The organism is Streptomyces sp. cmx-4-9 (genome assembly GCF_046548835.1).
Taxonomy (GTDB): domain Bacteria; phylum Actinomycetota; class Actinomycetes; order Streptomycetales; family Streptomycetaceae; genus Streptomyces.
The window spans coordinates 392,981-448,213 of record NZ_JAEBEE010000006.1; the positions used below are offsets into that span (position 1 = coordinate 392,981).

Genomic DNA, 55,233 nt, shown 5'->3' on the forward strand with positions numbered 1-55,233 from the left:
GATCTCGCTCGTCTCCACACCGCGGAAGACGTGGTCGACCCAGCGCCACCATTCCCAGCCGCCCAGGGATTCGAGCAGCAAGGCGTAGTTCGCCGCTGCGAGGATCTCGTCCGGAAGCCCCGGCAGCAGCCTGTCCCGCACAGCGGCCTGGAGGACACTTGCCGTGCTGTCCACGCAGAACACCTCTTCGGCCAGTGGCATGAACGCCCCGCTGCCGTACCTGCCGTACTCGGGCTCGTACGTGTCCAGCACCACCCGCTGCACCAGCCCCGCCTGCCGCCAGGCGCGAACGTGTCGGCCCAGGGAGGGGAGGACATGCGCCGCGATCGCCTCCGGATCGCCGTGCATCCGCAGCCTGATGTGGCTGGCCGGGTCCCGGTACCGGATGTAGAACCACCGGTCGATGTCGCTCCGAACCTCCTGCAGCAGCTGCGGGAGCTTCTGCGCGAGCACGGTGTTGAACCGGCCGGACGGGATGTAGATCTTGGCGAAGAGCCATTCCTCACCCGGCAGGAAGGTGTGGTTCTCGTCCCCCTTGGGGAACGCGACGGGCGGGACGAAGGCGCGGGCCGGCTCGGTGTCGCTCCCCTGCGACATCGCCGTGCTCCTCAGCGGGACGACGATCTCGTTGCTGCGGCCGCCACACCAGCCGAAGTACGCCCCCTGCTCGTGCAGCTGCTCGGTGACGAGGACGTTGCTGCGCGCGGCCTCCTTCCGCAGCATCTCGACGTGGAAGGAATCGTCCAGGTCGAGGCTGTACGACTTGTCCCCGACCGCGACCACGACGTGCCGGGGCAACCCCGTCCCGTCGCGCCACGCGCCGACGGCACGGGCCCAGCCCCGCGGGTCACCGACGGCGGCGCGCACTTCCGGGGTGGGACGCCAGGTGGCGGGTGAGACGACGACCTTGCCATACCGCACGCGCGGGAAGAAGGGGAGTGACTCGAGCCCCGTCCACTGCCAGGGGTGGAGCATCTTGTCCCGGACGAAGCCGATCTCGGTCAGCAGTCGGCCGAGGTTGGGCGCGTTCTGGTCGACGGCGAGCATGTGTGGGGTCCTCGGCACGACTTCCTGCCCCGTTTTCGCCCAGTAGAGCTTGAACTCGTTCTGCTCGACGGCCAGGGTCAGGTCGCGCCAGTCGATGACGCCCGGCGCCTCCGGATCCGCGAAGCTGCCCAGGGGGATCTCGTACTCCCCGATACGGGTGGTGGGCAGGATGTTGACCGCCCGCGGGTTCACCGGCAGGAAGGAGACCTCCGCCTCGATGCGGCCCGCGTCGCTGTTCGCGCGCATCAGCTCGGTCAGCTCCGCGGTGCACTCCAGGAGTTCCGAGAAGCGCGCGATGGTCGACCCCGCGGTCATCGACCCGATGTTGGGTGTAGGGAAGACCGTGAAGCGTCCCGCGTCGAGATCCTCCGGGCTCTTGGACAGAAGCTGGAAGAAGAGTTCGAGGGAACGCGGCGGCTCTTCCTCGTCCCGGTACCCCAGCGCGGCGATGTCGTGCTCGCTCAGGACGACTTCCCGCTCGGGGCTCATCACGGCCCGCTGCATCAGCGTCGCCACGATCTCGCGCCGCCGGTCGAGGTAGTCCGTCTCCTGTTCGTCGGAGTCCGAGGGGAAGTGCGGCGGACGGTCGACCATTGTCGGGTTCTGGTAGCCGGCCGGGAACCCGATTCCGTGGGTGGCATGGACCACGTCCACCAGGGGCACGGCCACATGCGGGCCGTACTTGTCCAGGAACTGGCTCTTGTACTCGCGCAGGTGGTCGTAGCCGGACACCCGGCCCGACATTCGCCAGATGACCGACGCGTACGCCTCGATCTCCTTCGCGACCGACCGCGGGAGCGAGATCTCGGCGTCCAAGCGGAGGTCGACCTGTACACCGGGCCGGGAGCCGTCGTAGCCCTTGGCGAGATCGCGTTGGATCTCCTCCCAGGTCTCGCCGCCCTGCCCCGGGGGGCACGCCTCATAGTCACGCAGGCGCAGGCCGGCACGCCGCACGCGATTGTTCTCGCCCGAACCGCCGGTGGCCGTGGCGATCCGGTCCAGCGCCGCCGCGCTCATCCGGTGTGGTGTCACGGAGGTGACCAGGACCTCGCTCTTGAGGAGCTCGAGCAGGACTCTGTCGACGATTTCCTCGGTGGCCCCGGATAGTTCGCTGATGGCCCGGGCTATCACATCACCATAAGGAGTGGGCCTGCGGCAGTTGTCGAGGAGCCACTGGACGAACCGGTTGTTCGCCACGTTAACCTCACGCAGCGGCATCGCCTGAGGACCGTGCCGGTCCGAGCGGACGCGTACGTACGGGAGGACCAGGCGATCGCCCTGCACGTGGCAGAGGTTGTTGACGACCACGTCGAGGCTCCGCCGGGACTCGGGCCGATCGAGCCACTTGACGATCTCCGCGTACAGCCAGCTGGCATCGATCCGAGCCGACTTCTGGTGCTCAGGACCGAAGCGGACGGCTGCCCGCTCACCCCAGTGGGCCTTGGTGACGCCGGCGGCGAGACCGAAGGGAGTCGGGCGCCCGGACGATCGCATCGCGTACCGGGCGAGGGAGATCGCCACGCTCATCAGCCGCTTCCGGTTGAACTCCTCACCCGCCTCGAACCGGTCGAGAAGTCCCGAGAGGGACTTGCTGGAGACCCTGATCGTCTCCCGGAAGACCGGGTCCGAGGCCATGTGCCGGATGTAGGCGGCGAGAACGGGCCGAATCTCGCCGCTGTCGGCGGGGAGGTGGGGCGTCATCTGAGAGAAGTCGCCAGGTGCCCGCGCGGACAGCCTGACAAGGACGGGCCCCTGGGCCGTGAATTGATCCGGGCGCATCGCCGCTCACCTTCGCATGAGTCTTGACGGACGGGCCCTGCCGGGACGCATTGTCCCGGCAGGGGTGATCAGGGCTCAGCCCTTCAGCAGCACGTCCCGCACATCGCGAGCTCCGACCAGGTCATGGTCGGCGTGACGGTGGCGCCACAGCACATCGAATAGACCTTGCTGTCGCTGCACATCTCAGCGGGGTCGAACTTCGCGGCGTCCGGGACCTCCTGCACGTCGAGCTCGAAGTCGAGCACGTCCAGGACGGGCGCCGCCAGAGTTGCAGTAATCATGTCATTCCTCGATTCAGATCGATGTCGAACATGGATGAAGAACGCCGACCACTACAGAAAGAGCCCAACGTAGATGCGGCACTCGACGCAAACGAATTGAGCGTCGAAATCCATAGCAGTACGGGGAATTACTAGAGCCGGGCGAGATCGCCCAGAAGAATGGGCGAGTTGATCGCCTCGTCGCGACGCTACATCACACGAATGGCAACCTCAAGCACTAGTGTGAAGCCTCAAGAAAAGCTCAAACGCGAGAACGACTTACCGGAACTCTGCATTCCTGTTCGTCAACTCGCACGCATCAGCCAACAGCTCGTAGGAGCGCAGACGCGCGGCACAATCATGGGTATTGCTGGTGACCATCAGCTCGTTTGTCCCGGTTTCGCTCACGAGTATGTCAAGTTCGGCGCGTACTCGATCGGGCGTCCCATGGGCGATGCGCGAGAGCCATCGTTCCTTGTAGGCCTGGTCGTCAGCGGAGAAGGAGTGCGCCCTCGCCTCCTCCGGAGTGGGAATGAGACCGGGTGGCATCACTCCCATCCGAATGGTTGCCACCACGTGCGTCAGCGCCTGGCCGTAGGCCTCTTCCTCGCTCGTCGCCACCACGGCGGACGTGCAGACCATGACGTACGGACGGGACAGGAACGCGGACGGACGGAAGGACCGCCGGTACGCCTCCAGGACCGGAAGCGTCTCAGTGGTGGAGAAGTGGTGTGCGACGACGAAGGGCATCCCGAGCTCCCCGGCACAACGGGCGCCGGCCTGCGACGTGCCCAGGATCCACACCTCGGGGCGTCCCGAAACGTCCCCGCCCCCCAAGGCCCTGCCCTGCACCGGACCGGGCACGGCATGCACGCCGGCATGGGGATGACCAGAGGGAAGGGAGTTGTCGAGAAAGCCGATGAGGTCGGCCAGGCGTCCCGCGAAATCAGGCCCGCCCTCAGCCGCATAGCTCCGGATGGCCCGCGCGGCAGCGGGCATGGCTCCCGTCGCCCGCCCGAGACCTAGGTCGATCCTCCCCGGTGCCAGCGCCTGGAGCATGCCGAACTGTTCGGCGATGACCAACGGTGCGTGATTGGGCAGCATGACCCCGCCGGACCCCAGACGGATCGTGCTCGTGTGTGCCGCTATGTGGGCAAGCAACACCGCAGGGGATGAACTCGAGACCGACGGCAATGAATGGTGCTCACCCACCCAGAAACGACGGAAACCCCGGCGCTCCGCAAACCGGGCAATCTCCACGGTCGTGCGCAGAGCCTGTTCGGCCGTTTCCCCAACCCCGACCATCGCGAGGTCAAGAACCGAAAGAGGAACGGGCATAGTCATTGATGGACCTCCTGGCCAGCTGCTGCGAGCCGGATAAGCGGAATCTGAGAATCGGCCGCCCGGCCGCAACTTCGTACGGGTGGATCACCTTAGTCCGGCAAGCACGGCCGGACCAGAGAAGAGGAGTTCAACCCCCTCGACCGGCGAGACAAAGAAAATCCCTGGCTATGATCCGTGGCTATGACCTACGATGCGGTACGTCTACTCCCCCGATCCGTCCTCTTCGGTGACCCCGAGTACGCCGGCCCGTGTATTTCCCCGGACGGCACGCTGCTGGCCTATCTAGCACCCCATGAGGGGGTACTGAATGTATGGATAGGGCCCCGCGACAACCCCGAGGCGGCGCGCCCGGCGACCCGGGATCGCGGGCGTGGCATCCGCGCGTACGGGTTCTGCCACGACGACGCCACGCTTTTCTACCTCAAGGACAAGGAGGGAAACGAAAACTGGCGCCTGTACCTGCGCGACCTTGGTTCCGGGGAAGAACGGTGCGTCACGCCGTACGAGGCCGTCCAGACGCAGGTCCTCGCGCACAACCCGTGGCACCCCACCCGCATGGTCTTGGGCCTGAACCGTGACCGGCCCCACCTCCACGACCTCTACGAGCTCGACCTCGTCGGCGGCGGCTTGTCCGCAGTGTGCGAGAACCCCGGCTTCTTCGGCTGGCTCATCGATACGGACCTGCAGGTCCGCGGAGGCCTGAGCTACAGCGACGACGGCGGCAAGGTACTCCACCTGGGCCGCCCCGAGGAGGGCTTCCGGCCGTGGAAGCACGTTCCTCAGGTCGACTCGGGAGGCAGTGGCTTCCGGGGCTTCTCACGCGATGGCTCCTCGCTCTACTTCACCTCGTCGGTGGGCGCGAACACCTCCCGGCTCTTCGTCCGGGACATGACGACCGGTGCCGAGACGGAGCTCGCCGGCGATCCTTCGTACGACGTGAGGGGGATCGTGTTCGATTCCCATACCCAGCGGCCTCAGGCCGTGTCGTTCGAGAAGGAACGACTGGAGTGGCGGTACCTCGACACCGGCTTCGAACGCGAGGTCGAGCTTCTGCGCGAAACCCTGGTCGCGGCGGGAGCGCCGGATGGGGAGCTGGACATCCAGCGGAACGAGCGGAGCGGACGGCTGTGGAACGTCACAGTGAGCCCTTCGGACGGCCCGCTCCACCTCTATCTGTACGACCAGGACGAGAGACGACTGCGGCTGCTCTTCCATCACGCCCCGGCCCTCGCCGGCGCCCCCCTGGCGACGATGGAGCCGTTTGACTTCCTGGCCAGGGACAAGCTTCACGTGCACGGATACGTCACCTATCCCCTGGGTGTCCCCCGCACGGCACTGCCCGCCGTGGTCAACGTCCACGGCGGCCCGGAGGCAAGGAACGCCTGGGGGTTCAGTACTGAGGCGCAGTGGCTGGCGAACCGCGGGTACGCATGCGTCCAGGTCAACTACAGGGGATCCAGCGGATACGGGAAGTCGTTCGTCAACGCGGGGGACAAGAGGTGGGGAAGGGAGATGCAGACGGACCTCCTCGACGCGGTGGACCACCTTGCCGCACTCGGGACGATCGACGCGTCCCGGGTCGGCATCCTCGGCGCCTCCTACGGCGGGTACGCCGCTCTGGCGGGTGCGGCGTTCACTCCGAAGGCGTTCCGGTGCGCGGTCGCTCTGTGCGGCCCGTCCAACCTGCTCACGCTCCTGGAGTCCACTCCGGCCTACTGGAAGCCGGCTGTCGCGTACCAGCGCGCACGTGTGGGCGACCCGGAGACCGAGCGCGAGCGCCTGTGGGACCAGTCGCCGCTCTCGCGGGTCGATGACATCGCCATTCCGATCCTCGTCGCACACGGTGCCAACGACCCCCGAGTGAGGGTCTCGGAAGCCGAGCAAATCGTCAAGGCACTTCAGAAGAACGGGCTGCCGCATGAGTATCTCCTCTTCGAGGACGAAGGGCACGGCCTGGTGCGTCCCGTGAATCGCATGCGCTACTACGCGGCCGTGGAGGCCTTCCTTGCCACACATTTGGGTGGACGCGCCGAGAGTTGAGGAAAACCTGAGGTTCCTCAGGCGTATTTCTGCCTCACCGAAATAAGCACCCCCATCGCGTTGACAATCCGGGAGCGGCAATCCTAGGCTCCGATGCGTTGACGAGCGGCTGATCAGCCAGCCGCTCGCCGATTCCCTGACCACGCTCAAAGACTGGAGATATTCATGGATCGCTCGCGCCTTATCGCCGTCGCCAGCGGAATCATCGCCGTCGGTCTCGCCGCAGGTCCTGCGGCTGCCGCCAATGGCTCCGCGGAATCCCCCGCGAAGTCGCCCGCCAGCGTGACCTCGACCTCCGCGGGAACGCTGGCCGACGACGTGCTCGTGACCAACGACTTCCCCTGCTGCGTCTAATCAGCGGCCACGGGTGGCTGCCTGCACAAGGGGCAGCCACCCCCGACACACAAGAAAGAGGCTGAGGTGAAGGCATTCCGAGGGGCTTATCCGTTATTCAGGCGAAGCCATTCCTCCCGGACTGCGACCCTCCTCCTCACCGAGGCCCTCGTAGGCCTCTCCTGCGTGGCCTCGAGCCTCGAAATCCTCTGCTCCGCGAGGGGGAAAGCCCCCGAGTCGGCCATCCTCCAGTGGCCGCTGATGCGACGGAAGCTGCCGGCGGAGGCGACATGGCTAACCCGTATCCTCAGCGCGACCAGCGGCGCCAAGCGGGACGAGTTCATGGAGGCTGCGCGGCTCGCGGCGGCCGTCACCCTCCTGGTGGCGGGCCGGGACAGCAGGGCCAGAACGGTCGCCCTGGCCGGCCTCACCGTCACGTCGGCACTGCGCCACCGCCGCTACGGGTTCCAGTCGGACGGATCCGAGCAACTCCTGTTCCAGGTGCAGCTGGCATCGACCACGGCCCGTCTCGGCGGAAAGAACACGCGGATCGCCGATGCCTGCCTCTGGTACGTATCGCTGCAGGCCGCACTCGCCTACACGGTGGCCGGCTACTCGAAACTCGCCGGTGCACACTGGCGTTCAGGAAAAGCCCTTCCTGGAATTATCCGAACTGAGACATACGGAAGTGGTGCGGCCTTCCGGTGGGCGACCAGGCACCCCAGAACCACCCGGCTCGCAGGCTACGCGACAATCGGTGGAGAATGTCTCTTCCCGCTGATCTTCTTCGTCGACAACGGAAAATCCGCACCACTGTTCCTTCTGCCCGTCGGGGGCTTCCATCTGGCGAATTCCGGCGTAATGGGCCTGGGGCGCTTCTTCTGGGCATTCACGTCTTCGTACCCCGCGCTTCTTTACACCACACATAAGCGCGCTTCGAAGGCGGAGACCCTTGGACACTGAGACCCGACTCCCCGCGATCGCGGCGGGATCCATATTCGGTGCGATACTCCTCGGGGCGGGGCGCCAGATCGCCCGGCACAGAAGGGTACTGACCGGCCGAGGCGACGAAAAGTTCCTGACCGCCAGTTCTGGAAACAAGATCTCCTTCCGCACGAACACGACCGCGGAATCCGATGGGCCCGATCGGCCACTCATCGTCTTCGAATCCGGATTCATGGCAACCATGGAGCACTGGACCTGGGTCTCCCAGGAATTGAGCGGGAGAGAATCAACCGTGTTCTACGACCGCAGCGGATACGGCCGCAGCCGACACGGCCGCGGTCGGCACCGGACATCACGGCCGTTCACCCCGCGCACCGTCGTGTCCGACCTAGTCGATCTCATCCGGCACACGCGAGGAGAGCGCCGCGTCGTGCTCGTCAGCCACACGATGGGCGCGGGGATCGCGCTGCGGGCCGCCGCGGAACTTAAGGACGCGGTCGCCGCAACCGTACTGCTCGAACCACCCGTCATCACCGCTCCTTCCGGCGGTCACCGCGCCCCCGCGATCTCTCCCCTCTTCATCGGATCGATGCGCGTAGGATGCGGCGATCTGCTGCCCCGGCCGTCCTGGGCGGGGGCGCTCCCGGAGCACAGCGCCCGGCTCTCGGACGACCAGCACCGGGACGCGCGCCTGTGGGAGGCGGGCAAACGGGAAGCGGACGTCAGCGCCGACCTCGGCGTCCACGAGACCCTCCTCTCAAGGGTGCAGCCGCCCTTGGCGGTCGTCGCACACCGCGATGCTGACCTGACCGGCTACAGCGGCCTCCGCCAGGCGGCACTCCACGTGCTGGACGGCTTCCGCCCCGGGCGGCTGCTGCACTCGCACCGCGCCGCCGAGCATGCCGCGGCGGTCGTCTGCGCGACCGCCGAGCGTGCCGCGGCAACCGCCTTCGCGACCGGCGAGCGTGAGCTGTGAGCGGGATCGTACGACGCGTCCTGCGCGAGGCTCACGTGGACAGCCGCCGGGGCTCGCTCGCCGCCACCTGCGTCGAGGTGGCTCTGGGTGCCGCCCTGACCGTCACCGTGCTGAGCCAGCACCCGCTGCGCTCGTTCGACCGGCTCCGCAGGTTCGATCCCACCCTGCTGATGCTGCCGGACTGGCGACTGTTCGCGCCTCGGCCCGTCATGCACGACTTTCACCTCCTGTGCCGCGCCGGCGAACCGGGACACGAAGGCGAGTGGCAGGTGGCGTCCACCATCGCGAAACGCTCGGTGTCCCAGTTCGTCTGGTACCCCGAGCGGCGACGGGACAAGGCCTTCCTCGACCTCTGCCAGGAGGTGTCCTTCGCCGCAGGCGAGGGGTCCTCTCCTGCACTGGCCACCGAGGCCTACCGCATCCTCAGGGACTACGTCAGCGGATATCTGGCCGCCACGTGCCATGCCTACGAGACGTTCCAGCTCATGATCATGCGGACGGGCGGTCACGACTCCGAGGAGCCGCTGACCTGCACCTTCCTCTCGCCCCATGAGAAGAGGAAGGCGGCCGGACGGTGAACTACCTCATGGCGGCGATCCAGTTGTCCCTCCTCGGCACACTGCTGGTCTCCGGTATCGGGAAGATCCGTGCCCCGCGGGACTCCCAGATCATGGTGGAGGCGGTGCTGGGGCGTGCGGCGCCAGGGCTACGGCGGTACGCACCGGTCGCCGCGGGCGCTCTGGTCGGTGCGGAGCTGGTCACGGCGATCGCTCTGACACCCGGACTGCCCTTCCAGGGATTCGGGTTCGCCGCCGCGCTGCTCCTCTTCTCCGTCTTCACCGGGGTGGCCGTCCACTCGTCCTGGTCCCGGACGAAGATCGTCTGCGCCTGCTTCGGGCGGGCCGCCTCTCCTCTCGGTGTCCGGCACGTCATCCGAAACGCCCTGCTCACCACGATGGCAGCCGGCGGCCTCGCGCTCGTATTCACTGCGGGTTCCGGCATGGGAGAGCTCGCCGGCCTGGCTCTGGCCGCGGCCTTCGCCCTCGTCTTCACCGTGGTTATCGCCTTCCTCGATGACCTTGCCTCTCTCATAACGGAGTAGCAGAAATGATCTTTGTCGTCGCAGGCATGGTCCTCGTCGGTGCGCTCGGCCTTCTCAACCTGGCCCTGTCCCTCGCCATCGTGCGCCGGCTGCGGCGCCAGGAGGAGCAGCGCCGAGCCGTCGACCCCCACGCGCCCTCCGGTCCCGAGGTGGGCACGAAGCTGCCGATGTTCTCGGCCCCCGCCATGGGTGGGGAGGTGTTCGCCTCCACATCGCTCGCGGGCGGTGCGGCGGCTCTTTCCTTCATCACCACCAGCTGCGGCGCGTGCGACGAGTTCGTCGAGGACATGCCGGAGTTCGCCGCCCAGACCGGCCTGGACGATTCCCGCATCGTGGTCGTCATCGCCGGCGAACAGGGCAAGGCCCGGCAGATGGCGAATCGCCTCGACGGCCTCGCCACGGTGGTCTTCGAGGAGGCTCCCGGCGACATCTCCTCCCTCTACTCGATCACAGCGACCCCGACGACCGTGATCGCGGATGCCGACCAGTACATCACTGCCACGCACACCGGTTCCAAGCCGAACCTCCAAGCACTTCCGGCGTAGTCGACGCCGGAAGCGTGAGCACGATACGTACCGGAAGGAAAAGCACTGGTGAAACTCCTGACCAGGATGGGCGACGCCCTTCTCGGCAGACTCGCGCCGGAGGCCACGGCGACGGCCGTCTGCGGCGACTGCTCTGCGATCGAGATGGGCTGCGGATACAAGCAGAACAAGTGCTCCGGGGCCTACCTGTACAAGCGCTGCTGCTGCACCGGCAGCTGCGCGAACTGCTCCGCAGGCGTCTGCGGGCCGTGGCAGCTCTGCGGCGCCTACTGCTGAATAACCCGCCGAAATACCGACCCAGCGGAAGGTGATCTGCCCGTGAACCGCTTCACCCGACTCGGCGACGCGATCCTCGACAGACTCGCACCGGAGGCCACGGCCGCCGCGTGGAACAACTGCTCCCAGGGGTGCCCGTCCTCGTACCCCTCCAAGGAGACGCACTGCTACGGCCCCAAGATGTACGTCCGTTGCTGCACCACCATCGACCATTGCAGCTCGTGGCAGTACTGCGGCCTTCAGTGCGCCTGATCTGAGACAGCCCGTGCTCGCCCGGGCCCGTGGCTCATGCCTGGCCTGATGCGAGGACGACAGCGCTTGCAGATCCCGACCGACCGGCATCCGCCGTAACTGGCAGCTCTGAGGCCCCTCCTGCTGACACGACTACTGAGTAGGAGACGAAACCCGAATAGATCTGTTCACTCGGCTCGGCAACGTCATGCTTCACCGGCTGGCACCGGAGGCAACGGCGACCGCGGCCTGGTCCGCCTGCACTTCCTGCGGCGAATACCTCGCGTACTTCTCGTCAAAGTGTGCAGGCGCGACCCTGTACGCCCGCTGTTGCGCTTCGAATGCCGACTGCAGCCAATGGTTCAACTGCGGCCCTCAGTACGCCTGAACCTGAAACAGCTTGTGCTTTGACGAAGACCGGCCCCGCACCGCGCGCGACAGACCGGCATCGAAGACGCCGCGAGGCCGCAGATGCTCCGTGCGGCTCGCCCACGCGGCGCGGGTCCGCCCGGGCCTCTGGCCCGAACCGCTGAAGCCCACTCGACGGGAGATTGAAACTCGTATGAATTTGTTCACTCGGCTCGGCAACGCCATGCTTCACCGGTTGGCACCTGAGACATCGGCAGCGGCGTGGTCGCCGTGCACTTCTGGCTGCCCCGACGGTCACTACTGGGATTCGAAGTGCGTCGGTGCCACGCTGTACGTCAGCTGCTGCAAGTTGGGCCCAGGTTGCACTCCCTGGGTCAGCTGCGGTCCCCAGTGCGCCTGACCTGAAACGGCTCTGCTCCCGCCGATCCGTCGGCGGGAGCAGAGTGGAGGGATTCCTATGACCACCGTCGGAGGCTGGCGGGAGTTCCTCTCCCGCACGGTCAGCATCGTCGCTCTCACCTGGCGCGCCAGCCCGGGCGCCTTCCTCGTCTATCTCATCTCCACCCTCGTCCAGGGACTCATACCCGCCGGCATCGCCCTTCAGCTGAAGTGGCTCCTCAACCAGATCGGCCAGGACCCCGCTCAGTCCGATCCGAGCCGCCCCGGTCCCCTCGGCCTCGTCATCGGCATGGCCGTTCTGGGACTGCTCGCCGGTGTGCTGCCCCTGACGACCCAGTACGTACGCTCACGACTCACTCGCAGGATCGCGATGCGCGTACAGAACGACCTGTTCGCGTCGGTCAACAGGTTCGACGGCATCGCGAGGTTCGAGTCCCCCCGCTTTCTCGACAGCCTCCAGATCGCCCAGCAGTCGGCGATCGGGGCACCGGAGGCGATCACCCAGTCCCTGTTCGGGCTGATCCAGAACACGCTGTCCGTGTCCGGCCTGCTCACGGTGCTCTACTTCATCTCCCCCATGATGACGGTCCTGACGGTGGCGGCCGCCCTTCCGGCACTGGCCATCCAGCTCCACCTCAGCAAGCAGCGCGCGAAGATGGTGTGGTCGATCAGCCCACGCAACCGGCGTCAGATCTTCTACCAGAGCCTGATGACCAACGTCTCCGCCATCAAGGAGACCAAGCTCTTCGGGATCGGCCCGTTCCTCCTCGACCGGATGAACCGCGAGACCCGCATCATCAACGCCGCCGAGGAAGGGGTGGACCGCAAGGCGCTCCTCACCCAGGCTCCCCTCGCGGTTCTCGGCGCCGTGATCGCCGGCGGCGGCATGGTCTGGATCGTCGACGCCGCGGTGTCCGGCACTTTCGACGCCGGTGACATCACCGCCTTCATCACCACGATCGGCGGCGTCCAGGCCTCGCTCACCTCCACCGTCTCGCTGGTGACGAGTTACCACCACGCCCTGGTCCTCTACGGGCACTACGTGGAGGTGACCACGACCCCCAACGACCTGCCGACCGCGCGCACCGCCGGCACCACCCCCGCGCTGACCCACCGCATCACGTTCGACGACGTCTGGTTCCGCTACAGCGAGGACGGACCGTGGGTGCTCCGCGGCGTCACCTTCAGCATCGAGCGGGGAACCTCCCTCGCGCTCGTCGGCCTCAACGGAGCCGGGAAGTCGACTCTCGTCAAGCTGCTGCTGCGCCTCTACGACCCGGAGAAGGGCACCATCCGCTGGGACGGCACGGATCTGCGCGACCTTGACCTGCCGACCCTGCGCGACCGGATCAGTGCCGTCTTCCAGGACTTCGTCCGCTACGACCTCTCCGCCACCGAGAACATCGGCATCGGGGACGTACAGCGGCTCGACGACCAGCCCCGTATCGAGGCCTCGGCGCGGGAGGCCGGCATCCACGACCACATCACGAGCCTTCCCCGCGGCTACCACACCCTGCTCTCCCGGACGTTCCCGGAGATGGACGGCGACCCCGGTACCGACTTCGCGGGCGTCGTGCTCTCCGGCGGACAGTGGCAGCGTCTCGCCCTGGCTCGGGCACTCATGCGCGTCGGCCGAGACCTCCTCGTGCTGGACGAACCCAGCTCGGGCATGGATCCGGCGGCGGAGCAACAGCTGCACGACCGGCTGAAGGTCTACCGAGAGGGAGCCACGAGCCTTCTCGTCTCGCACCGTCTCGGTGTCCTCCGCGACGCCGACCGCATCATCGTTCTGGAGGACGGCCGCATCACGGAGTCCGGCACGCACGGAGAACTCATGGGCATCGACGGGGAGTACGCGAGGCTCTTCACCATTCAGGCGTCGAACTACACCGCGACTAGCGAATCCGGAGCAACCTTGTGAACGCACGCATCCGCCCTTGGCACCTCCTCGGGTTCGTCCCCGTGTCTGCGGCCGCCGTCGTGTGGTGGGTCAAGCGCACCTACGTTGCCGTCAACGTCGACGGAAGGAGCATGGAACCCACGCTCCGTCCCGGCGCCCGGGTCATCGTCCGCAGGGGCTCCCGGCATCTCGAGACCGACGACCTGGTCGTCATCGCCCAGCCCGATCCCATCTTCGGCTGGCCACGGGACGGTCACCCCGCGCCTCGGGGGCTGGATGAGTCACCGTGGAACATCAAGCGCGCCGTGGCGCTGCCCGGTGACCCCATGCCCGCCGGATCGTCGCAGCAAGGCCCGGTGCCTCCCGGGCACATCGCCGTCAAGGGCGACGGCCCGTACAGCAGTGACTCCCGACACTTCGGGCCGTGCCCCCAGAACCAGGTCCTGGGGCGTGTGGTGCGTGTCCTGCGGACGGGCGTGCCGACCGCCTAAAGGTTGTCCCGTAAGTGATCTTCTTGTTGCCTCGGGCATGGTGAACCGCCGTGCGGCCCGCTCGCCTATCCGTCGAGGGCGAGGTTGTGCATCCGGGCGATGCCGAGCATGGCGTGGTGGACGCCGTCGCCTTTGAGACGGCAGTCGCGGAGGATCTTCCAGGTCTTCATGCGGGCAAAGACGTGCTCGACGCGTGCTCGGACCTGCTTGTGGGACCGGTTGTGTTCCTTCTTCCACTCCGGGAGTTCTGCCCGGCCCTTCGCCTTTCGATGCGGGATGACCAGTCCGGTGCCCTGGTAGCCGCCGTCGGTGATCGTGGTGGTGTTGCCGATGGCGGCCTTGGCACCGGACTCTCCCATCCGCGGGAGTCGTGCCGGTCGCCCGGCAGAGGCCGGCCGACCACGACGACGAGACGGGTGTCCGCGTCGATGACGACCTGGTGGGCGGTGGAGTACCGGTAGTTCTTCGACTGCTCCGCCACGGAGTGGTCGCGGGTGGGAACCAGCGTGCCGTCCACGATGAGCACGGTGCCGTCGGCGAATCGCTTGCGGGGCCGGAGCGCGAGCATCGGCCCGAGTTGGTCGATGATGCAGTCCGCCGCCGACTTCGAGATCCCGAACAGCGGAACGAGCTGCCGCATCGTCAAGTTCGTGCGCCAGTACGCGGGGCCACCAGCAGTGTACGGTCCTCCAACGCAAGGCTCCACGGCCGACCCCTGCGGACCGCATCCGCGCCGCAACACCGTCACCAGCTTGCCGAAGTTGCGCGGGCTCAGCCCGGTGAACGAGGCTATCCGGGACGGCTCAGACGCTCTGATCACACCAGCCACGGCAAGGGGCATACCAGTGCGTCCTGCCCATCCTTCTGGAACGCGATGCGGCAGCGTTCGACCTGGTCGGCCACCTGCTCCATGAACCAGCGCATGATCTCGTAGGGGATGACGTGCTCATCATGACTGTGGATGTGGACGGTCGGTTCGCATCCGGATCCTCGTCGGGGACAAACGCCACCAAGAAGGCAGCTCCAGGCCGGTACCTCTCGCTGGGGTCCTCGGCCCACGCGGCTGCAGTTGGCACAGCCTCGCCCAACTCCACAGCCCAGGCATCGTCGGGCAGGGCGTAGTGAAACTGGATGGCGTAGTGACGCCCTGCATGTTCTCGCAGATCGGCTGGCATGACGGCAGGCTGCCACAGGCGCAAGGTCCGAGTCGCGGCGACCCCGGTCAGCTTTACGGGACAGCCCTTAGTCGGCCCGGGCCCGGCCCGGCCCGGCACAGCCGTTGTCGCAGGTGGCGGCTATGTTGCAGCTCGTCGGTACGGAGGCGAGCGGGGAGCGGCAATGGTGGTTGAGGCGGGGTACGCCCGGGCGTGGGACCTGGAGGCTCGTGTCCCCTGGAGACCGATATCCGTGGAGGAGGCCCGTGAGCGGGATCTTGCCGGGCTTCCGTATGTGGTGGTGTACCGGACGGCGGGCCGGGAGGCTCCGCTGGAGGTCCGGCTCGTCTCCTGGCGGGATCACCATGTCGGTCTTCTGGTCTACGACGTGCAGGGCCGCCGTACCTGCGAGCTGGACATGCGGCTGCTGGATAGCCAGATGCGCCTGCTGCCCCGGTACACCGTCTGCTGGAAGTACACCGGCCCGGACATGACGGAATTCGACCAAGCGTGCCCGCGTGTCACCGTGGAGCTCTTCCCGGATGGGAGGGGCCGGCGGACGGAGGAGCCCCGGGGCAAGCTCGGAGGCGCCCACATCACCGTGCCCCAGCTCCGTGAGGACGAGCGCTGGGTGGAACGGCCTGTCTTCGGAGAGTGGCCGCTTCTCTCGGCCCGGTTCCACGGCGTAGCGGAGGCACCGGTCTTCGAGTTCGCCCAGGCGGCCCCGACAGCAGACGACTACAGCGGCCACGCTCCCGCTCCCGCTACCTGCTGGCATCCGCCCCGCCCCGCGCAGCCTGGACCGATTGGTGAGCTGTTCCGGCCCGGGGTGCGCGTGACCGACGGGTACCACCCTGAGATGATGGTTGTGGAGCCGCGGTGCATCGGCACCCTGCGCGTGCCTAGCGGGCTACTGGCGGTCTCCGGCCCGGACATCGACCATGCAGACGGACCCCACGTCACAGTTCGTGTCCCGCCCGGGGAGTACGTACTGGACGAGGCGCGGGCCCGCCACACCTACCACTGCGAGTGGGAGCAGAGGGAGGTCACGCGCACTGACACCCTCGCCGTCCGCCTCCTCGTTAGTGAGGCTCCCGCGGTGTCGTGGGAGATGGCGCTCAGGCCCAAAGACGACCTTCGGCTGTTCATCGAGAACCAGATCTCCGGATTCGTCACCGACGGTGCCACCGGTTGCTTCGCCGATGCCGGGGCCTGGGAGCCCCTCCTTGCCCTCCTTGAGAAAGGCATGATCAAGGCAGACCCAGACCCAGACCTGGACCCGGACGCCTACGAGGAGTTCAGCGAGTCCATGTACCTGCTGCGTACCCGGGACCGCGCCTCCGGCGGCGAGCTGGCGGCCTTCGCAACGACAGGGGACGGTACCTATCCCGTCTGGGTCGGCCGCACCGAGGCCGGCCAGGTGGCGGGGGTCGTAGTGCTGGTGGAGGGGATGCCCGAGATACTCCCGGACGCCGGACCCACCATCGACGCCTGAGCTCGGCAGCACGCGCCCCTGTCGTCCCTCTATGGGATTTCAGCAGGTCAGCGGTGTCCGGGGTTTAGGCACTGTCCGGCGGATCGTGTGACTGTCGGACTGCTGGCTCGTTGTTCCCGGCATGGGGAGGGGCGATCTTTTAGCCGCCAGCAGCGCCGTCCCATACAGTGCCGAAGGTATGACGGCACTTGCATCCTTCACCTTCGTGCGCCACACCGATGGGCTCCGCTACCACTTCGAACGCGACGGCGAGCACCACGGCCGCCCCGCCTATCGCCGAACGGACGGAAACGTGTCGTGCGTCTGGTCGCCGACAGACGGCTGGCACTGCGAGATCGCTGACGGCCTCGTCACCGCCCGTCCCCTCAACAGCCCCGGTGATGAACCCGAACCCCCAGCCACCGTCTGGCGCAGCTTCAAAAACGACCGCTCCTACCTCTACGACCCCCGGCCCACCGTCCCCGAAGCATGATCTGCCGGACAGTGCCCAGCCGACATCGATGCCCACGCCCAACTCGGCTCCGCGGTCGGGTCGGAAATCGGTGTAGGCACAGACAGAGTTACTGCATGGCAATGACGTATCGGGCATAGGACGAGTGCTCACCCCCAGGTCTGCCGGCTGTGTTGTCCGCACTGCCTGGGCTGAGCCGTCCGTCCCGGCTGATGTGTCCGCACCGGCGGGTGTATATGGAGTCCTCACCATTGGTCGCGCCCCCAGACCGGTGGAGGGGTCGCACCGGGGCAGTGCAGCGGCTTACGGGACCAGCTGATGCCGTCGGCGCGCAGGAAGTACAGGCGGCCCGGCGCGGTGAGCACCCTCGAGTGACTCAGTCAGATTTTCGCCAAAATGGCAATTTATCGCGGCTCTCCATTTCTGGCCCGGAATTAGGTTTGACTGAGAACTAGGCGTGATGGCTCGATTGGGCCAATAGATTTGAGGTGCCCCTGAGGGTTCCGTGTGACCTGGGCCACATTTAGTTAGGGTTGATTGAAGTCTTCGGGTGCACGGAACAAACTTCCAGTGCACCAGGAGATTCCCGTGGGGAGGGTCAACCCCTCACTCGATCGAAGTCGATTTTCGAGTTCAAGGAGAGCTGTGAAGCGCATGAATTTCCATTCCAAGAAGCGTGGCATCGCCACAGTGGTTACCGGGACGGCATTGGCAGCCGCGTTGACCGCCACTATGACTTCGGGAGTTTCGTACGCAAACTCCGAGACACTGCAGGGATTATCCCCGGGCGCGGTCTCGGCTGACGGCAAGTTTTTCACGCCGGGCCCGAACACGGTCGTCAAGAGGAACGCGGGTGAGGCTGCCCCCGGCATCCTGTCGGGGGAGGCCCTGGCAACAGTCAACCCGGGCCCGGCAGGTACGGCGGCGGCCTACCAGCTCAAAAACGCCCGCTGGATCGGCCAGCAGTGCGGAACCGACCTCCTCTCACAGACGAGCGGAGCCGGTAAGACCACGCTCGTCCTGACAGTCGAGAAGGCCGTCGCCGCGACTTACACGAAGGAGATCGGCATCGAGGTCAAGGCCATCTCGGCTGGCATGGGCTGGAGCGTCACCAACACCTACACCGTCAAGAACGAGAACCGCTACGAGGTACCCGCCGGCAAGTGGGGAGTCGTACAGGCCTTCCCGCTCTACGATCTGTACCAGGGTGACGTCTACAACCTGTGGGGTCCGGACACGGGCAAGGACGCCTACGCCTCCAAGCCGGTGGGTGTCTGCTTCAATTCATGGAACCAGTGACCAGAGTCTGACCATGCGACGTAAGTAAGGGGTGGCCTTGATGGCTAAAACAAAGAGGACTTTAGCCATCGGGGCAGCCCTGATTGCGCTGACATTTGGATGCGATTCCGGTAGAGCGCCTGACAAGAACTCCACTCCGAGCGAAGGACGCAACATTCCACTGACCGAGTTGCGTGGGATTTCGGTGGATAGCGACCCGCTGGAAGACCTGAAGGATCACCCTCGGATCCTTTCTGAGGTGCAATATGGAGACGTCCGCCTCATCGCCTACGTAACCAGCGACTCCTGTGGAATCGTCGCCACGCCGAAAAGCGACCCCCAACGCAGCGATATCCACCTCGTGTCGAAGTGGCCCTCACATGGCCAGGGAACCGCCCCCTACCCGGCCGGCCCCTACAACAGTGTTTCTGGCAACGGCAGTGCGAAGGCTTGGGCCTCCCTGCTCTGCAGCAAGGACGCGATGGTGATCGAGTACACCGTGGATGCGGCCAGCAGCAGCCCTGGAGAGATCCGCGGAGAAGTTACCACCACGCCAGTGCCTAACAATCGGTCAGTCTCGCGGATCATCATCGGAGATCCCGCGACCCGACTGCAGATCCAACACCACCCCGACGAGTCGGGGACCAACACCCCCAGCACCGGGTCGCGCTAGATGATCGATTCCAAGAGGTCAGTGCTCGAAGGCGGTCAGTGAGGATAGGACGGGCTGTGTCGCGTGTGGTCGTTGTGCCAGATCGCGGCGGTCAGTGCGAGGATCCGCTGCATCACCCGGGCGATGACGCCGGGGTGTGTGGCCGCGGTGATGTGCGAGATCGAGCTGGCCCTTCAAGGTCTCGTTAATCGACACGATGACCTGCCTCAACGGCTTGAACACGTGTGCTCCGGGCCGCTCGGGCTCGCTCTCGCGGGCCGGCCGCAGCAGTCGGATGGCGTGCTCGGCCAGTTGATGTTCGAAGTCGCGGCCGAAGTAGTTCTTGTCGCCGATCAGCGTCTGCCCGGGCCGGGCGGCGGCGAGGCCGGGTTCGACCGCGAGCAGGTCGAGCAGGGTCTCGCGCTCGTCGGCCTTCGCTCCGGTCAGTGCGAAGGCGACGGGCAGTCCCTGCAGGGTGCATACCAGGCCCACACGGAAGTGTCGGCTGCAAGGAGCCTGGTGACCCGGCGGGAGCAGCTCGGCGACCTTGCGCAGCCGCTTGTTAGCCGGGCTGCTGGGGCAGGTACAGGAAGAGATGCCGCAGGTGGCAGCTAGCGTGGCAGAGCCACTTGGCCTCGGAGGTGAAGCCGAGCATGGCCTGCATCATCACGAGCGTGACCAGCTCGGCGTCGGTCAGCTGCGGCGCGATCCCTACCGTGTGCCGCCATGGCGCGAGGTGCGGCGACTCCTTTAGCAGGTCGTCGATTTTCGCGTGGAGCGCGGTCGCGGGGGAGTCCAAGTCGGGCGTCACCACCAGATCGTGGGCTCCTTGCCCTGTTCGGCGTGTGCCGGGACAGACCGAGCGTTGTCAGTAGCGACATAGAGCGTGCGCGGACCAACCGGTGCGACGCGATGGGGGATGTACGGATGGAGTTCCGGATCGAGCGCGGCACTCTCGCCGAGGCCGTGGCCTCGGCGGCCAGATCGTTGCCGTCACGGTCGCCTGTGCCTGTGCTGGGCGGCCTGATGCTGGACGCGGCGGAGGGACGGCTGCGTATCTCGGGCTTCGACTACGAGGCGTCCGCGACCACCGAGGTCCCGGCGGAGACGCTGACAGACGGTCGGGTGCTCGTGCCCGGGCGCAGAATGCTGGATATCTGTCGGGTATTGCCCGATGCGATGGTGGCGTGCTCCCGGGGGTACTGGAAATCGCGGACGACGATTGGATGGCGCTGGGAACGGCGGGGTTCCTGCGGGCCTGGGCTGCGCACCCCGCCTTCCGGCTGGTCAACTAGCCCAGGCAGATCCGCGGCGGAGGTGGTGCTTCATCTGGACCTCATACGCGGGCGCATCGGCTGCCGAGCGAGCGCGGACTGCTGTTGGTGGGCCGGCACCGCTGCCGATGCCTGCCCGTTCAGGGGCACATCCCGGATTCCCCCCGCTGGGAGGGAATCCGGTCATACACCGACGAGGGCCCGTCCCTGTGACGCCTGGAACGTCCGAACAGCCCGACAGTGATCTGCGACTGCTCCTGAGGCTCATCGGGGCTGACATAGGTAAGGACGCCGTTGTGATGCCCGGTGACGACCCATCCCTCCACGTCCTTGAGGTTGGTCACCCCGAGGTCTTCTGCCGAAACTTCGGCATGCGCCGGGCCGAACCTCGGGAGGCGGTCCACGTCCTGCGCGAACAGCCCTCCGCGCGGGGCGGGCGCATCCAGTCGGGCGGTGCGGTCATGGCTTCGCCCTAGCGGTGCGTCGGGTCCGGAAGGCGGCGCGCGGCGGGGCTGCCCTACTCGGCCGGCAGCCGGAGCATCGGTTCGAAGGCCGCGTCCTCCTCGCCCTCGACCGAAGGGAGGAAACCGTCCGGGACGGTGCGGGCGGCCGTGGTGAGGAGGCGGGCCAGGACCTCGGGCTCGGTGGCCGGGGGGAGGCGCAGGGCGGCGAGGAGGCGGTCGCGGACCTCGGGGTGGTCCGGGTTGTCCGCAAGGTAGTCGGCGTTGAGCGCGGGGGGACGGAAGCCGGCCAGGGCGTCGTGCCAGGAGGGGAGGACGATGGCCAGGGTCAGGGCCTCGGCGAGGGACTCCGCGATGAGGGAAGCCTGGCCCTCGGAATCGGTGTAGAGGACGGGGCGGACGCGGTCGGAGCCGGCCGGGCCGCAGAGGTAGTGGGTGCCTCCCGCGTTGCAGCCGGCCACGGGCTTCACCGGGAGACCGGTCGGCAGGGCGATCGACTCGATGGGGTCGGTTCGCGTGAGGTCGAACTCGCCGTCGCAGGCGAGGTACGCCTCGACCTCGGGGTCGGCGGCGATCCGGCGGAGCAGGGCCTCGTCGGAGAGGGCGGCCGGGTTGAGGCCGCGGGCGGCTTCGGGGGTCAGAGGGTGGCCCGCAAGGACGTGGCGGACGGTGTCGAGGGGGACGGGCCGCCCGTAGTCCTCCTCGAAGTGCGCCTGGACGGCCTCGGGGGAGCGGTCGGTGAGGAGGCGGAAGAGGTGCCCGGAGCCGTCCGGGTCCGGGCTGCCCGAGGGGAACTCGATGCCCGAGCCGGTGCGCCAGGCGCTGCCGCCGGTCTCCCACCACAGGCATACGGTGACCCGCGGGGCGCCGAGGTCCTCGTCGACGAAGGCCGGGTCGTCCAGGAGCGGGCGCAGCACGGCGGGCACCTCGTCGATGACACCGGGCCAGACCTGTTCGTCGTCCGTGGCATACGGGCTCATCTCCGACTCGTGGTCGAAGCCGCGGACGAGCACACCGGCCGGGGTGAAGAGGACGGAGAAGTCGTCACCCGAGCCGTTGTCCATCGGGGCCGCCTCCGTCCCAGGCCCCCAGGTGGTGGAGAAGGAGTAGCGGGAGAACCGCGGGTCGCGGCAGATCGCCTGGTCCAGCACGGCCAGCGCGCGCAGGTGCGCGCGGAGCTCGGCGGGGTCCGGGAGGAGGGCGGCGGTCGTATGCACGGTGTCCATGGGCTCATGCAAGCAGCCGGGCACTGACGTCCAGGGTGGTGGTTCGGTCACACGTGCTCTCTCACACAGGGAACGAAAAGCCCAGCTCACGCAGGCGGGGCAAGCCCACTGCGAGGCATTGCTCCACAGACGCGGCATCGGTTCGCACGAGGACGTCCTCGCGCAACGGCGCTCCACTGGCGACGAAGGTCCAAGGCTTGCCCCTCTCTGCCATCCGCTCAGCCAGTGCTTCCAGCGGCCGCCGGCCAGCGGCCCGGGACGGACGTACGGGCCGAACTCGCCGCTGTCCGAGCGGGGTGCCGCCGTGCAGCCGTCGCCCTGGGCCTGCCCATACCACCGTCACCATGCGGAAGTCCCACAGCTCGCGCGGAGAGGTAGCCGGGGAACCCTCCCCCTCCCCGTCCGCGCGAGCCAGGCGATCCAGGACGGAAGGTCAGAGGAGCGGCCAGGGTGCGAAGAGCTGCTGCATCAGTCGTTCGTAGGGCGCCAGATTCGGCTCCGACGTGTTGCGATCTCGGCGCATATGCCGGCGACGATGACACCGCCGATGGCGATACTCACGGAGCCGGCGGCCACGAGTCCGGCGGAGAGTTCACCTCCGTCGCCGATGGAGAGCAGCATCTGGCCGAGTAGGTACGTAGCCACTCCGGCGCCCGCTCCCACGACAAGGAGGGGAACGGAGAGGTTCCAGAGGGCCACCCTCAGGTAGAAGTTTCTGTCGCTTCGGAACGAGGCCACAGGGCCGAGGCTTCGCGCTTGGTCGTCGAATACGGAGGCTGCGCCCACGATTCCCGCGAGGACGAGGGCGAGCAGGCCGATCAGTGAGGCATCCAGCACCCACTTGACGTAGTCGCTCCGGGCTTGCGCGCCGAGCATCCCGGACTCCACCGGCACGTCAAGCATGGGGAAGCCCAGCGTCCGGTAGGCGGTATCCCAGATGTGATCGGCTCCGATTCCGCCGGAGGTGTTGAAGACCACGAGGGAGACGTTGGCGGGGTCGGTGATGCCCGGGCGTTGGGTGGTGATGCTCACCTTGTCCTGTGAGAGGCCGAGCACGGCCAGTGCTGTGCGGGGCGTGGTCTCAACGATCGATATCGCGTCAGTCAGATCTGTGACCGCCGTGGGGCAGGTGGTGAGTGCTCCGAAGAATGCCAGTGAGTTGCAGTCGGCAGACAGTATTGTGCGTCCGCCCTCGCGGTAGAGGAGCGCTGTGGGATGGTCGGGGAGCTGCTGGCGGAGCTGGTCGAAGCGGGATGGATCACCTGACGCCTTGATCAGGACGGCGTTGTGGTTGTTTACGCCGGCCAAGCGCTTGGCAACGATTTCCGGGCCTTCGAGCTGGCTGGTGACGACCTGGCCCAGGGTGGTGAGGCCTAGCCCCAGGATCATTGCCGCACTGAGTACGGCGACGACTACGGGTCTGGCGGCGAGCCACCGGCCGGCGATGAGTCCTGCCGCGTCGCCTCTACGCAGGGCGCGCGAGGCGATCGCCGATCCGAGAGAGCCTGCCAGGCGTCCGGCAAGGACGGGGAGGACGGTGAGTACGAGCATGACCCCGAAGAAGAAGACGACCCGTCCCGGACCGTCTGCCCGCCATGTTCCATACAGGCACAGGAAGGATCCGATCGCGGACAGGACCCATACCGTCCGTCCGGGCGTGGCTCTGGTCTGCTGTGGGCGGGTGCTAGTTCGCTTGGGGGGTAGGGCGTAGCGCAGCGCGCTGACCCCAAGTACGAGGGTGGCCGCGACAAGGATCAGCAGGGGGGTCCATATGCGCAGTGAGGCCACATCACCAGCTGAGACGGTGTACCCGGTGAAGGGGAGAGTGGTGTCCCACAGGGTCGTGGCCCACGCTGCGGCTGCTGCAAGAAGCGAGCCCGCCAGTACAGGGGCCGCAGCTTCACCGGTGAGCACCAGCAGGCGCGCTACAGGTGAAGCTCCCAGAGCCTCGAGCATCGAGATCCGACGGTCTCTCAGCTCCGCGCCACCACGCACCACGACCATGAGAGAGGCCGCGGCCGGCATCACGGTGAACAGCAGGAGCAGTATCCAGAGGTCGCCGTAGGAGCGTTCGAACTGGTGGCTCACGGTGAAGTAGTCGATGAACTGAGAGTTCGGATTCCCGAAGCCTGATATGCGTGTTCTATGACCCGTCTCGCCGAAGATTCCCTCGATGGGAGAACGGGTGTACACCAGCAGCTCATTGGGTTCGGTGAGGCCCGTTCGCCCAATGGTCCCACCCATCGTGCCGTAGCGGGAGACGAGGGCCCCGGACGCGTGCTTCGCAGCCTGAGGCGAAAGAAAGGCCTCGCCCTTTTCAGGCCACCTATCAAGGCCTGACGGCGGACTGGCATCTGACTGGAGTGGCTCCAGGAAGATGACCGATATGGCCTGACCATCAGCGTAATCCGGGCGCTCCAGCCACAGGGCCACCGCTTCTTGGCTCTGCTCAACCATGACCGGGGAACGGGCGTCCTGTCGTTCCTGACGAGCGGCCAGACCGGCGTCCACGGCCAGGAGGCTCCAGGCCACCCACAGGACGAGGAAGGATGCTGCGAACAGCCCGAAGCGGTGAACCAGGGCGGATACGCCGCTGGACATTCCTACCCGGTGACCGAGTCGGAGCATGGCCACGTGCCTTCTCACCTGCGCGCCTCCGAGTCCGCAAGCAGGCGTCCTTCGGTGAGTTCAAGCGTCCGGTCGGCTCGGGCTGCAATCTGAGGATTGTGGGTGACCACGATCAGCGCACACTGAAAGCGGGTGGGCAGCTCGAACAGCAGATCAGCGACGACGTCGCCGGTGCGCTGGTCGAGGGAACCAGTGGGTTCGTCCGCCAGAACCACAGAAGGCCTGCCGATGAGAGCGCGAGCAACGGCGACACGCTGGCGCTCTCCGCCCGAGAGCGACGCGGTGTCCTTGGATGAGGACTCCTGTACGCCGAGTCCATCCAGCAGACTCTGCGCGTCCGCGTATGCCTTCTTCGCGTCGCCTCCGGCAAGCAGGACCGGTAGTGCGGCATTCTCCAGGGGCGACAGTTCGGGTATCAGCTCACCGAACTGGTAGATGGTACCGACTGTGCGCAGCCGCAGTGCCGCTCGCTCGCCTGAAGATGCCTGCGAGATGTCGACGCCAGCGATGCGAATGACACCTGACGAGGCGGCGATCAGACCGCTCAAGCAGCAAAGGAGAGTCGTCTTCCCCGAGCCACTGGGGCCTGTCACCGCCACGGACGACCCGGCAGCAACACTGAGGGACAGCCCGTTCAGAAGACGCCGATCACCGATGCTGTAGTGCAGGTCCTTCACTTCTACCGCGGCCGTCTTTCGATCGTGCAGGTCGGTTCTCATGCTTCCTCGTTGTCCGCCGGGCAGCGCGGAGCCGGCTGTACCGAACCTTCCGGCTCCGCGCGATGAGCATGTACTGGATCAGGGACGGTACTTCCAGGGGCCGTACGGATCGGTTGCCCAGTCACGAATCTGCTGTGAGCGGTGCTTGTTGACCCGGTTGGTGCTGCTGAGATCGAATCCGCCGTTGCAGGTGCCGTTGCCCGCCTGCGCCCATCTGGTGTTGGCGGAGCCGTTGTCCCGCGTGAAGTGAGCCTTCACAGAGTTCCCATCCTGGTCCATGTCGCACGCTATGGCGTCCCCCCAGCCGACGCCGGTGTGCCAGTCCTCGACGTCGTCGCTGTAGCTGTTGTAGATGTAGGACCTGTCGGCGTTGGCGGCGGGGGCGCTGAGAGCGATGGCGGCTGTCACGAGGACAGCCACCTTGGCGATGCGGTGCAAGAAAGATTCCTCCCCAATTGAAGGGCCCACAGGGCCCGATACGAGACGGCGGCTGACTAGTCAGCGCGCCATCGACAACAGGGCCTCCGTGACGGCTCGGCTGGTTGCAGAGCCGCATAGTGTCGTGTTCGGTGGAACAGAATGAACACTAACGATCCTGATGGGATGATCAACAGAATTGAGCACTTACTGAGGTTTCCCCCCAGCATCCGGCGGGCGAGGGCAAAGGGTGAGCGATTTCAGGCCGCTATGGCGCAATGAATACCACTGCGCCCGGCATGATTCGGCGTCCCTTGGCCTGTTCTGCTTCAGCGGTCCGGATATCCACCCCCGAATCTGCGTTTCAAGTCATTCTGAGGATCGTTCCAGCCATGATGAGGACGTGATGCGTCGCGGTCGTGCCGCCCGTTGTCCGTGCACGCTGCAGTAGGCACGGTGGGAGGGGCGGTCCGGGCTGCGGGAGGCGACGGCAGGGTGGTGGCGGGTGGGCCCGGCATCTGGCGTAGGGCGCGGATCCGAGAGCGGGCAAGAACAACGAGCGGACGAGCAGCAGGAGGGTTCGGGCGGTCAGGGCGGGCCGGACACCGAGCCACGTGCCTAGTGCGCCGACGAGGCGCGCGGCCACGGGCCGGGCGCCGGACGCCAGCCAGGTGCTCACCCCTTGTGTGCCCGAACTTCAGTTGGGCCAGCGAACCTTCATGGCGGACGTAGGACTGGCTGGAGCCCTGCCGGCCCCCGTGCATCTCCCGCTCGGCATCCGAGATGCTGGTCGGGGCAGTCCGCAGGGGTCTTAGGCGGGTTCGCGGTCTCATCGCTGCCTGGCCCGTCTGGCTCGGGGACCAGGTGGCGACCTGCGGGCAGTAGATCCACCACCCGGGCAAGAACCATCAGACACTGCCTAGGCCGGCACTCCGATCCAGCACCAGGCAGCCCTCAACCCGCGGGTACGGGGGCGCGGGTGAGTTACTGCGACATCAACAGCAGCGATCTGCCACGGTCAGGTCACGTGATTGGACGGAACCTCTTGCGCCGTCTCGGCCCCGCGACCAACCCTGGCGGCTGCCTTTGGTCTGGACCAGCGGGTGAGCTGGTAACAGACTGTTCCGATGAACCCGTTACGGATCACCTCGTGAGCACGCATCGGACCGGCGAGCTGCCGCTGCACCGGCTGGAGGTCCCGTTCCCGCACCTCCTTCCCTTCGCCATCGGATCCTTCGACGCCATCGGACCGCTCTCCCGCGCGAACTTCCCGCACCGGCACGCGTTCTACGAAATCGTCCACGTCACCGGCGGTTGCGGCGCACATGTGCTCGACCTCGCCCACCGGCCTCTGGACCCGCCGCACCTGTGCGTGATCACCCCCGGCCAGGTCCACCACTGGGAGGACACCGAGGGACTCACCGGCCGGGTGATGCTCTTCAACGAGGACTTCCTCCTCTCCCATCCCGACGACGCCGCCGCCCTGGACCTGCTGGCCGACCGGCCGTGGCTGCGCCTGAGGGACCGCCAAGACGGGATCCCGGATCTGCTGGCAGAGATGGAGCACGAGTACCGGACGCTACGCAAGGGGCACGTCGGGGTGTTGCGCGCCTACCTGCACATCCTGATCACCCGGGCCCTGCGCAACCGGGAGCCGGGTCTAGGGCGGGAAGCCACGGCACCGGGACGTGCCGCCGAGCTGGCCGCCGCGTTTACCCGCCTGATCGCTTCCCCTGGCGGTACGGCCTCCTCCGTGGCCTCCTGCGCGAGGGAGCTGGGCGTGTCCGCCGGGCACCTGCACGCGCTGGTGAAGGAGGCCACCGGTCAGACCCCCGGTCGGCTGATCCGCCGCCGGCAGACATTGGAGGCCAAGCGGCTGCTGGCCCGTACCGACCTCACGATCCGGCAGGTGGCACGGGACACGGGCTTCGCCGACCCGGCGTACTTCTGCCGCTTCTTCCGGCGCGAAACCGGCCTCACCCCGGGGGAATACCGGGCGGCGGGCGGCCCGGAGAGCAGCCCGCAGGACGGAGAAATTCACCATGATCCCAGGATTCCGTCCATCGCGGCCGCCGCGGAGCGAACCGTAGGTTGACGCCGAAGGGTCCGGGCGACCGGGTGCGCACCTCCCGCCCCTGGGCCGCGCCCCACCGTGGCCCGGGGGCCCGGATCAGCCCGCCGCCTCCCCGCCCACGAGTGAGAAGGAGCCCGACCCGTGCCCAACTCCGGAGAACACACCACCGACCCGTCACGGTCCGCACCGCCGAGCGCCGCCCCCGCCGGCCGGATCAGCCGCAAGAACTTCCTCAAGGCTGCCGCCCTCGCCGCCGGCACGCCGCTGCTCATCGGCGGTGGAGCGGCCCTGGCCCGTGACCAGCGCGGGGTTGGCGGCGCGCCCGGACTGACCCCGGCCTGCGACGACGGCGACCACCCCACCGTGCCCCAGACGGAGGGCCCCTACTTCAAGCCGAACTCCCCGCTGCGCACCTCCCTGGTGACCTCGTCCACCCCAGGCACCCGGCTCACGGTAAGCGGATACGTCTTCGGTCGGGCTTGCCTGCCTGTCGCGGGGGCCCTGATCGACTTCTGGCAGGCCGATGTGAACGGCGCGTACGACAACACCGGGTTCGCCTTCCGGGGCCACCAGTTCACCGATGCCCAGGGGGCGTTCCGGCTGTCGACCATCGTCCCGGGGCTCTACCCGGGGCGCACCCGACACCTCCACGTCAAGGTGCAGGCCCCGGGCAGGCCTGTGCTGACCACCCAGCTGTACTTCCCGGGGGAACCGCGTAACAGCACGGACTCGATCTTCGACGCCCGGCTGCTGATGAACGTGCGTCAGAACGGCCCGGGGAGGGAGGGCACCTTCGACTTCGTCCTGGACGTACCGCAGACGCCGTCGCCGTCCCCCACAGTCACGCCCCCCGGCCCGAGCACCCCGCCGGGGGGAACGTGGGCGCCGGGGACCGCGTACCGGACCGGCGACCAGGTTGCCTACGGCGGGGCGGCGTACACCTGCGTCCAGGCCCACACCGCCGTTCCCGGCTGGGAGCCTCCGAACGTCCCCGCCCTCTGGCGCCGCGGTTGAGCCGCCCGCCGCCCCCGCTCCCCGGCAGGTCGACGCGGGGGGGACCCCTTGGCTGTCAAAGGACAGGCCGTTTAGGCGGGGTGCTAACGCCGTTAGCACCCCGCCCACATACGACTTGAGCCCGCGCGCATCGCGCGGAACTCGTCGACTACGGCTGGGTCCTCGAAGGTGAGGGCGCCGGGGGTGTGGCCGCAGCGGCGGAAGCGTCGAGTCATCGGGCGGTCTCCTGTCCGGCGTGGGTGGCGGGCGTCTTGAGGACTCGGGGCAGATGGACGTGCAGGTGCACGACGATGACCTCGCGGCCGTGGGCGCGGAGTTCGCGGGCGAGGAGTTCGGTGAGGGCGGGTGCCCTGTGCCTACCTCCTGTTCTCTCGCCGATTCCGAACTGCTGCTCTCAACGCCAATCGCTCACGGCTGTAGGACCGCGTTGAGAACGACATGCCGCTGTTATCCAGGCTCAACGAGACGCCCTGGTAACCGGCTTGCGGTCATCCCCTCGTAGTCACACAGGATTGCCTCCATGGAGAAGATGGAGAAGAAGATGGAGCATCGCAGGGTGCTGAGGCAGCGTGACTTCCGGTTGCTGTGGTTCGGTGAGACAGCGCGTACGCTCGGCAACAGCGTGACCTCGGTGGCACTTCCGCTGATCGCCGTCGTGGTGCTGCACACAAATGCCACCGCGGTGGGTCTGCTATCCGCGGCCATCTGGCTGCCCTGGCTGGTGGTCGGTTTGCCAGCGGGCGCATGGCTAGACCGAATGCGCCGACGCCCCGTGATGCTCGCCTGCAATCTGGTGTCGGCGAGTCTGTACGCGAGCGTGCCGGTTCTTGCCTGGTTCGACGCCCTGACCTTCACCCATCTGCTGATCGTCGCGCTGGCCGGAGGCACAGCCGCGGTCTTCTTCAACACCGCCAACCATGTCTACCTGCCCACCGTCCTGGCCGAGCGGGATCTGCTGGAGGGCAACTCCAAACTTCAGGTGAGTGAAGCCGGGACGAGTGTGGCCGGCCCGGGACTGGCCGGTCTGATCGCCCATGCCTTCGGCGCGGTGGCCGGGCTGCTAGTGGACGCGCTCACATTCCTCGTCTCGGCGTGGTGCCTCCGTTCGATCCATGCGGAGGAGGCACCGCCCGAGAAGGACGAACGGGACGGAAACCTGCGCAGCCAGGTCGCCGAGGGGCTGAGATTCGTACAACGAGACCGCTACCTACGACCGATGGTGATCTACGGGGCCATCGTCAACCTGTCGCTGATGGGCTATCAGGCGGTGCAGGTCGTCTTCCTGGTCCGCACCGTCGGAATCACCCCCGGAACGGTTGGGCTGGTTCTGATAGCAGGCAGCCTCGGGGGCATCCTGGGCGCAACGCTCGCCAAGTCCATCGGGAGCCGGTTCGGCACCGCTCGCGGGATGCTGGTGATGCAGATGCTCACCGGACCGTGTGCGCTGCTCATGCCGCTGGCGTCTGGCGGGGCGGGCTTGCTGTTCTTCGCGTCCGGCGCCTTCGTGATCGGTGTCGGCATCGTCTCGTGCAACGTCATCCTGGGCAGCTTCCGCCAGATGTACTGCCCACCCCATCTCCTGGGGAGGGTGGTGGCAACCAGCATGATGCTCAACCACAGCACCATTCCGCTCGGTTCCCTGCTCGGTGGCTTCCTGGGCGACGCCCTAGGTCCCCGAACCGCCATGTGGATCATGACGGGTCTTCTCGCCCCTTGCTGGCTAATCCTCGCCTTCAGTCCGATACGCACCCAGCGCGACCTTCCCACCCACTACCGCCCCGTCGAAGCCGCAGAGGGCGTCGGCAGGCATAGCGGACATCACCGACAAGAACGGAAGGAGACGGTAAACCTTCGCGAACACTGAAGTACTTCGTTCGATGCACATGCCCCAGAACACGCGTGGATAGATCTCCGTTCCCGCGTACAAACGGGCTTTGGAAGCGCTCACCGCCCCGACCGCCTCGTGTGTCAGGTGATCCTGGTAGGGAGGCTCCGGACAGGGCTGCGCTGAATGGTGTTGTCGCTGCGCCGGTCCAACTCGGTACGCAGCTCGTGGATGACCTGGGCGTAGACGGCGACGTGCTCGCGGAGTCGGCCGTTGTCCTCCCGCAGTGCGCGGGCGGCGGCTTCGGCGTCTACTGCGCGGGCGTGCAGATGCTGGAACGCGGGCGGAATGCCGTTCACCTCGGACTATCGGCGGCTGAATTCTTCTTTCAGGTCAACGTGCTTGTGGGTGAGGACCCAGCGCTTGACGCCTGCCTCGGCGGCGAGTTGCAGCGTGGTCAGCGCCCCAGTGGACCGGGTTGGACGGCCGTCGAGGAGCCGCTGGATCGCTGCGGTGATGGCGTCGCGTTCGGCGTCGCGGTCAGTGGCCATCGTGGGGTTCTCCGGTGTGGTCGTGGGCGGTGACGATGCGTTCCAGGCGGTCGCGCTCGTGCTGTTTGCGGGCGTGTCGGAAGGCGGGAGCCAGCGGGTCGTCGACGATGTCCCGGCCCATGCGGCTGCGGCCGCTGCGCTCGTTGGGTACGAGGTATTCGTCGAAGGCCGCCTACTCCTCCAGCACGGCCGCGACTACCTTTTGGTACTCGGCGAGGTTTCCGCGGTTGCGAGCCGGTGCTGGTCGCCGTCCCGGAGGGACTGGAGGCCGGCCGGACCTGCTTTGGCGAGGTGTCCCTGGCCGACCTCGACGTGGCGCTCCAGCCAGCTCATCCGCAACCGTCGGCTGTCGACCACCAGCGGGACGGGGGCGCCGTCCGGACCGGTGGGCAGGTGGAGGTAGCCGAATGAAATCAGGCGGATCGGGCGCATGAGGTGTCTCCAGGTCGATGGTGAGGAGCAGTACGGCGGAGCGCCGCTCCGGCCGAGAAGGGGGAGCGGCGCTCTGGGTGGTGGCTGGTCAGGGTTTGGGGGTGGTGGCTGCGCGGATGATGTCGGCGTGGTCGAACGCCAGCTGCTCGGGTAGGTCGCTCAGGGGCCACCAGCGGGCGGTGCGGGCGTCGTCGCCGGCGGTGGCCGTCGTGCCGTCGGGGACGACGGCCATGTAGGCGAAGGTGACGTAGTGGCCGCGCGGGTCTCGGCCGACCTGGTCCCAGATGCCGATCTGGTGCAGGGCTCCGACGGGCACGGGACGCCGGTCTCCTCGGCGAGCTCGCGGGCCGCGGCTACGTACGGCGCTTCCCCGGCGTCGATGTGTCCGCCGGGCCCCCGCGCGGGTTCGCGGAATCTTGGAGGGTGTGAGCGAGAAACCCGCGCGTCAGGTTCTGCAGAGTAGTCGAATCTGCGGTGGGTTCCTCTGGGCATATGGCGGCGGACAGCTGGTCACCGTCGATAATCCTGGGCGCTGTGCGGGATGGTTCGACGAGATCATTCTTCACGCTCTGTGACGATTGCAATGTTGTGAGACGTGCACGGACCGTGGTCTTAGGATGCGCGAAGACTGCATCTACTACCCGGGGGAGACAAGTTGAAAGAGCTGGTCTGCGTCGCGCCAGAGGTTCGGGACCGGCTCGTCGTTCGGTTCGGAGCTGACGTGCTGGCCTGGTGTGATGAGTTGCCGGCTCTCGTGGACGAACTCGCTGCCCGTTGGGATCTGACGATTGTCGCGGCAGGCGGAGGAGGCACCTCGCGGGTGTTCCGTTGCTTCACGCGGGACACCGGCGCCTCGGCGTGGCTGAAACTCACGCCGGAGCCAGAGATTGCCCGGGAGGAAGCCGAAGCTCTGCGGGCTTGGGCGAAGACGCCCTCGGTTGTCACGCTGCTGGCGCAGGATCTGGCCGTCGGGGCCCTGCTGCTGGAGGACGTGCAGCCGGGAGTTCAAGTAAGCCAGCGTGCATGGAATTTGGCCGAGGTCGCGGCGCTGCTGCGGGACCTGCGGGCCTCTGCTCCCGCGCCGGGTGAGCACTCGGCACTGGGGCTTCTCTCACACCGCGTCGACTTCGTGTTTGATTTGGCCGACCGCAGGCTGGCAGCGGGCGACGTGAACGATTCGGCTGCCTCTGAACTGCTTCGGCAGGCGCGATCGGCTGCCCTGGAACTCGCGGGCAATGGGCCTGTGGGACTCGTGCATGGTGATCTCCATCCGGCCAACGTGCTGTCTGGTCCGGGCGCCCGCATGGTGGCAATTGATCCGAGGCCGACGTGGGGCGACCCGGACTTCGACGCTGTGGACTGGGTGCTTGAAGGGGTTGCGGATCCAGCCGTGCTGGAGCAGAGGGCCGAGGAGCTGGCGGCGCTGGTTCCTGGCATGTCTCCTCGTCGTGTGCTGGGTTGGTGCCGAGCCCTGGCCGCCCCCATCGCGGTACCCAGAATGTGTGCGGGGCGGGACGACGCAGAGACTCGATTCCTCATGGCTCTGGCCGATGATTGAGTACTTCGTCGGACTCGACCGGTCTCGTGCCACGCGGCCGTCGCGTCCGAACATGCGCAGCATGTTGTAGGCCCGAGGCCGTTGCTGTCAGTGAAGCCGGTCGGGGCGCTTATCCGGATGGGCGGCGTAGATGTAGGTCAGCGCAGTGTCGGCGGTGATGCCGAACACCCGCATGAGGTGGACTGGATCGACGGTGGCGCGGGCTTCGTCGACGATGCGATCGCGTCGCAGCTGGGTGAGGTTGATGCCCAGTGGCTCGAATATGCGCCATAGGTAGAAGGCGTTGACGGGCCCGGTCTCTGCGGCGGTCTGCTGGCTGATGAACAGGTGCGGATTGCGCGTTGCGGACCAGCGGCGGTATCGCTCGTGCAGCCACAGGTTGAGGAGGCTGACGGTGACCTCGTCGAGGTGGATGACGCGAAGTGCGTGGCGGCGCCGGATGAGCAAGCGGCTGCGGCTCACGGACAGGTCGTCGACGAGGATGCGCGTGAGTTCGCGTTGGCCGACCGCGTGGATCGCGACGAGAGCCACGGCCAGGCGATCAGCGGCTCCGGTCGCGCGGTCGATGAGCCCGGAGACCATATCGCTGGGAGCGTGCGCGGCGGCCGTGTGGGGCCGTGAGGCACGACGATGCCGCGGGTGGAGTCGCGAAAGATGGTCTTGTTGCGCTTGAGCGTGCGGAAGATACTGCGGAGCGCGATCCCCATGTGTCGTGCCGCCTCGCCCGCTTGAGCTTCGATTGCGGCGTCGACGTCGGCCGGAGTCACCTCGCGCAGTGTCCGGTAGCGTCGCCCCCACTCGACCAGGGCCGGGTGGGCATAGGTGCGGTAGTTCCTGATCGTGGCGTAGCGGGTGTGGGGCCGGCCGTTGCGGTCTTCCCTTCGCAGCAGCACGACCCACTCTCCGATCTCCGGCCTGCTGCTGGACGGCAGGTTGGCGATGATGCGGTGCGAGACATGTCCACGTGGCTCGCTCTGGCGCGCGGTATCGGGGATGACCAGGCTGTTGTCGGCCAGGAATCGCAGCGTCCTGCGGGTCCGCAGTCCCACTTCGTTGAGGAGCCTGATGTCCTGCTCGGGGATCGGAGCCGCGTTGCCGAGCCATCCGAACAGGATGCGAAGGGTTAGGGCGCTGTGGAAAGGTTCTCGCTTCTCCAACCGTGCTCCTGGCCGTGGCGCTTGAACCGATCCAGGATGCTGGCTGCCGCTGGTGACAAGGAGTAGCTTTCCAGCCTCGTCCGCGCGTTCACCCAGTCCCGCCGGACCTTGAACAGTTCGCCTTGTCCAGGAACGAGCAGGTGGGGCGAGAGGCCGACGGACGTGCGGGCGGCAATCACTTTCCTGTCGGTGGGGGAGGAGGGCTCGGTGCGTCGCCAGCTCAGCTGGATGGGACGTTCGGACAGCCCGACGGCGCTGTCGGCGAGCCATAGCTGGCACCAGCCGGTGCCGTGAGCGTCGATGCCCTGCTCCTGGACGTGCAGGAGGCAGGTGCGGCACCAGCCATCCCGTATGGCCAGCGCAGGATGCTGACAGCGCCCACAGACACCGGCGGAGTCAGGGCGGCTCAGCGCCCAAGCCCGGCAGGCCGCACACATCTCTGCAGTGCCGCCGAAGGCGCCGCAGAGCGCGCAGCTTCGCGCTTCGCGCCCCGCGACGACGGTTGGCCCGCGTGGAGCGGGACGCAGCTCGCAATCCGGGTCGAGCAGTCCTGAGCGACGCAGGGCCTCGGCGGTCGGGGCCATGGCTGCGTGCAGGGTCGGTCCCAGCAGGAGGGAGTCGTGGCGGTTGGTCCCGCCGCTACCAGGCCGAGCGGGATGCCGCGGGCATCAGTGGCGACCAAGCGCTTCAGGCCCTGCTTCCCGCGGTCCACCGGGGACCGGCCCGCACTCTGGCCGCCACACGGGCCTGGTGATGCAACCATCCGCGGATATCTCGGACAGTTCCAGGCCGATCATCCGGTCGTACGCTTGCAGGGCGAGAACGTGCACCACTTCGGATATCCCCTGCTGAGCCACTCTTTGACACGTCAACGGATGGTCCGGCCAGAGCATCCGGGGCTGGAGACCCGTTCGTAGCCCGAGCCGTGGACCAAAGCGAGCACCACGTGCTCGAACACGGTCCGGTCGGGGACACGGCGGCGGTGGCAGCCAAGCGGGTGGCCCGCGGCGAACTCCTCCCGAGCTGGCAGGAGCGCCACGAACTGGTTCCAGAGGGGTTCGAGCAGGCACGATGGCAGTGCGGGCACGGCTGTCCTTCGCGATCACTGAGCGTAGAGAACTCCATGATCACGTGGACCCGTGCCCGTTCTGATGCTCATTGCATCTCCCGGGCGCCTGCTGCCGGACTGGTCTGAGAAAGAAGCTCAGTCACCCTTTGCCCCGTCGGTCCGCTCCCTCAGGAAGTCGGCGTGGCCGTTGTGGCGAGCGTACTCCTGGATCATCAACACGTAGACCCAGCGCAGGCTGAGAGAAACTCCGCGAGAGGACATGAAGGTCTCGTCAAGGTCGTGCCCAGCGGCCGCGGCGTCGCACGCTCTGACCTCGGCCTGGAACAGTCCGAAGTCTCTCTCCGCATCGGCTGCGCGAACTCCGTCGAGGCCCTCATTGCCATCTGACGGGCCGGTGAAGACATCGCCGAGAGCCTCACCTGCGAAGCTTCGCCGGAACCACCATCGCTCTTTCTCCGCCATGTGCCGGACCAAGCCAAGGAGGGAGAGGTTTGACGGCTCTACGGCCGTCCGCGTCAATTGGGCCGGCTCAAGCCCCGCGCACTTGGCCAGCAACGTTTCCCGGTGCCAGCTCAGCCAACCTCCAACATCTGACGCTCAGTTACGGTACCCAGGCCGCCCAGCTGCTTGGTGCGCTCGACCGGTGGTGCTGTCCATGTCATGGAGCCACCCTGCACCGCCATCTGGGCGGGTTCAGGCGAGCAAAATGGCAGCGCGGCCAGGCCACCCTTTGTGATTACTGAGCGTAGAGGACTCCGTGATCACGTGGGCCCGTGGCCGTTCTGATGCCCACCGCCACCTCCAGGGCGCCTATTGCCGGTCGGTCTTAGCTGCCTACGGTTGTACCACTGATGACACGGTGACGGGGGCAACGATGCGCATCGCGGTGACTGGGGCGGCAGGCAGCCTGGGCAGGCGGGTCGTGCAGTTGCTCGCGGACCGGCCCGACGTGGACGTCGTAGCGATGACCAGGAAGAGGCTGCCTGCCGAGGCGTTGCCGCCGCAGGTGGAGGTCGCCGTTGCCGACTACGCCGATCTGCCGGCGCTGCGTGCGGCGCTGAAGGGCGTGGACACGCTGGTCTTCGTCTCCAGTGACGGGCCGGATGCGCGGGTGCTGCTGCACCACCGCAACGTTGTCGCTGCCGTGGCGGGTGAGTGTGTCGGCCATGTAGCGGCGCTGAGCAGTGTCGACGCTGACGTGGCGTCCCCGTTCTGCTACGCCGTGGTCAACCGGCTCACCGAGGATCTGCTTCTGGCCTCCGGCGTCCCGTGCTCGTTCGCCAGGGCTTCGCTCTACATCGAGTTCTTCCAAGGCTGGCTCACCGAGGCACGTGCGACCGGGCTGCTGAGGCTCCCGGCAGCGGACGGCAGGGTCTCTCTGGTGGCGCGGGATGACGTGGCCCGCGCCCTTGCCGCACTCGCGGTGGGTGAGCCGACCGGCCGCCACCATGACATCACGGGACCTGAGTCGGTGGACCTGGCAAGCATCGCCGCGACCGCGGCGGAGGCGTGGGAGACGCCTGTCGCCTATGTAAACATCCCGGATGACACGTACTGCGCCGAGACGGCGGCGACCGGCCTGGATCCCTGGTGGCTCTACGCCTTCTCGTCCATGTTCGCCTCAGTGCGCGAACAGCGCTGGGACCGAGTCCGAAACGACTACACCCAGCTGACGGGCCGCTCCCCTCTCGTTCTCCGCGATGTCCTGTCAGCACACAGGTGAGAGGACCGGTCACCGCCGCGCCGGCAACGACGGCACTAGGCAGGTCTGATGGCTCCTTGATGAGGTCGCGGAGCCAGATCACGGTGGCGCTGTGGTCAGCGTGCCGTTGAAGATGTAGTCGCGTTTGTCCCTGCCCGCTGCGGTGCTCGGTTATGTCGAGGTGCTCCTGGGTGTTCGCGTCGTGGAGACGCAGGGGTACCGGGGTTCACCCCGCCGTAACTTGCCCGCCTACTCGTCCTGGACGCCCTCGAAGGTGCCATCGGCTCGGTTGAAGACCAACCACTGAGCTCTTTCAGAGTGGCCACTGATCGGGTGACGGGCCAGCGTCCCGCAACGCACGAGGCTCCCGTGCCGTTGAGGGAAGTGCTTGACGTCTCAAATCATCAACACAGGAACCTCGTTGGTCCCCCGTCCTGCCGCACTCGACCTGCCGCCCGCTCTGGTCGAGTGGGTATCGATGCTCATCGTCACCCGTGAGGGTGACCGACCCTGCAAGCTCCCGCCCCACCAGCGCGCCCTCGTCGGCCTGGTCTACCTGCGCCGGCACGAGACGCTCGCGCAGATCGCCGCCGGCTTCGGCATATCCGTCGGGACCGCCCACGCCTACGTCACGGCCGTCGTCAACCACCTGTCCCGCCGGGCACCCGGTCTGCTGCGGGTCCTGCGTGAGACGCATCCTGATCACGTCCTGCTCGACGGGACGCTCGCCGAGTGCGACCGGGTCGGCGACAGCCGAGCCGACTTCTCCCAGAAGCACCACCGTCACGGGGTGAACGTGCAGGTCGTGGCCGATCCCACCGGCAACCTGCTGTGGATCTCACCCGCGCTGCCCGACCGCACCCATGACCTGACCGCGGCCCGCACCCACCGCATCATCCGGATCTGCGAACGCCAGGGCGTCCCCGTGCTCGCCGACCGCGCCTACATCGGTGCCGGCCCCTGGGTGACCACGCCCATCAGACGGCTACCCGGCCAGGACCTCACCACAACCCAGCAGACGATCAACCGGGCCCTGTCAGCGGCACGGGCACCGGTCGAACGAAGCATCGCGCGACTCAAGTCCTGCAGGCCTGCGCCGGGCCCGCTGCAGCCCCAACCGGATGACCGTCATCGCCGCAGCCATCCTCACCCTGGAACGTCAACGCTGATGCATCTCATTGCCGTTCCAGGGTGAGGACGGATTGGCAATGGCCGTCATCCAGTTGGGAACCGTCTCACGCCCAGACAAGTCGCCCTTCGGCAACGGAACAGACCGGATAGTCCCCCGCGCCGATCCTCGTCAGCATCTCAGCCACGGAGTCGAAGTAGTGAGCCAGTGACGCGTACTCGCCGGTGACCGTGGGCGCACCCACGAACCATCTGCCGATACGTCCGTCCCTCGCGTCGATGAACTTTCCCATCCAGCCGTCCCGGTCCGACAGGAACGGGATCCACTCCTCGCGCCATTCGCTCCCACCGGACACGGGGTGATTCGCGTAGAGCCTCTCCATCGCCCGGATGCCCAGAAAGAAGCTTCCCTCGTCGGGGAACCCGTCGAAGCCGCAGCACATCACGTCGTCGTCGACGTCTTCCTCCGGCAGATCCAGATTGTTCTGCAACAGCCACGTCCGCAGGTCCCCATGGAGGGAGATCCGCATCCGTTCCTCGGCTGCCGCGAGCATCTGCTCCGTAGCGGGCCCCGGCAGATCCGCGTGATCGGCCGGCGCGTGCTTTCGAAGAAGGCTCATCACACGCGACCAACTCTCAGCCACACTCATCGCCCTATGCCCTCTGTCCTCTCTACAGGGATGTCTCCGTCCGACTACGCCACTGCGGAGGTTGGGAAGTAGCGGCCGGAGAACCTTGCAGGGATGGTACTTCGAGCATGCGTTCCATCCTTCCCCACAATCACCTTCCGCCCCGAAGCGCAGGACCGGCCCCTCAGCGAAGTGACCGCCCGCGACTTCTCACAGACAATCCACCGTGCCCGGCGGGCCCGGCCGAGGAGCTTCCAGGCTCAAGCGAGGGCCGCGGCGTCACCCTGGAGTGGCGAAGCTGAAAACGCTCCTTACCGTGTTGGCGGGTTCATTCCGGTCCTTCGTACGATCGGGAGACCCAGGGGCCTGGGTGTGGCTTTACAGCGCTCATGCCGTGGTTGTGGCTTTGACTGATTGGCCGCCCAGTGCCCCGCGACGACACGGCCACTCATTGGGATAAGCGAACAGAGATCGCTTCGTAAGGACACGTCGGCGTGGTCGCCTGCAGGGACCAGTCAACCGGACGACGAGGGAGGCTCGGGTGCCCGAGCTCTGGGCGGGGACAGATGCCGGCAAGGCCGCGCGTCACTGCACGGTGATCGACACGGACGGGACGAAGGTGCTCTCGCGCCGGGTGCCCAACAACGAGCCCGAGCTCCTGGAGCTGATAGGCGATGTCCTCGCACTCGCCGAGGGCAGCCCGGTGACCTGGGCCGTCGACCTGAACGCCGGCGGCGGGGCTCTGCTCATCGCTCTCCTGGCCAACCACGACCAGCGGCTCCTCCATATCCCTGGCCGAACCGTCCACCACGCCTCCCGTGGCTACCGAGGCGACGGCAAGACCGATGCGAAGGACGCCTACGTCATCGCCGACCAGGCACGGATGCGCCGGGACCTGCAGCCCTTGCAGGAGTGGGACGAGATCGCGGTGGACTTGAAAATCCTCACCGCCCGCCGCTACGACCTCGCCGCCGACCGCAGCCGCGCCATCAACCGGCTGCGAGCCCAGCTCCTGGAGTACTTCCCAGCGCTGGAGCGGTCCTTCGACTACGCCGCCTCCAAAGCCGCACTCATCCTCCTGACCGGCTACCAGACCCCGGCCGGCCTGCGCCGGACCGGCCCGAGCCGGCTCGCGACCTGGCTGAAGAACCGCAAAGTCCATGCCGCCCAGGCGATGGCCGAGGCGGCAGTCGCTGCGGCACAGGCCCAGCACACCTCCGTGGCCGGGGAGAACACAGCCGCAACCGTGGTGAACACCCTGGCCAGGGCGGTGCTGGCTCTGGACGACGAGATCGCTGACATCGACGCGAAGATCGCGGCTCGTTTCGGAGAGCACCGTCACGCGGAAGTTGTCCTCAGCATGCCGGGCATGGGCCCGTTGCTCGGGGCCGAGTTCATCGCCTGCACCGGCGGTGACATGGACGCCTTCGGCAGTGCGGGCCGGCTTGCCGGGGTCGCCGGCCTCGCACCGGTCCCACGGGACTCCGGTCGCATCAGCGCGGCAACATGGGCAGACCCCACCGCTACCACCGCCGACTCCTACGCGTCTTCTACCCCTCCGCCCAGATCGCTGCCCGCTTCTGCCCCACCTCGAGGACTTTCTACGACCGCAAACGAGCCGAGGGCAAGAACCACAAGCAGGCGATCCTCGCCCTCGCCCGCCGCCGCCTCGACGTTCTCTGGGCCCTTATCCGCGACCAGCGAACCTTCGACGTCCTACCACCTCAGCGCGGTCTCGCCGTGGGCTGATCCCTGTTGCCTGGGACGGTGGCTACTTGCTGTTGCGGTGCGTCTCAGTTTCTGATGCGAGGCTCGTAGGGGTGGCCCTCCGGCGTGAAGATGAGGACGAAATCCTCTCCCATCCGAACAGCTACCTCCCGCAGCCGGGCCAAGACATCTGCCTGGGCCGGCAGGTCGAGGCCCAGAGCTGCCGCGGCACGGTCTCTCCGGGCCACGAGATCCGGCATGTCATCCAGGTACTCGGCCGCGAGTGCGCGACTCTCCTCGTCCGTGCACGCCTCGCAGTCGCGCCACCACGGGGCGACCAGCAGCAGCCGCAGGAGCTCGGGCAGGCCGATCGCAACCAGAGCCGCACCTCCTTCGGAGTCGGCATAGAGGATGGGACGATCCTCGCCCCCTTCACCGCAGAAGAAGTACGTGCCCCCGGCGCCGTCGCCGGCGAAACCCTCGAGCGCGGCGCCCGAGGCAAGGTGGACTTCTTCGACATGGTCACCTCGGTCCAGGTCGAAGTCACCCGGCCAAGCGAGAAAACGGGCAGCTTCGCCCTGCTCACGGACGGCAGCGATCAACGATTCCATGGGCCGCACCTTACGGCTCGCGGGGTTGACAAGAATCATTGGGAATCAGTCAGACCCAGAGTCAGACCCCTGAGGAATGCCGAGTACATCCTCACTGTCAGACCCGATCCGCAGCGTCGAAGACGAAGGCCGGAGCAGCCGGCCGGGACGGGGTGAGCAGGGAGCACCTGGAGCGGATGCTCGCGGACAGTCCGGCGCCGACGGCGCTCCCTATCAGCAGGCCTTCGCGGAGTTCGCGCGTACGCACCGCGGGCGTCCCGCCACCGAGGTCGTGCCCCCGCTGGGCTTTGTTCACGTTCAGCAGCAGCGTTTGTCGATGGGTTACAGCAGCGGTTGGTCAGCATCTGGCTCATGGATGTTCATGAGAAGTAGCGGCAGTGCCGTGTCGCTGAGGCGAACATCGTGAGGGGAAGCTGGTTCGGTTCACGTTGAGTCCCGGATGCTGGCGTCCCGGAGGAAGGTGCGATGATCTGTTGGTGGTGACAGATGCCGAGTGGACTCGGATCCGGAGGGGCTTGCGCTTCGGGCAGGTATTCGAAGGCACCGTGGTGTTGGTTCCCCGGCCCGGTACGATCGGGATCTTCGTTGACATCGGCCTGAGCGTCGGAGGGTTTGTCGACGCCCTGTGGCTGTCGGGCGAGATCGAGGACTGGCCAGCGGAAGGCACGGTTGCCGATTTCAAGGTCTTTTGGGCTGATGGCCGCCAACAGATCCGGCTGGTGCCGTGCGATTCCCGGTATCTGCGGAGCGACTTCACAGCCTTTTTCGAACGCTTCCGCCCTAATTGGTCATCCGACGTCGGCCAGCCAGTGCCTGACCCAGAGCCTGCTGCCTCCGGCGAGTAGCGGACCGCTCTTCGCGCTGATGGGCCGCTGGCCAACTCCCCGTGAGGCTGGAGAGGTGGCCGACGGCCCTGGCGGAGCTAGCTGGCCGCGGCTTCGGCGCGGGCTCGTGTGCTGGCGAGGCGGTAGGAGTCGGTGCCGGTCTCGATGATGGTGCCGTTGAAGGTGAGGCGGTCGACGATGGCCGCGCAGAGGCGGGAATCGGTGAACGTCTTGTTCCAGCCAACTGGGGCTGGCACTTGTTCCTTATGGCGAGAGTGCCCTGCGACCTGGCCGTTTCAGGGGTCTGAGTGTCTCTTTGATTGTCTTGCTAGCGGTTTTGTAGGCGGTACCTTCATTGGTCAGGTGCGAGGAAGGTGTGCCGGATGGTGGAGCCGCGTCTGCGGGTGATCGAGGGCCGGACGGTGCCCGAGATGCCCGGTACCTGGGATCCGTGGGAGTTCCAGGCGCTGTGTGTGGAGGCGTTCGTGGCCTCCTGGCGGGCCGGGGGTTCAGTCCGGTGACGGTCGACACCGACATCGGCCTGCTGGAGCGGACGTTGGGGCGCTGGGGCGGCCGGCATGGGATGTCACGCCCGAGGACATCGACCGTGTGGTCGGTGGCCTGGCCGTGGAGGGGCGGGCTCCGTCCACCCGCCGCGGATACGTCCAGATCTGCAAAGGCTTCCACCGGTTCCTGCAAGCCCGCAAGGCCGCCGAGATCGAGGCCGCGTTCGAGGTCCGGCTGGTCTGCCTGGTGGACGAGTTCAACGCCTCGCGGCATGTCGGCGACGACTCCCCGGCCCTGCTGCCGCCGCCGACCCCCGAGCGGGTCGAGGAGTTCTTCGACTTCCTGAAGACCCGGATCGCCACCGCCCGCAAGTACGCGCCTGCCGCCCGCGACTACGCACTGTTCCGGACGCTGTATTACGCCGGCCTGCGCTCGGAGGAGGCCTCGCTCCTGGACCGCCCGGACGTACACTTCGGCCGCGGACCGTTCGGCAAGCTGCACGTGCGCTTCGGCAAGGGCGCCCACACCTCAGGGCCTCGTCCGCGCTGGGTTCCCATGCTCGACCAGCTGGACCTGGTCCTGCGCTGGTTCCTCGACGACGTCCGCGGCAAGTTCCCCGACTCGCCCGCGCTGTTCGCCGACGAGTCGGGCGGCCACCTGCACCAGGGCACCGTCCGCAATCGTCTGCGCTATCTGATGGGGCTGGAGGGCCGTCCGGCCGCCGACCGTTTCAGCCCGCATGCCCTGCGGAGAGCCTGCGCGACCCACAACTACGAGCTCGGAGTGGACCTGGTGGCCATCCAGCAGCTACTCGGTCACTGGACAGTCAGTTCGACCATGAGATACGTCCGCCCCTCGGCCACGTTCATCGAGGACGCGTATCGACGCGCCGTGACCAGCACACTCGGCGAGCTCATCGGAGAGGAACCCACGCCGTGAACATCAAACGGAAGCTGCGGATGGCCGCCGCCCAGCGCGAGGTCTGGACCGGAGCCCAGTTGAGGCGGCTCCTGGCCGAGAGGGCAGGCCTGGAACTGTCCTCCGCGTCGGTGTCGGCCCTGTTCACCAAGGGACCCTCGCAGGTGAAGATGTCCACGCTCGCAGCGTTGTGCACCGCGCTGGAGTGCACCCCCAACGACCTGATCGAGGTCGACACCACCCCCGTCGAACGCCCTGTGGCTCCTCCTCGACCGGCAGCCGACCTGCCGAAGGTCGCCTCGGCCCGGGTTCGATCCATGCCACCGATCTGACAGAAGGAGGTGGGGGTGAGGCATGGGCAAGCGCCAGCGGGACTGTGTCGGGTGCGGGGCGCCGGTCGGCTTCATCGGCCGGCAGCACTGCTGTCGCTGCACAGCCCGGTTGAAGGACGAGGCGGCCCGCGCGTCCTGTCCTGCCTGCGGGAGGTCACTGGTCCTGCAGGCCGACACCGGACGGTCATCACCTGCTCGCGGACCTGCGCGGGCTGCGGCCGCCCAGTCCGCTCACCGGCCGCCAGCCACTGTGGGATCTGCCGATGCGAAGCCAACTGGCGGGCCGCGAAGCAGGTCTGTCCTCGCTGCCGGCGGCCCGGCTTTCTGCAGGACGGCACCGGATGGTGCGGCCACTGCTCGCGCCAGCGGCAGACCACGCAGCCACCGCGGCAGTGGATCGGCTACGGCGAGATGCGGCGTCATGCCGGGCTCGGACTCTGTTCGGCCTGCTGGCAGAAGCACCCCGACCGACCCCTCGTCGCCGCTGAGAATCTGGCCGCGCGGCTCGCTGAGCCGGTGCCCTGGCTGAGTGCTTCGCCGGCCATCTCGCCGAACGGCACTGCGCGAGCCGCGCCTGCACCATGATCAGCATCCTTGGCAGGCTGCTGGAGGACGATCAGCCCGACCACCCGCAGGCTCTGCTGGACCGTGCCCGCCGCCCCGGCCGGTCGATGGGCTCCCTCGCCCGGGCGCTCGAAGGCTTCTTCACTCAGCGCGGCCTTGTTCTTCCCACCGACCAGGCGCAACCGCTTGCCGCCGGTCGCCGCCGACGTCGCATCGACGCCACCCCGCTCCCGCTGCGGCCGCAGGTGCAGGCGTTCGCCGAGTCCATGTTGCGAGCACGCGAGCGCGCTCTCAAGGCCGGCACTCTGCCTCGCACGGACAGCACCATCGAGGTGGCCCTGGCCACCGTCCGTGACCTCGCCCGCTTTCTGACCGGCACGCGCAACGAGCAGGACTGGGCCCTGGCCGACGTGCACGACGTCGAGGCCTTCCTGGTGACCATGCCCAAGGCCCGGCAACGCCAGCTGACCGTGCTGCGGCAGTACTTCCGCTTCGCCCGCTCCCGCAAGGTCGTGCTCATCGACCCCACCCGGGGAGTGAAGGCCAAAGGCCCGTCAGGGTTCAGCGGCACCACCGCCGCCGTGGACCGGCAACGGCAGCTGTTCCGCCGCTGGGCCACCGGCACCGACGCGCACCCGCACGAGGCACTGCTCGGAATCCTGACTCTCCTTCACGCGGCCTCCAGCAGCGAGGTCCGGCGCCTGCGTATGGACGACCTCGATCCTGTCAACCGCACCATTCGCCTGGGCAAACGCCCCCATCCGGTGCCTATGGACCCGATCAGCTGGTCGGCGCTCCAACGCTGCCTGGCGCACCGCACGGACCAGCGCACCGACAACCCCACGTGATCGTCACCACGTTCACCAAGAGTTGGGCACCGGCGTCGACCGCCTATGTCAGCCACCTCCTGGACCCCTGCGGCGTTGCGCCTCGGACTCTGCGATGCACCCGCCTTGCCGACCTCGTGAACACCCTGGACCCCAAACTCGTCGCTGCAGCCCTCGGCATGGATCCCCAGGGCGTCATGATCTACCTCGCCGATCACGTCGATGCAGGACGCCTCCCCAGCGCGTAATTTCCGCGACGGGTGAGGCCTCCGTGATTTACCGTTCAACCGATGAGCTCCCGCGACATCGACCTCAACACGCCGACCGCCGTGACCGTCCGCTGCCAGAACAACCGTTCTGTCAGCGTGCGGCTCTACGACTCGTCCCGGCCCGACGAGGACCGCGTTCAGTACACCGTCGAGGCGTCCGCGCCGGGGCTGACCACGCGCGTTGACGAGGTGGTCGCCTGGAACTGGGGCGCCGAACTGGCGCCCTTCCTGGAGGGACTGGCGGCCGACTTCCGCGGCTGGGAGGGGCAGCGGGTCTGGCACACCACCGACCGAGATCTCACCATCAGCGCGGTCTGCCGCTCCGGCGGCCACGTCGGGCTGACCTGGACTCTTCGCCCATGGACAACAGCGGCCGGCGGCTGGGAGGCATCCGTCACGACCTGGCTCGACGCCGGCGAGCAGATGTCCGCCCTCGCGGCAGATATCCGACACTTCCTCACCCAGGAGGACGGCGGCCGTGGTTGATCTGCGGCTCGTCTGGACGCTCAACGGACACGGGTGGGCGGACTGCAGTATCGCTGACGAGCAAACCGACGCCGAAGCCACAGCCTCGTACATCACCACCGCCCCCGAGGAACTCCTGACGGCGATCACCCGACCGGTCAGCGGTGAAGCCGAGACACGTGCCCAGTTCGAGGCAGAGCCCACAGCTTTCCGGTGGATCTTCTACCGCGCAGGCAACGACGTGTGGATCCGTCTCCTTCGACTACCCGATGGCGCCAAGCACGACAACGCCGGCACCGAGACCTGGTCGACCCAGCAGAGCGTCGACGCCGTGGCACGAGCGGTGATCCGCTGCTTCGACGAAGTCGCCACGAAATACGGCGAGAGCGGCTATCGCGGCAAGTGGGGCGAACACTTCCCCCGCACCGAGCTCGAAGCCCTCAGGTCGCTCTGGCGCACGCACCGGTCCGACCCGGCAGCCTGACCCCCCCGAACCCGTTGACCATCGGCGCTGCCTCGCACAGGTTGAGCGGAACATGTGCGCTTTTCCGAAGGACTCGTTGGAGGCGATGGCGACGCTGTTCTTCTCCTCGCGTTCGGTCAGGACCGGGAAGAGGAGTTCGGCGCCTCGGCGGTCGAGTTCCATGTAGCCGAGCTCATCGATGCAGAAAAGACCGACGCGGCCGTAGCGGGCGATCCTCTTGGCCAGCTGCTTCTCGTCGGCGGCCTCGACGAGCTCGTTGACCAGCTTCGTCGCCAGCACGTACTTGACCCGGTAGCCGGCCATCGCGGCCTCGGTTCCAAGCGCGATCAGCATGTGGGACTTGCCGGTCCCGGAGTCGCCGATCAGGCAGAACGGCTGGCTCTTCCTGATCCACTCGCTGCCGGCGAGGGTGTGGCAGGTCGCGGCGTCCGGCCTCAGCCAGGGCGATACGTCGACGACCAGGACCAGCCTGCCGTCCGCCGCTCTCGGCAACGGCAGGCCGGCCAGGGCCCGACGGAGCCGGCCGAAGTCGATCCGCCCCTGGTTGAGCCCGCCGTACAGAGCTCCGTGACCCCGGCGGTGTTCTGGCGCGAGCGCGAGATCCACCAGCGTTTTGACCGGGCCCTCCGTGCACAGAAGGGCGTCCGTCAGCTCGAACAACGCGTCCGAGCGACCCGTGAGACATCCATAGAAATCCGTCCGGAACTGCGACAACATGGCCAGCGACTCGCTCCGGCCACCGGTCAGAGGATTCACCCCGCGCGGCCCTGCCCCACCTCGGCCTGGAGCAGGCGCGGACAGACCTTGAACCCATGGCGGGAGTATGCCGAAACCGCCCGGTCGCTGGAGTGAACGGTCACCCGCTCAAGGCCGAGGTCCCTCGCCCACGCCAAGACTGCCTCGATCAGCTCGCCGCCCAGGCCGCGGTCACGCTCATCGGGCACGACGTACGTGCACTGAACATCCCCCGACATCCGCTCGAACGCGCGCGGATGCGGCACACGCTGCATGATCGCCAGCCAGGCTATGCCGATCACCACGTTGTCACGGACCATCACCATGCACCGATGCGAGGAGTCGGTCTGCCGGGCCCATGCCACGAACCGGGGAACGAACTCGTCCAGGGTGGTGTCGGGCGTTCCGTAGAGCTCCTCCACCCACCGCCACCGCAACTCGGCGACGGCGGGTAACTCATGGGGCTGGACAGGGCGGCAAGCGATGTCATCCACGACTTCATCCTGGCGCAGATTCATCAGCACGACGGCCGCTTTCACCACTCCCGCACCACAAGGGCGGCAACCCAGGGCCCCGCTTCGTTAAATGACAAGCTTAACCCGTGACGGCCTCTGCGATCTGCTGGGTGAGCCTCAGCTCACAAGATCGGCTCTGGGGCTGGGCAGCTCATATGTTGAAGAATCGGCTGACACCGACCTGCGGCGGTGACGATGATGCTCGGCATGCGCAGACCTACTCCGGAAACTGATGCCTGGGCCACCGCCCCCGACCCCCTGCTGGCGCTGGCCGAACGGGAATTGGCGTTCTACGAGCGCGCGGGGGATGTCGCGCGGCGCGCGCACCGCGCGATAGAGCTCGGCGCTTTGGCCAGTGCCTCCGTGACGGTGGTAGCAGCAGGACTACATGCCCCAGCTTGGGTGACGGCGATGGTTGCCGGGGGCGCCCTGTTCTGTACGGGGTTCCGCCAGGTTTTCACTCCTGGTCCCCGCTGGGTGCTGGCGGCCCAGGCCCGTGAGTCCCTGCGCCGCGCGGTCAACCGTTATCGGCTGCTCCCGGCGTCCGAGCGGGACGCCGAAGCGCGGGCGCAGCTGCTTGCCGCCATCGAAGAGGTGGGCACCCAACATGTCAGCCAATGGGCAGGAGGCCAACGAGAACAGACCTCGATCGGGAGTGCGCCGCCGCCCACCCAGACGCCACCCGCCTAACTCACGCGGCGTGCCGTTCGGCAGGTGCCGAGCAAACTTCGGTACGACCATGTCCTAGTCATCATCGCCCTCGTCAAGTTCGATCGAGTCCGGGGCGGGCAGCGGCTTTCAACGAACCCCTGTCCGGAGATGATCACTGCGTCAACCGACCATGATCAATCTTGGTGTCAATGGCTGTACTGAGGTTCCTGGCAGTCCCAAGGCCGAAGATCGCGTGTAGCCATAGGTCAGCGGGCTGCGGTAGTGACACCTATCGCGCTTCGGCACACTCGCCCGACGACGGACGGTGGGGTGAGACGCTGTGGGGGACAGGCCTGCGTCGCTGCCTCAGCACGCGGAGACGTTGAACGGCAGGCTTAGGCGCTGCGCGGCGGCTTCCGCTTCGCGGCAGCCGCCTTCTTGGCCGCGGTCTTCTTCGCGGTCTTCTTTCTGGTGGGGAGGTCGTGGACGGTGGCTTCCTGGCTGCGGGAGGTCTTGGCGTCCTGGACTGACTTCTCCAGCATGGCCATGAGGTCGACGACCTCAGCCGAAGCGGCCGGCCTCTGCTCGTCGGGCACCGGCAGGGCTGCGGTGCCGGTTTTGGCGGCGATGACCTGCTCCAGGGCGTCCCGGTACTCGTCGCGGATTGCGGCCAGGTCGGTGCCGGTGAGGGTTTCGGCGAGCCGGACGGCGGCCATCGATTTCGGCATCGGAGACGGTGATGTCGGGGACGGGGATCTGGGCGGGGGAGCGGATCTCGTCCGGCCAACGCAGCGCATGGAGCATGATCGCCTTGTCTTTCACCCGCAGCAGCCCGAGCCGCTCCCGGTCGCGCATCGCGAACTTCGCCACCGCCACCTTCGAGGACCGTTGCAGGGCCTGACGCAGCAGCTCGTACGGTTTCGCGGCGACGGTCTCGGTGGCCGCGAGGTAGTAGGAGGCGCCGATCTGGATCGGATCGATCGAGGACGCCGGCACGAAGGAGACGATCTCGATGGCCTTCGCGGTCGGCAGGGGGAGGCCATCGAGGTCTTGGTCGGTGACGGGGATGAGAGTGCCGGTCGAGGTCTCATAGCCGCGGGTGATCTCGTCCTACCGCAGCTCCTGCCCGTCGATCTCGCACACCTTGCGGTTGCGGACCCGGCCGCCGTCTGTGGTGTGGATCTGCCGGAAGCCGATGGCGTGCGACTCGGTCGCCGGGAGCACCTTGACCGGGATGGTGACCAGGCCGAAGGAGATCGCACCGGACCAGATGGGACGCACCAGAACCTCCAGGTCGCAGCCCCCTCTCCAGCCTCGCACTGTGCGGGGCCCGATGCGCCTGGTGAGCGGCTGAGCGTGTGACCCGGCCTGGCACGCACGGCCTCCTCGCCCGGCGTGCCCGGCACGCCTGCCATGCGACCGGGGCAGCTGGTCAGGCCGCGATGCCTTCCTCAGAATCCGCGAGCGCCGCCGGATCAGCAGACCCTTGCCGAGGCCGCCCAGATCGCCGTGCAGTTCCGCACCGCTTCCGAGAAGCGAGCCTGACGCCCATGGCGTATCGCCTCTGCGCTGCCCCAAACGCAGAGGACGCGGGAGACTCAGGCCCATGGTCACACTGTCCGCCACTGGCCCTGAGCCTTCCGCGGCGGCAGTACTACCGCCAGGTACACCAACCGGCTGCCCACTTCTCTCGAGATGCTTGCGGGCCCTGTTGCCGGGTCGCTCCACAGGTCGTGCGTCCGGGCGAAGCTCGCTTCGCTCAAGGAGACCCAGACCCCCAAGAGAACGTGTCGCCGCTGTCGCGCACCCGCATCTTGGCTATGTACGCGAGAACGGACAGCACTTGTTCACCAGATTGGGAGTCACCTGGACCGCTCTCTCGAATCGAAATGCTCACGGGTTCGGACAGCAACGGCACGTGTGATCACGGCCGATGTGGTGGCTTAGGGTCTCGCCATGACCAGAACTACGCCGCCGCGCCCCGTGCACGTTGAGGAACTCTTCCCAAAGCTGGGAGCGTTTCGGGGTGTGACGACGCGACTGCACCCGCGGCCGGGGCGTCCGGACGCGTCGGTCAGCTCGGTCGGTGGTCCTCTGCTGTGGCCGGCCGACGAGCCGTGGCCGGTCTGCACCGAGCCGCACAAGCGCAGCAGCGGGTACCGCGTCGCGGACATTCATCGGGGGCGTCAGGTGCTCGCGGATGCCTGGGCCCGTGACCGGCCCACCGACGAGGAACGGGTCCTCCTCAAGGAGCTCGGCCGCAGGCACCGCGAACGGGAGATCGCCGACACCGACCCGATCCCGCTGATCAACTTGGTCCAGGTGTACCGGCGGGACGTGCCCGGCCTCCCGCCAGGCCCGGACGGATGCGACCTGCTCCAGGTCCTCTGGTGTCCGTTCGAGGCACATGGCCCGAGCCGTCACGGCTTGGCCCCGCGTGTGCGCTGGCGCCACTCCGACCAGGTTGCCGTGCCGCTGGACGCTTCGCCGCAGCCGGCGCTGGTCGGCTTCGAGGGCGCGGTCGCAGAGCCATGTGTGCTGCACCCCGAACAGGTCGTCACCTACCCGTACGCCGGCTCACTGCCGACGGGGCTGTGGAGAAGAATCGATGCCTGGGAGGATGCGGAGGAACGCAAGGGGGAAAAGCGCGGCCTGGGCGACGAGCCGGTCACTTACCACCATGACCTGTCGATTCCACAGGGCTGCCGAGTGGGTGGATTCCCCTCCTGGCACACGACCGACCCCCACCCGATCATCTGCGAGGTTTGTGCCGCACCAATGGTCCTGCTGCTGACCGTCGACAGCTGGGAGTGGAGCGGCGCCGACGGCAGCTGGATGCCCACCGAGGAATGGGACGTCGCCGAGCGCCTACGGACCGCTGCCCCACGAGGCTCACGATCGGCCGAGACGGTCTGCTGAACATCTTCGCCTGCCCCACCGAGCCCGGGCACCCGCACCTTTGGAGCCTGCAATAGGCGAGGCAGTTTTCGGACCGGGGCGCTGTCACCTCCCATGAACATCGAACAGAACACCGCGCAGGTGCCTCCCGAACCCGTGAACAATGGACTTCACAACTCGTGAACAAAGCCACGCATCTCGATCAGGCCGACATGCTCGCTGAACGGAACGGCCGGCGTCTCCAGCATCAACGCCGAGACGCGCAAAAGGGGCTGACAGCGCTCTGGCAGGCTGACCCGCGCTCCAGGGTCAGCCGGCCAACCCCTGGTCCCAGCTCCCTATCCCCCAAACACTCAGCACGCGTTCGTCGAACTGCCCGGGCGGCCGTCGCAAGCCGCCGTCACCTGCCAAGGTTCTGCTCGGAACCCTCGGCTGAAGAAGGTCGTCTCCTTCTGAGAGCAGCATCAACGAAGGGGAAGCGCATGAAGGTTACCGACCCGTACGCGGCACCTCCGGCCGGCGGCCGTCCCAGCCGTCGACGCAGGAACGGGACGGCAGTGGCCATCACTGTCTTCCTGATGATCGCTCTCCTCGGATGCGACGCCAGCGGAGACGAACCAGGCGGTAAGGCGACAGCTTCGTATCAGGAGACTCCCCGCACCATGCCGGGAAAGGAGGCTAATCAAGACACGAGAGAGTTCCACAAGTATCTGCTCGAGAATGAAAGTACTAGAAACCTCACCGCAATCTTCATTGACGTGAAGATCGAGGGGGCGGACTCTGGTCTATCCGCTCAGATCATCACCAGCCTCGACCGCGACCTTCGAGCGCCCGACTCGCCAGATCAAGAAAAAGCGGAACGGTTGGCAACCGCATTTACCGCATGGCGTACGGAACGCTTCAAAGATCACGGCAGCGTCAAGATTTACAATCCTGCAGCTGAAACGATGACCTTAGCCACTTGGTGAATATCAACCGGCGGGCGGGAGGTGTGGCAGAGCGTCCAGGATCAGGGTCTCGGCGGCCTTGGTGCCGTGGTTGAGGAAGGCTGCGACGAAGGCGTCCTGGGCCTGGACGGTGGGGCAGATAACCGTCTCGATCACCGGTTTGCCCTCGATGAGGGTCAGGCGCTGGACGTAGGCGGTGTACTCCGAGATGAACGCCTCGATGGTCCCCCGCCGGTGCTGGCGGCGCGGACGGCAGCGGTGACGGTCGGGAAGGCGCTGTAGAAGCGCACCCACTCCGATCGCCTTGCAGTTCCGCACGGCTTCCGAGAAGCGAGCCTGACGCCCCTGGCGTATCGCATCTGCGCTGCCCCAGACGCAGAGGACGCGGGAGAATCAGGTCCACGTGGCCTGGTCCGGTCTGCGCTCCTATGACCTGGACCGCCCGCGCCTGCGGATGGGCATGTATTGCACTGTCCTGGCGGAGGGCCAGCACGAGGACCTCGTGCGCCGGCTCAACCGCGACCTGCTCATCGACCAGTGGCACCGCCCTGCGCGCGCTGGTCCCCCGGCACCTAGAGAGGTCTGGGAGAGGTCCTTCCCTGGGCTGGCCGCCGCGGGATCAGCTGCCGTGTGAACCGCGGACGTGCACTGTCGGTTTTATGAGCGCCGTGACCGACGTCGGCACCCCGTATCCCTGGTCGCTACCGGCGGGTACGCCGGCACCTCGGGAGGCCGCGGGCCTGGAGCGAGTCCGGTCCGGTCATTCCGTCATCGGCACGATGGTCAGCCGCTGCAGTTCGCCGGTGCATCGGTGCACGGCATCAGTCTGGGCGGCGATGAGGTCGTGTACGGCGCCCCGGTCTGCCCGCGTGCGTCGTGCAGGCGCCAGGGTGGCGGAGAGTTCGGCCTCAAGGGTCTCCGGGGACCACCTCGTCGGCGCGGCCCTACGGGTTGACCCAGGCCGCAAGTACGCGGTGCGTGAGCCTTTTTCGCAGTCAAGCGCTAAAAGTGCACGTCTCCTTGATTTCGGTTGTCGTCCAGCCCATTCGGCTTTGCCGGTGACAGATGTCGTGCTTCGCCTCAGCCGAGCTGAGGCGAAGTTCGAGAGTTGGTAGCCAGGCAGGCGTGTTGTCACCGGGGGGTGAGGCGGAGCTGCGGGGATGTTGCAGGGCCCGCCCGGGGTGGGGATCGGGCGGGTCTGCTGCTTGGGGCGCGTCGCCCGGACCATGAGGCGCGGTCCGGGTCCCCTGCCGGCGGGGCGGGGCTGGGCCTCAGGCGGTGGTACGGCGTCGGCGGCCGGTGCCTGCGACCAGGGCGGCTCCCATGGCTACGGCCAGCCCTGCACCGCCGAGGGCCCATGAGGTGGCCGGGTCCGCTCCGGTCGCGGCGAGCTCGCCACCGGCGGGGGCCGTGCCCGTACCTGTGCCGGTCGCTGTGCCCGTGCCGATCGGGGTCGCACCACCGTCGGGCTTCGGCTGGTTGGGGGTGCTGCCGGTACCGCCAGGGTTCCCGTTTCCGGTGCTCCCGCCGCTGTTGTCGCCGTTGCCGCCGTTGTTCGCTCCGGCTGCGACGATCTTGGTCAGGCGGGCCTTGGAACGGGAGCGGACCTGCGAGTTGTTCTCCTCGTCGAACGGTCCACTGCCCCAGATGCGGATGCTGAAGTCGCCCTTGGGTGCATCCGCCGATACGCGGATCCGGACCTGCACGTCGAAGGACTTGCCGCTGCCGATCGCCCCGGACGCGAGCTCGTAGCCGAAGTGGTCGTTGTCCCCGATGCGCTCGTAGGTCGGGTGCCAGCCGAGAACACCGTTCTCGTCCTTGCTGTAGACCTCGACCTGGAGCTGGTCGCGGGTCATGCCGGCCCGCTCCAGGTGGTCCAGGCTCAGACCCAGGTCGAAGACCTTCTGCGCGTCCTTGCCAGTGTTGTCTACGCGGACGCTCACGTGAGGATCACCGGCATGGAGATCAGACAGAGTGGGGTCGGGGGGTGGACTTGGCGCGGAGCAGCAGCTCGCAGTTGTGCTGCTGCTGGCCGGGCGTGATCGGCCGGAGCCTGGGTCCGTGGCGGTGCCAGAGCGGCGAGGCGGGCGGTTCCGGGTAGGCGAGGGCGTGTATATGGTGGTGGGGGCGCGGCGGTCGCCGTAGTCGCGGCGCGGGTCGTGAATGGTGCGGCGGTGCGCGGCGAGGCCGGCCGCACCGCCCTGGATCGGGATGTGGCACTCCCCGCAGCCCGACAGTCACTCGTCCCCGGGCGGGAGGTCGGCCGGGGTGAGCGGGTGCGGATGGGGGCCGTCGGCGGCGCGGCTCACCCGCAGGCCGCCGATGCGTACGGCTGCTCCTGGCCGTCATAAGGAGATCACCCAGCTCAAAGCTGATGTCGAGGCACTGGTGGGTGCGCTGCACCAGGCCACGGTGGAGAACAGTCGTCTGCGCCATGAACTGGGCGGATCGCGCTTCAGTGGTCCGCACGCTCCTGGTGCAGGCGCCCTTCCCCAAGTAGCCTCCGCCATCGGCCTGGACTCGTTCCTGGCTCCAGACATCGAGGAGTTCGTGGTCGACCCGGAGCTCAAGGCGCTGCTCGACGAGGGCATCAAGCTCGACACGGTGAACTACCGCCTCCTGGTCAACCCCCAATGGCCGCTTCGAGATCGGCGGCCCGACGGTGACGCCGGCCTGACCGGCTCGACGAACAGAGCGACCGGCTCGGCCTTGCCGATGGCGTACGCCATCTTGGCCTCGCAGCGGGTGGTGAGACCCGCACCGACCCGCCGCAAGATCATCATCGACGCCTACGGCGGCATGGCCCGCCACGGCGGCGGCGCCTTCTCCGGCAAGGACATGTCCAAGGAACCTTCGGCACCGCCCAGGTAGAAGGGGCCCCCGGACTGCACTACATCACGTTGAACCACTCGACGGCGACACTCGAGTTCCACCGCAACGCAGTGAGCTCAAGAAGCACGCTCTCGCGGCTCCCCGCTGAGTGCACGTCGAGGTCACTGCCCGGGTAGCCGGGGCGGCGACCTCCGCTTCACTTGTCATCGACCGAGA

Annotated in this window: 59 protein-coding genes and 8 pseudogenes (2 of these 67 only partly in view); 34 read left to right on the forward strand and 33 right to left on the reverse strand. The window is 67.2% G+C overall.

Annotated features, from left to right (window positions below):
• The 3 genes from ACLJTM_RS20665 to ACLJTM_RS20675 form a co-directional block, all read right to left on the reverse strand.
• On the reverse strand, positions 1-2,748 hold the 5' portion of the coding sequence (locus ACLJTM_RS20665; protein WP_411105135.1) for a lantibiotic dehydratase. The gene continues 312 nt to the left of window position 1, outside the view; the window shows 2,748 of its 3,060 coding nt (coding positions 1-2,748); it begins with the start codon at positions 2,746-2,748; its stop codon lies beyond the left edge, outside the window.
• A gap of 161 nt (positions 2,749-2,909) precedes the next feature.
• Positions 2,910-3,107, reverse strand: coding sequence for a hypothetical protein (locus ACLJTM_RS20670; protein WP_411105136.1), 198 nt, complete (start codon positions 3,105-3,107; stop codon positions 2,910-2,912).
• Between the two features lie 258 nt (positions 3,108-3,365).
• Positions 3,366-4,430: an LLM class flavin-dependent oxidoreductase gene (locus ACLJTM_RS20675; protein WP_411105137.1), complete on the reverse strand. Its 1,065-nt coding sequence runs from the start codon at positions 4,428-4,430 to the stop codon at positions 3,366-3,368.
• Positions 4,431-4,610: 180 nt separating this feature from the next.
• On the opposite strand from ACLJTM_RS20675, the gene ACLJTM_RS20680 reads away from it, so the two are divergent.
• From ACLJTM_RS20680 to ACLJTM_RS20730, 11 genes are all read left to right on the forward strand, one after another.
• The gene (locus ACLJTM_RS20680) at positions 4,611-6,470 is read left to right on the forward strand and encodes an alpha/beta fold hydrolase (RefSeq protein WP_411105138.1); all 1,860 of its coding nucleotides are present in this window, start codon (positions 4,611-4,613) and stop codon (positions 6,468-6,470) included.
• Between the two features lie 165 nt (positions 6,471-6,635).
• Complete coding sequence (locus ACLJTM_RS20685) at positions 6,636-6,824, forward strand: hypothetical protein (protein ID WP_411105139.1); 189 nt, start codon at positions 6,636-6,638, stop codon at positions 6,822-6,824.
• Between the two features lie 240 nt (positions 6,825-7,064).
• Positions 7,065-7,766: a hypothetical protein gene (locus ACLJTM_RS20690; RefSeq protein ID WP_411105140.1), complete on the forward strand. Its 702-nt coding sequence runs from the start codon at positions 7,065-7,067 to the stop codon at positions 7,764-7,766.
• Positions 7,756-8,724, forward strand: a complete 969-nt coding sequence (locus ACLJTM_RS20695) for an alpha/beta hydrolase (protein WP_411105141.1) — start codon at positions 7,756-7,758, stop codon at positions 8,722-8,724. Before ACLJTM_RS20690 ends, ACLJTM_RS20695 begins: the two co-directional genes overlap by 11 nt.
• Positions 8,721-9,302: a hypothetical protein gene (locus ACLJTM_RS20700; protein ID WP_411105142.1), complete on the forward strand. Its 582-nt coding sequence runs from the start codon at positions 8,721-8,723 to the stop codon at positions 9,300-9,302. The genes ACLJTM_RS20695 and ACLJTM_RS20700 overlap by 4 nt, the downstream gene beginning before the upstream one ends.
• Positions 9,299-9,826, forward strand: a complete 528-nt coding sequence (locus ACLJTM_RS20705; RefSeq protein ID WP_411105143.1) for a MauE/DoxX family redox-associated membrane protein — start codon at positions 9,299-9,301, stop codon at positions 9,824-9,826. The genes ACLJTM_RS20700 and ACLJTM_RS20705 overlap by 4 nt, the downstream gene beginning before the upstream one ends.
• 5 nt (positions 9,827-9,831) lie before the next feature.
• Positions 9,832-10,371 (forward strand): TlpA family protein disulfide reductase, encoded by a 540-nt coding sequence (locus tag ACLJTM_RS20710; RefSeq protein ID WP_411105144.1) that lies wholly within the window; start codon positions 9,832-9,834, stop codon positions 10,369-10,371.
• 48 nt (positions 10,372-10,419) lie between these two features.
• Positions 10,420-10,647, forward strand: a complete 228-nt coding sequence (locus ACLJTM_RS20715; RefSeq protein ID WP_389801460.1) for a hypothetical protein — start codon at positions 10,420-10,422, stop codon at positions 10,645-10,647.
• Positions 10,648-10,689: 42 nt separating this feature from the next.
• Positions 10,690-10,899 (forward strand): hypothetical protein, encoded by a 210-nt coding sequence (locus ACLJTM_RS20720; RefSeq protein WP_411105145.1) that lies wholly within the window; start codon positions 10,690-10,692, stop codon positions 10,897-10,899.
• An 805-nt stretch (positions 10,900-11,704) separates the two neighbouring features.
• A complete protein-coding gene (locus ACLJTM_RS20725; RefSeq protein WP_411105146.1) occupies positions 11,705-13,567 on the forward strand; it encodes an ABC transporter ATP-binding protein in 1,863 nt (620 codons plus the stop codon).
• Positions 13,564-14,037: a S26 family signal peptidase gene (locus tag ACLJTM_RS20730; RefSeq protein ID WP_411105148.1), complete on the forward strand. Its 474-nt coding sequence runs from the start codon at positions 13,564-13,566 to the stop codon at positions 14,035-14,037. The genes ACLJTM_RS20725 and ACLJTM_RS20730 overlap by 4 nt, the downstream gene beginning before the upstream one ends.
• A 65-nt stretch (positions 14,038-14,102) precedes the next feature.
• Here the strand turns inward: ACLJTM_RS20730 and ACLJTM_RS20735 are convergent.
• A pseudogene (locus tag ACLJTM_RS20735) lies at positions 14,103-14,866 on the reverse strand (transposase).
• Positions 14,867-15,375: 509 nt separating this feature from the next.
• Between ACLJTM_RS20735 and ACLJTM_RS20740 the strand changes: the two are divergent.
• From ACLJTM_RS20740 to ACLJTM_RS20755, 4 genes are all read left to right on the forward strand, one after another.
• Positions 15,376-16,686, forward strand: a complete 1,311-nt coding sequence (locus tag ACLJTM_RS20740; protein ID WP_411105150.1) for a DUF4241 domain-containing protein — start codon at positions 15,376-15,378, stop codon at positions 16,684-16,686.
• A gap of 178 nt (positions 16,687-16,864) precedes the next feature.
• Complete coding sequence (locus tag ACLJTM_RS20745) at positions 16,865-17,158, forward strand: hypothetical protein (protein ID WP_411105151.1); 294 nt, start codon at positions 16,865-16,867, stop codon at positions 17,156-17,158.
• Between the two features lie 624 nt (positions 17,159-17,782).
• Positions 17,783-18,436, forward strand: coding sequence for a hypothetical protein (locus ACLJTM_RS20750; RefSeq protein WP_411105152.1), 654 nt, complete (start codon positions 17,783-17,785; stop codon positions 18,434-18,436).
• Positions 18,437-18,476: 40 nt separating this feature from the next.
• Entirely contained in the window at positions 18,477-19,088 is a 612-nt protein-coding gene (locus tag ACLJTM_RS20755; protein WP_411105153.1) for a hypothetical protein, read from the forward strand.
• Positions 19,089-19,106: 18 nt separating this feature from the next.
• Here ACLJTM_RS20755 and ACLJTM_RS20760 read toward each other — a convergent pair whose 3' ends face one another.
• Complete coding sequence (locus tag ACLJTM_RS20760; protein ID WP_411105154.1) at positions 19,107-19,559, reverse strand: transposase; 453 nt, start codon at positions 19,557-19,559, stop codon at positions 19,107-19,109.
• 70 nt (positions 19,560-19,629) lie between these two features.
• Positions 19,630-19,881, reverse strand: a complete 252-nt coding sequence (locus ACLJTM_RS20765; RefSeq protein WP_411105155.1) for a hypothetical protein — start codon at positions 19,879-19,881, stop codon at positions 19,630-19,632.
• 113 nt (positions 19,882-19,994) lie between these two features.
• On the opposite strand from ACLJTM_RS20765, the pseudogene ACLJTM_RS20770 reads away from it, so the two are divergent.
• Positions 19,995-20,261: pseudogene (locus ACLJTM_RS20770) on the forward strand (DNA polymerase III subunit beta); the annotation flags it as partial.
• Positions 20,262-20,293: 32 nt separating this feature from the next.
• Complete coding sequence (locus tag ACLJTM_RS20775; RefSeq protein WP_411105314.1) at positions 20,294-20,362, forward strand: DUF6368 family protein; 69 nt, start codon at positions 20,294-20,296, stop codon at positions 20,360-20,362.
• A gap of 496 nt (positions 20,363-20,858) precedes the next feature.
• Here the strand turns inward: ACLJTM_RS20775 and ACLJTM_RS20780 are convergent, their stop codons facing one another.
• The 4 genes from ACLJTM_RS20780 to ACLJTM_RS20795 form a co-directional block, all read right to left on the reverse strand.
• Positions 20,859-22,028 carry a hypothetical protein gene (locus ACLJTM_RS20780; protein ID WP_411105156.1) on the reverse strand — a complete coding sequence of 390 codons (1,170 nt, stop codon included), beginning with the start codon at positions 22,026-22,028 and terminating at the stop codon, positions 20,859-20,861.
• 468 nt (positions 22,029-22,496) lie between these two features.
• A complete protein-coding gene (locus ACLJTM_RS20785) occupies positions 22,497-24,662 on the reverse strand; it encodes a hypothetical protein (protein ID WP_411105157.1) in 2,166 nt (721 codons plus the stop codon).
• 8 nt (positions 24,663-24,670) lie between these two features.
• Complete coding sequence (locus tag ACLJTM_RS20790) at positions 24,671-25,375, reverse strand: ABC transporter ATP-binding protein (RefSeq protein WP_411105158.1); 705 nt, start codon at positions 25,373-25,375, stop codon at positions 24,671-24,673.
• Between the two features lie 78 nt (positions 25,376-25,453).
• Positions 25,454-25,813: a hypothetical protein gene (locus tag ACLJTM_RS20795; protein ID WP_411105159.1), complete on the reverse strand. Its 360-nt coding sequence runs from the start codon at positions 25,811-25,813 to the stop codon at positions 25,454-25,456.
• A 1,129-nt stretch (positions 25,814-26,942) separates the two neighbouring features.
• Between ACLJTM_RS20795 and ACLJTM_RS20800 the strand changes: the two genes are divergently transcribed.
• The 3 genes from ACLJTM_RS20800 to ACLJTM_RS20810 all read left to right on the forward strand — a co-directional run bounded on the left by ACLJTM_RS20800 (position 26,943) and on the right by ACLJTM_RS20810 (position 30,744).
• On the forward strand, positions 26,943-27,887 hold the full coding sequence (locus ACLJTM_RS20800; RefSeq protein WP_411105160.1) for an AraC family transcriptional regulator: 945 nt from the start codon (positions 26,943-26,945) through the stop codon (positions 27,885-27,887).
• Positions 27,888-28,079: 192 nt separating this feature from the next.
• Positions 28,080-28,880 (forward strand): carbohydrate-binding protein, encoded by an 801-nt coding sequence (locus tag ACLJTM_RS20805; RefSeq protein ID WP_411105315.1) that lies wholly within the window; start codon positions 28,080-28,082, stop codon positions 28,878-28,880.
• Positions 28,881-29,400: 520 nt separating this feature from the next.
• Entirely contained in the window at positions 29,401-30,744 is a 1,344-nt protein-coding gene (locus ACLJTM_RS20810) for an MFS transporter (RefSeq protein WP_411105161.1), read from the forward strand.
• Positions 30,745-30,848: 104 nt separating this feature from the next.
• Here ACLJTM_RS20810 and ACLJTM_RS20815 read toward each other — a convergent pair whose 3' ends face one another.
• The 6 genes and pseudogenes from ACLJTM_RS20815 to ACLJTM_RS20840 form a co-directional block, all read right to left on the reverse strand.
• Complete coding sequence (locus tag ACLJTM_RS20815; RefSeq protein ID WP_411105162.1) at positions 30,849-31,064, reverse strand: hypothetical protein; 216 nt, start codon at positions 31,062-31,064, stop codon at positions 30,849-30,851.
• Between the two features lie 6 nt (positions 31,065-31,070).
• Positions 31,071-31,256 (reverse strand): hypothetical protein, encoded by a 186-nt coding sequence (locus ACLJTM_RS20820; RefSeq protein ID WP_411105163.1) that lies wholly within the window; start codon positions 31,254-31,256, stop codon positions 31,071-31,073.
• The gene (locus tag ACLJTM_RS20825) at positions 31,246-31,377 is read right to left on the reverse strand and encodes a hypothetical protein (protein WP_411105164.1); all 132 of its coding nucleotides are present in this window, start codon (positions 31,375-31,377) and stop codon (positions 31,246-31,248) included. Before ACLJTM_RS20825 ends, ACLJTM_RS20820 begins: the two co-directional genes overlap by 11 nt.
• 74 nt (positions 31,378-31,451) lie before the next feature.
• Positions 31,452-31,688, reverse strand: coding sequence for a hypothetical protein (locus ACLJTM_RS20830; protein WP_411105165.1), 237 nt, complete (start codon positions 31,686-31,688; stop codon positions 31,452-31,454).
• Between the two features lie 88 nt (positions 31,689-31,776).
• Complete coding sequence (locus ACLJTM_RS20835; protein ID WP_411105328.1) at positions 31,777-32,004, reverse strand: NUDIX domain-containing protein; 228 nt, start codon at positions 32,002-32,004, stop codon at positions 31,777-31,779.
• Positions 32,005-32,039: 35 nt separating this feature from the next.
• Positions 32,040-32,180: pseudogene (locus ACLJTM_RS20840) on the reverse strand (hypothetical protein); the annotation flags it as partial.
• Between the two features lie 163 nt (positions 32,181-32,343).
• Between ACLJTM_RS20840 and ACLJTM_RS20845 the strand changes: the two are divergent.
• A complete protein-coding gene (locus ACLJTM_RS20845; protein WP_411105166.1) occupies positions 32,344-33,246 on the forward strand; it encodes an aminoglycoside phosphotransferase family protein in 903 nt (300 codons plus the stop codon).
• A gap of 87 nt (positions 33,247-33,333) precedes the next feature.
• On the opposite strand, the gene ACLJTM_RS20850 is transcribed toward ACLJTM_RS20845, so the two are convergent.
• The 5 genes and pseudogenes from ACLJTM_RS20850 to ACLJTM_RS20870 form a co-directional block, all read right to left on the reverse strand.
• Positions 33,334-33,708 (reverse strand): hypothetical protein, encoded by a 375-nt coding sequence (locus ACLJTM_RS20850; RefSeq protein WP_411105167.1) that lies wholly within the window; start codon positions 33,706-33,708, stop codon positions 33,334-33,336.
• On the reverse strand, positions 33,705-34,403 hold the full coding sequence (locus ACLJTM_RS20855; RefSeq protein WP_411105168.1) for a hypothetical protein: 699 nt from the start codon (positions 34,401-34,403) through the stop codon (positions 33,705-33,707). Before ACLJTM_RS20855 ends, ACLJTM_RS20850 begins: the two co-directional genes overlap by 4 nt.
• Positions 34,370-34,987, reverse strand: coding sequence for a hypothetical protein (locus tag ACLJTM_RS20860; protein ID WP_411105329.1), 618 nt, complete (start codon positions 34,985-34,987; stop codon positions 34,370-34,372). The genes ACLJTM_RS20855 and ACLJTM_RS20860 overlap by 34 nt, the downstream gene beginning before the upstream one ends.
• Positions 34,970-35,490, reverse strand: a pseudogene (locus ACLJTM_RS20865) (IS5/IS1182 family transposase); the annotation flags it as partial. The gene ACLJTM_RS20860 and the pseudogene ACLJTM_RS20865, both read right to left, overlap by 18 nt.
• 117 nt (positions 35,491-35,607) lie before the next feature.
• Positions 35,608-36,027, reverse strand: coding sequence for a DinB family protein (locus ACLJTM_RS20870; protein WP_411105169.1), 420 nt, complete (start codon positions 36,025-36,027; stop codon positions 35,608-35,610).
• A 319-nt stretch (positions 36,028-36,346) separates the two neighbouring features.
• On the opposite strand from ACLJTM_RS20870, the gene ACLJTM_RS20875 reads away from it, so the two are divergent.
• Together ACLJTM_RS20875 and ACLJTM_RS20880 are read left to right on the forward strand one after the other, a co-directional pair.
• Entirely contained in the window at positions 36,347-37,195 is an 849-nt protein-coding gene (locus tag ACLJTM_RS20875; protein WP_411105170.1) for an NAD(P)H-binding protein, read from the forward strand.
• 400 nt (positions 37,196-37,595) lie between these two features.
• Positions 37,596-38,343, forward strand: a pseudogene (locus ACLJTM_RS20880) (transposase family protein).
• A 66-nt stretch (positions 38,344-38,409) separates the two neighbouring features.
• Here ACLJTM_RS20880 and ACLJTM_RS20885 read toward each other — a convergent pair.
• Complete coding sequence (locus ACLJTM_RS20885) at positions 38,410-38,922, reverse strand: SMI1/KNR4 family protein (protein ID WP_411105171.1); 513 nt, start codon at positions 38,920-38,922, stop codon at positions 38,410-38,412.
• Between the two features lie 550 nt (positions 38,923-39,472).
• Between ACLJTM_RS20885 and ACLJTM_RS20890 the strand changes: the two are divergent.
• Positions 39,473-40,680: pseudogene (locus tag ACLJTM_RS20890) on the forward strand (IS110 family transposase).
• Between the two features lie 44 nt (positions 40,681-40,724).
• Here ACLJTM_RS20890 and ACLJTM_RS20895 read toward each other — a convergent pair.
• Both ACLJTM_RS20895 and ACLJTM_RS20900 read right to left on the reverse strand, forming a co-directional pair.
• On the reverse strand, positions 40,725-41,249 hold the full coding sequence (locus ACLJTM_RS20895) for a hypothetical protein (RefSeq protein WP_411105172.1): 525 nt from the start codon (positions 41,247-41,249) through the stop codon (positions 40,725-40,727).
• Positions 41,250-41,346: 97 nt separating this feature from the next.
• The gene (locus ACLJTM_RS20900) at positions 41,347-41,544 is read right to left on the reverse strand and encodes a hypothetical protein (protein ID WP_411105173.1); all 198 of its coding nucleotides are present in this window, start codon (positions 41,542-41,544) and stop codon (positions 41,347-41,349) included.
• Positions 41,545-41,725: 181 nt separating this feature from the next.
• Here ACLJTM_RS20900 and ACLJTM_RS20905 point away from each other — a divergent pair, with 181 nt between their 5' ends.
• Positions 41,726-42,094, forward strand: a complete 369-nt coding sequence (locus ACLJTM_RS20905; protein WP_411105174.1) for a hypothetical protein — start codon at positions 41,726-41,728, stop codon at positions 42,092-42,094.
• Positions 42,095-42,171: 77 nt separating this feature from the next.
• Here ACLJTM_RS20905 and ACLJTM_RS20910 read toward each other — a convergent pair.
• Positions 42,172-42,315 (reverse strand): annotated as a pseudogene (locus ACLJTM_RS20910) (ATP-binding protein); the annotation flags it as partial.
• A 141-nt stretch (positions 42,316-42,456) separates the two neighbouring features.
• On the opposite strand from ACLJTM_RS20910, the gene ACLJTM_RS20915 reads away from it, so the two are divergent.
• The 5 genes from ACLJTM_RS20915 (at position 42,457) to ACLJTM_RS20935 (ending at position 45,976) form a co-directional block, all read left to right on the forward strand.
• A complete protein-coding gene (locus ACLJTM_RS20915) occupies positions 42,457-42,594 on the forward strand; it encodes a hypothetical protein (RefSeq protein WP_411105175.1) in 138 nt (45 codons plus the stop codon).
• An 88-nt stretch (positions 42,595-42,682) separates the two neighbouring features.
• Positions 42,683-43,519, forward strand: coding sequence for a tyrosine-type recombinase/integrase (locus tag ACLJTM_RS20920; protein ID WP_411105176.1), 837 nt, complete (start codon positions 42,683-42,685; stop codon positions 43,517-43,519).
• Complete coding sequence (locus ACLJTM_RS20925) at positions 43,516-43,830, forward strand: helix-turn-helix domain-containing protein (RefSeq protein ID WP_411105177.1); 315 nt, start codon at positions 43,516-43,518, stop codon at positions 43,828-43,830. The genes ACLJTM_RS20920 and ACLJTM_RS20925 overlap by 4 nt, the downstream gene beginning before the upstream one ends.
• Before the next feature lie 581 nt (positions 43,831-44,411).
• Positions 44,412-45,242, forward strand: a complete 831-nt coding sequence (locus ACLJTM_RS20930; RefSeq protein ID WP_411105178.1) for an integrase — start codon at positions 44,412-44,414, stop codon at positions 45,240-45,242.
• Between the two features lie 269 nt (positions 45,243-45,511).
• A complete protein-coding gene (locus ACLJTM_RS20935; RefSeq protein WP_411105179.1) occupies positions 45,512-45,976 on the forward strand; it encodes a DUF6228 family protein in 465 nt (154 codons plus the stop codon).
• Between the two features lie 241 nt (positions 45,977-46,217).
• Here the strand turns inward: ACLJTM_RS20935 and ACLJTM_RS20940 are convergent, their stop codons facing one another.
• Entirely contained in the window at positions 46,218-47,156 is a 939-nt protein-coding gene (locus ACLJTM_RS20940; protein WP_411105316.1) for an ATP-binding protein, read from the reverse strand.
• Positions 47,157-47,191: 35 nt separating this feature from the next.
• Entirely contained in the window at positions 47,192-47,692 is a 501-nt protein-coding gene (locus ACLJTM_RS20945; RefSeq protein ID WP_411105317.1) for a GNAT family N-acetyltransferase, read from the reverse strand.
• A 192-nt stretch (positions 47,693-47,884) separates the two neighbouring features.
• Here ACLJTM_RS20945 and ACLJTM_RS20950 point away from each other — a divergent pair, with 192 nt between their 5' ends.
• Complete coding sequence (locus ACLJTM_RS20950; RefSeq protein ID WP_411105318.1) at positions 47,885-48,379, forward strand: DUF4231 domain-containing protein; 495 nt, start codon at positions 47,885-47,887, stop codon at positions 48,377-48,379.
• A gap of 356 nt (positions 48,380-48,735) precedes the next feature.
• On the opposite strand, the gene ACLJTM_RS20955 is transcribed toward ACLJTM_RS20950, so the two are convergent.
• A complete protein-coding gene (locus ACLJTM_RS20955) occupies positions 48,736-49,068 on the reverse strand; it encodes a hypothetical protein (protein WP_411105330.1) in 333 nt (110 codons plus the stop codon).
• Positions 49,069-49,114: 46 nt separating this feature from the next.
• Positions 49,115-49,948 (reverse strand): annotated as a pseudogene (locus tag ACLJTM_RS20960) (Ku protein); the annotation flags it as partial.
• A 420-nt stretch (positions 49,949-50,368) separates the two neighbouring features.
• On the opposite strand from ACLJTM_RS20960, the gene ACLJTM_RS20965 reads away from it, so the two are divergent.
• Both ACLJTM_RS20965 and ACLJTM_RS20970 read left to right on the forward strand, forming a co-directional pair.
• The gene (locus ACLJTM_RS20965; protein WP_411105180.1) at positions 50,369-51,259 is read left to right on the forward strand and encodes a hypothetical protein; all 891 of its coding nucleotides are present in this window, start codon (positions 50,369-50,371) and stop codon (positions 51,257-51,259) included.
• Positions 51,260-51,795: 536 nt separating this feature from the next.
• Positions 51,796-52,206 (forward strand): hypothetical protein, encoded by a 411-nt coding sequence (locus ACLJTM_RS20970; RefSeq protein WP_411105181.1) that lies wholly within the window; start codon positions 51,796-51,798, stop codon positions 52,204-52,206.
• Between the two features lie 3 nt (positions 52,207-52,209).
• Here ACLJTM_RS20970 and ACLJTM_RS20975 read toward each other — a convergent pair whose 3' ends face one another.
• The 3 genes from ACLJTM_RS20975 to ACLJTM_RS20985 form a co-directional block, all read right to left on the reverse strand.
• Positions 52,210-52,479 (reverse strand): hypothetical protein, encoded by a 270-nt coding sequence (locus ACLJTM_RS20975; protein ID WP_411105182.1) that lies wholly within the window; start codon positions 52,477-52,479, stop codon positions 52,210-52,212.
• A 977-nt stretch (positions 52,480-53,456) separates the two neighbouring features.
• Positions 53,457-54,128 (reverse strand): hypothetical protein, encoded by a 672-nt coding sequence (locus ACLJTM_RS20980; protein ID WP_411105183.1) that lies wholly within the window; start codon positions 54,126-54,128, stop codon positions 53,457-53,459.
• Positions 54,129-54,794: 666 nt separating this feature from the next.
• A complete protein-coding gene (locus ACLJTM_RS20985) occupies positions 54,795-54,968 on the reverse strand; it encodes a methionine adenosyltransferase domain-containing protein (protein WP_411105184.1) in 174 nt (57 codons plus the stop codon).
• A 16-nt stretch (positions 54,969-54,984) separates the two neighbouring features.
• Here ACLJTM_RS20985 and ACLJTM_RS20990 point away from each other — a divergent pair, with 16 nt between their 5' ends.
• Positions 54,985-55,056 (forward strand): hypothetical protein, encoded by a 72-nt coding sequence (locus ACLJTM_RS20990; RefSeq protein WP_411105319.1) that lies wholly within the window; start codon positions 54,985-54,987, stop codon positions 55,054-55,056.
• A gap of 157 nt (positions 55,057-55,213) precedes the next feature.
• Here the strand turns inward: ACLJTM_RS20990 and ACLJTM_RS20995 are convergent, their stop codons facing one another.
• Positions 55,214-55,233 carry the 3' portion of a LysR family transcriptional regulator gene (locus ACLJTM_RS20995; protein WP_411105185.1) on the reverse strand. Its footprint extends 862 nt past the window's final position, so 20 of the gene's 882 nt are visible here — the last part of the coding sequence; the start codon falls outside the window, past its right edge — the gene reads right to left on this strand; its stop codon occupies positions 55,214-55,216.

Coding starts and splice junctions, on each gene's coding strand:
- ACLJTM_RS20670 (WP_411105136.1), bottom strand. CDS start 3,107: ATGATTACTGCAACTCTGGCGGCGCCCGTCCTGGACGTGCTCGACTTC.
- ACLJTM_RS20675 (WP_411105137.1), bottom strand. CDS start 4,430: ATGACTATGCCCGTTCCTCTTTCGGTTCTTGACCTCGCGATGGTCGGG.
- ACLJTM_RS20680 (WP_411105138.1), top strand. CDS start 4,611: ATGACCTACGATGCGGTACGTCTACTCCCCCGATCCGTCCTCTTCGGT.
- ACLJTM_RS20685 (WP_411105139.1), top strand. CDS start 6,636: ATGGATCGCTCGCGCCTTATCGCCGTCGCCAGCGGAATCATCGCCGTC.
- ACLJTM_RS20690 (WP_411105140.1), top strand. CDS start 7,065: ATGCGACGGAAGCTGCCGGCGGAGGCGACATGGCTAACCCGTATCCTC.
- ACLJTM_RS20710 (WP_411105144.1), top strand. CDS start 9,832: ATGATCTTTGTCGTCGCAGGCATGGTCCTCGTCGGTGCGCTCGGCCTT.
- ACLJTM_RS20725 (WP_411105146.1), top strand. CDS start 11,705: ATGACCACCGTCGGAGGCTGGCGGGAGTTCCTCTCCCGCACGGTCAGC.
- ACLJTM_RS20740 (WP_411105150.1), top strand. CDS start 15,376: ATGGTGGTTGAGGCGGGGTACGCCCGGGCGTGGGACCTGGAGGCTCGT.
- ACLJTM_RS20745 (WP_411105151.1), top strand. CDS start 16,865: ATGACGGCACTTGCATCCTTCACCTTCGTGCGCCACACCGATGGGCTC.
- ACLJTM_RS20755 (WP_411105153.1), top strand. CDS start 18,477: ATGGCTAAAACAAAGAGGACTTTAGCCATCGGGGCAGCCCTGATTGCG.
- ACLJTM_RS20780 (WP_411105156.1), bottom strand. CDS start 22,028: ATGGACACCGTGCATACGACCGCCGCCCTCCTCCCGGACCCCGCCGAG.
- ACLJTM_RS20790 (WP_411105158.1), bottom strand. CDS start 25,375: ATGAGAACCGACCTGCACGATCGAAAGACGGCCGCGGTAGAAGTGAAG.
- ACLJTM_RS20810 (WP_411105161.1), top strand. CDS start 29,401: ATGGAGAAGATGGAGAAGAAGATGGAGCATCGCAGGGTGCTGAGGCAG.
- ACLJTM_RS20820 (WP_411105163.1), bottom strand. CDS start 31,256: ATGGCCACTGACCGCGACGCCGAACGCGACGCCATCACCGCAGCGATC.
- ACLJTM_RS20825 (WP_411105164.1), bottom strand. CDS start 31,377: ATGGGCCGGGACATCGTCGACGACCCGCTGGCTCCCGCCTTCCGACAC.
- ACLJTM_RS20830 (WP_411105165.1), bottom strand. CDS start 31,688: ATGCGCCCGATCCGCCTGATTTCATTCGGCTACCTCCACCTGCCCACC.
- ACLJTM_RS20860 (WP_411105329.1), bottom strand. CDS start 34,987: ATGGCCCCGACCGCCGAGGCCCTGCGTCGCTCAGGACTGCTCGACCCG.
- ACLJTM_RS20875 (WP_411105170.1), top strand. CDS start 36,347: ATGCGCATCGCGGTGACTGGGGCGGCAGGCAGCCTGGGCAGGCGGGTC.
- ACLJTM_RS20885 (WP_411105171.1), bottom strand. CDS start 38,922: ATGAGCCTTCTTCGAAAGCACGCGCCGGCCGATCACGCGGATCTGCCG.
- ACLJTM_RS20895 (WP_411105172.1), bottom strand. CDS start 41,249: ATGGAATCGTTGATCGCTGCCGTCCGTGAGCAGGGCGAAGCTGCCCGT.
- ACLJTM_RS20915 (WP_411105175.1), top strand. CDS start 42,457: ATGGTGGAGCCGCGTCTGCGGGTGATCGAGGGCCGGACGGTGCCCGAG.
- ACLJTM_RS20930 (WP_411105178.1), top strand. CDS start 44,412: ATGATCAGCATCCTTGGCAGGCTGCTGGAGGACGATCAGCCCGACCAC.
- ACLJTM_RS20935 (WP_411105179.1), top strand. CDS start 45,512: ATGAGCTCCCGCGACATCGACCTCAACACGCCGACCGCCGTGACCGTC.
- ACLJTM_RS20940 (WP_411105316.1), bottom strand. CDS start 47,156: ATGTTGTCGCAGTTCCGGACGGATTTCTATGGATGTCTCACGGGTCGC.
- ACLJTM_RS20945 (WP_411105317.1), bottom strand. CDS start 47,692: ATGAATCTGCGCCAGGATGAAGTCGTGGATGACATCGCTTGCCGCCCT.
- ACLJTM_RS20950 (WP_411105318.1), top strand. CDS start 47,885: ATGATGCTCGGCATGCGCAGACCTACTCCGGAAACTGATGCCTGGGCC.
- ACLJTM_RS20955 (WP_411105330.1), bottom strand. CDS start 49,068: ATGCCGAAATCGATGGCCGCCGTCCGGCTCGCCGAAACCCTCACCGGC.
- ACLJTM_RS20985 (WP_411105184.1), bottom strand. CDS start 54,968: ATGATGATCTTGCGGCGGGTCGGTGCGGGTCTCACCACCCGCTGCGAG.